The organism is Catenovulum sediminis (assembly GCF_007289895.1).
Lineage (GTDB): Bacteria > Pseudomonadota > Gammaproteobacteria > Enterobacterales > Alteromonadaceae > Catenovulum > Catenovulum sediminis.
In genome coordinates this window covers 634,384-692,054 of record NZ_CP041661.1, presented here as the reverse complement: position 1 = coordinate 692,054, position 57,671 = coordinate 634,384, and the positions used below count along the sequence as shown (strand labels likewise).

Genomic DNA, 57,671 nt, shown 5'->3' with positions numbered 1-57,671 from the left:
CCTAATTTTTCAAAATTGAACCCTGCTAAAGGTTTTAAGAAGATTTTCTCAAAACGCTCTTTAGTTGAATTAGTTAAATTAATCGTAAAGCTAACTGTTTTTTCAACAGTTGTTTATCTCGTACTCAAGCCTTCTTATTTGACACTTCTATCCAATACACAAGCATCATTAAATCACGTGTTAGCGAGCTGGAATGACATCCTAGTTAAGTTAGTGGTTAGTTTATTGGTTGTGTTCGCAATTTTTGCGTTATTTGACCTTTGGTATAGTAAGTTTGAATTCGCCAAACAAATGCGAATGAGCAAAAGAGATGTTAAAGATGAGCATAAAAAACGTGAAGGTAATCCAGAAGTAAAAGCAAAAATTAAGAAAAACCAAAATGAGTTATTGGCGAAATTATCCAACATTCAAAATATCGGTGATGCAGATGTGATTATAACGAACCCAACGCATATCGCGGTTGCATTGAAATTTCGTCCTCAATCTATGGCTGTGCCAATTGTTTTAACAAAAGGGAGCGGCATGATTGCAAAAATAATATGTCGGCAAGCCAGAAAACATCAGGTTCCTATTTTAAGGAAGAAAATGCTAGCCCGAAAATTAAATAAATTGGTTAAGGTTGGTATGCCAATTAAAGATGATCAACAGCTCGAAGTCGCTAAAGTGTATAGCTGGGTTGTAACTATGTCCAATCACAAGGTATATAGCTAATGAATTCGTCTTTTAAATCTTTGTTTTCAGGCATAAACGACTTTTTATTAGTTGCAGGGATGATTGGCATCTTAATGGTACTGTTTACGCCCATCTCTTCAGCAACATTGGATTTTTTGTTGGTAATCAATTTTTCATTTGCTTTGTTGATATTACTGATTACTTTCTACACGGAAAAACCGCTTGAGTTTTCGACTTTTCCATCCTTGCTTCTGATGACTACGTTATTTCGACTCGCTCTAAATATAGCGGCCACACGTCTAATATTGAATGATGCGGATGCAGGAAAGGTTATCGGCTCAGTTGGAGAGCATGTTGTTGGCGGTAATTACGTTATTGGTTTGGTCGTATTTTTAATATTGATCGTTGTGCAATATGTTGTTATCACAAATGGTGCGCAGCGTGTAGCCGAAGTCGCAGCCCGATTTATATTAGATTCTATGCCGGGTAAACAGATGAGTATCGATGCTGATCTAAATATGGGACTTATCGATCAAGATGAAGCTAAAATGCGCAGAGCCCAGCTAGAAAAAGAAGCTAACTTTTATGGTGCCATGGATGGCGCTTCTAAATTTGTTAAAGGCGATGCAATTGCAGGTATCATTATTATACTGATTGATATCATCGGCGGTTTATCAATTGGTATAGTGCAAAATGGTATGCCTTGGGGGCAGGCGTTACACCAATATACGCTGTTAACGGTTGGGGATGGCATTGTTACACAAATACCGTCCCTTATAATAGCCGTTGCAACTGGTATTATAATTACACGTGCTGCAACAGACACTCGTCTGGCACAGGAAATAACTAGTCAGTTTTCAGCACATCCGAAAACATTAATAATAGTTGCATGTACTTTAGGCATCTTTATGTTATTGCCTGGCATTCCCGTTTTCCCTGTAGCGATAGTGGCTTGCGCTCTGCTTGGCATGTCATGGTTGATATTTAGAAACAATAAAGCTGAGGCGTTAACAAATAAGAAAACCAATGATAGCTTAGATTCAGATCCTTTGGATGTAGAGTTTAAATCCTTGATGCAAATAGCACCTTACGAACTGGTTGTATCGAAAAATATAGCAAAAGAGTACTTTACCGTAACCCAAGATATGGAAAATCGAATCGGTTTATTAAGGAAGCAAATTGCAAGTAAATTTGGCGTAATTGTACCTGCTCTAACCATCAATACCGACAATAAACTGAAAGATGGCCAATATCGTATTTGTATCCATGGTATTGATATGGGAAAAGGCGTTATTCGACCGGATAAATTATTGGCCATTAACGGTGGCGCCGCAAAAATTAAAATAGACGGTGAAGAAACCGTTGAGCCAACCTATGGTTTAGCGGCCCAATGGATTATGCGAGAGCAAAAGACTATTGCTCATTCAGCAGGGTATACTCTAGTAGAGCCCGAGATTGTGTTATCCACGCATATTCAAGAAATCACCAAAGCTAACTTAGATAAATTTTTGTCACGTAACGATGTAGAAAATTTGGTTGAAAGTAAGCGAGAGGATATTGGCTCGACTATCGATGAGCTTATTCCAGCAATATTATCTTATTCTGATATCCAAAATGTGTTAAAGGCGTTAGTCGTAGAGCGCGTTCCGGTTAAAAACCTAGGCCTCATATTAGAGATACTGGTCGATCATGGCCGCCATAACAAAGACATACAAATTCTGACTGAAAAAGTAAGGACAGGTCTGAGTACTCACATTTGCAACATGCTCGCAGACTCAAATGGTAAGTTGAACATGATTACTCTGGCACCTAGACTGGAACGGAAGTTTTTATCTGGACAAGCAAATAGCTCTACAGGTGATCTTTTACCGCAAGAGCTAGAACAATTTATCGCAAAAGTGGCAAAAGAATACGAAAAGCTATTGTCGCAAAATATCCAACCCGTTTTATTGTGCGCAGCACCTATTCGTAAATCAGTTAGAGACTTACTGGCTAGAGCTGTTCCGCAAATTAGCGTGATGTCCATCAACGAAGTGAGTCAGCAAATCGAGGTGCAAGCCGCATCCGTAATTGACTTGGATTTACAGTTACAAGGTAAACCAGCGTGAGTCAATTAATTAATGAGTTATCAAGTGTGATGCAGACTGAAATCAAAGCTATTGAGGTCACAGCACAGAACACTGCGAATGTGAATTCGATTGGCTATAAGACTCAGTTAGCTGATCTTCAGGTTACATCCGGTACCAATTTTTCTGATTTAATTTCAGGCGTTGAGCTCACCAAATCCACAGACCTAAAACAAGGAGGTGCAAAAGTTACCAGCAACTTGACTGATTTGGCATTGTTAACCCAAGGTTGGTTTGCGGTTAATAAAGACGGTGTTATCCATTTGACACGTAATGGCCAGTTTTCAATCAACGAGAGGGGAGTGCTGGTAACACAGGCTGGCGACCCTGTAATAACGTCTAGTGGTTATGCAACAGGATTAGATGCAAATTCGCTCGAAATATCGGTCAAGGGGCAAATCTTCTCTCAGGGGAAAATGGTCGATCAGTTCATTATTTACCAAACCAACACGAAAAAATTGTTCTCGGCTGGCGACGGTTTGTATACAAGCCAAGGTCAATTAAAGGAAGTAGAAAATTTCAAAATTTTACAAGGGGCGTTGGAAACCTCAAACGTGGATGTATCCGCTGAAATGCTCAGAGTGATAGAAAAAACAAGACACATAGAAACATTGCAAAGAGCGATGTCTACATACGACGAAATGCTCAAGACTGGAATAAATCAAATAGGAAAATAGTTGTGATTGAAGCGCTGCAAATTGCCCAAACAGGGTTAAAAGCCACACAAGAATGGCTAGATGTTATTTCAAATAATATCTCAAATATGCAAACTGCTGGTTTTAAAAAATCAGGTGTGACTTTTACTGACTTAGTTAAGGGCGGCCAAGAAATTAACCAAAAAGCATCTGTAACAGACAGTGAATCTACCGGACTGGGTACACAGTTAGATGCGACTTATACAAATTTCTCAGCAGGCTCTATTCAAGCAACGGGTCAGGCGTTAGATTTTGCAATTAGTGGTAACGGATTTTTAGAAGTGCAATTAGCAGATGGGCAATTTGCGTACACCCGCCTTGGCAAGTTGGCGTTTAATCAGGATGGTCGGCTAGTTACCGCATCTGGGTATCCGTTGAGTGATTCAATATATATACCACCGGATGTACAAAGTATCACTATTCTACCAAATGGCTCTGTCGAAATTAGAGTGCCAGGCAACCAAGATTCAATTGAGGTTGGACAATTAAACCTTGCTACTTTTAATGATCCACAAGCACTGACGTCGATGGGCCAAGGATTATATACCCTGGCAGAAGGATCGGAACTTCCAACTATCAAAAAGCCAGGTGAAGAAGGTGCCGGGAGTATTTTGCAGGGATTTGTTGAAGGTTCAAATGTCGATTTAGTTGAAGAAATGACGAGCCTAGTTTTAGCCCAACGTGCTTACCAACTAAATGCCAGATTAGTACAAGTAATGGATAGCATAATGGAAACAACCAACAATATTCGACGTTAAAAATGTTGTTATCAAGCTTATTAAGTCTTGCGTTAGGCACTGAATTTAATTGTGGACCCACTAACAGCGAACCACTTACTGGTTCAACCAAAATAGAGTGGCAAGCAAAGGTATGCAAACATTTTGCGTATCTCGGTGAAGAAGTGTCTATCGCAGTGATTAGCCAGCCTATCACTGTAAACAAACCTAATTCATCAAATCACTCAAAATTTGAGTTGGGTGCATTAATTTCGGGTCGAAGCAAGTTTAGTTGGCAAGACCAAGAAGGAAAATTAACACAAGCATGGCTGAAAATTAAGGTGCTAAAAGAAGTTTGGGTATTTGAGCAAGATCTGCCTCAACTGAGTATGCTGACTGAAGAAGTTGTTAAATTAAAGAAGTTAGACGTGGCTGCTTTGCTTCCAGAACCTCTCATTTTAACGAACACACTAAGTGAGCTTGTAACACGCAAAAATGTAAGAAAAGGACAAATTTTGACACAGGCGACAGTTGCTGTTAGCCCGAAGATATTTCCGCGGCAACAAATAACGATAGTACTTAAAAATAGGGGCTTAACGTTAGAAACACTAGGAACTTCTATTGATGCTGGGTGGGAAATTGGTGACAGCGTCAGAGCTTTAATTACAGATAGCAACAAGTCGATAAGTGGTTTGGTTGCTGCAGAAGGAATTATATATGTGCACTAGGTTAATTCAATCACTGTTGGTGATGGCATTATTTCAATCGGCGTCAGCAATGGCTATAGATGTCAACAATTATCGCGCACTGACCAGTGATGATAGAGCTTACAGAGTAGGTGAATCGCTGGTTATTTTGGTTGTTGAGTCTACTCGTGCTGAATCTTCAGCAGGCACGGGGGTGAGTAAGGGAGTTGGTATTTCTGCCGATGCTTCAGATAGTCACAATAACATAGGCTTAGCGCTTGGCTTATCTGGCTCAGGAGATGGCAATGGGCAGACTGTTCGCAAAGGAATGGCAACCACCCAAGTGAGTGCCGTTATTCAGAAGGTGTTACCCAACAAAATGGTTGAGATTGAAGCAAACCACAACCTAATTGTGAATGGTGAATCTCAAACAATTAAATTAACAGGTTTAGTTAGAGTTAGAGATATTGGCGAAAACAATACGCTAATGTCCAACCGAATTGCTAACGCTAAGATAGAAATCCAGGGTGTTGGTGACGTCAGTGATGCGCAAGAACAAAGTATTTTTTACAAGGTGTTTTCATGGTTAGGTATATTGTGATGTTTTTGCTGCTTGTTAGCAGCTTTTACTCACTTGCTATCGAAGGATATGGAGTCCGATTAAAGGATTTAGCGCGAGTTGAAGGCGAAAGGTCATTTGCACTTGTTGGTTATGGCATCGTGGTTGGTCTTGAAGGCAGTGGTGACAGTCCACGCAATCAAGCAACTTTACAATCATTATCCAATACGCTCAGAAGTTTTGGCCTAACAGTTGATAAAAGCCAAATTAGCAGCCGCAACGCGGCCGCTGTTATGGTGACAGCAGAAGTTCCTGCATTTACTGAAGAAGGTGATCGCGTTGATATTTTAGTCTCGTCATTGGGTGACGCGAGAAGTTTAAGTGGTGGTACTTTATTGCTGACACCTCTATATGGACCAGATGAAAAACTATATGCATTAGGTCAAGGTACCGTTATTGTTGGTGGTTATAAAGTCGAGGCTTTTGACGATTTGTCGCAAAAAAACCACACCACGGCGGGAACTGTTTCTCAAGGCGCAATTATCGAGCGCGCATCGCCTATCAACTCCGAATTATCTGATGAAATAAAGATCATATTACACGAGCGAGATTACACCACGGCCGAACGTGTAGTTCAAAGCATAAAAGCGCAATTAGGCGTGGAATGGGTGGACGCCGTCCATCCTGGAAAAATCCGTATCATCGTGCCATCCAATATTTCAGCAATGAAATTCATGGCGCAATTGGAACATGTCCGTGTAAACCCTGATGTAGATGCAAGAGTTGTGGTTAATGAACGAACGGGCACCATAGTTGCCGGTGGAAACGTATTAATTGGCGAAGTCAGTATATCCCATGGCAATTTACGCATTGAAATTGATACGAGTTATCAAGTTTCGCAGCCTCAGTTATTGTCACGACCGAGCAGTAGCATTCAGTCTGTGGTTGTAGCAGAGCCAGATATCAAAATTAAAGAAGATTACAATCGTTCGGTCCGTGTATCTGCTGGTACAAGTGTTGCGGACTTGGTTCAGTCGCTACAAAAAATAAATTTATCGACGCGTGACATCATTACCATTCTCCAATCAATTAAAGCAGCGGGTGCACTTCATGCACAGTTGGTAATTCAGTAAGGAAAAAAATATGGCTGATTATTCAATAGAGCAAGCGCAAGCGGCACTTGCTGTAAGGCAGATACAAGCCAAAATCGCAGCAGAAAATATTGCTACGATAAACAAGCCAGGTGCGATTGTACAAAACTTAAAATTTGAACAATTGATGCAAACCGTTTCGCAACACATAACATCAGGGAATGTCGATGAAGCTAAACATTTGCTAAAAAACTCGACTGAGTTAAAGGCATTCATTGGTCAGTCTATACAGACGTCAACAAATTTGGATTCTGAAGTGCTTGCACTGTCGGAAGCTCAAGGGCGGTACAAAGCTATTGCTAAAGTGCTAAACAGTAAACTCGGTCTAATGTCATTGGCCGTTTCAGGAGGGAATAAATAATGGAAATAGAAACGATTGGCTCTGTTGCTAAATCCGGTATGGCGTATGAAAGAGCAAGCATGGAACTCGCATCAAGGAAATTGGCATTGGCAAATGTTGCGTTTTCGAGTATTGCTGATGCACAAGCTGCCTTTACTCAACTACAAGCAAGTTCAAACACCTCGAATAGAGAAGTGGCTAATGCGGATATTAGAGTGAAACATGATCCATCACACCCAGCCGCCAACTCTGACGGTTATGTGTACTTTCTAAGCGTAGATCATGTTTCTGAAATGGCGAGATTAACCACAGCATTACGTGCGTATGAAGCAAATGTTAGGGCCTATAACACGTCAAGCGAAATGAACGCTGCTGCTTTGCAAATTGGTGGAGGTAACTAATGAACGAAATTCATGCAATTGAGCGCATTGGAGCAATGGACAAGTTAGAAACTATCGATATCACTCCTAGCTCGCAAGCCAACAGTGGTGTATTTACCAATTACATCAGCGTAGTTGATTCGGATATAAAAGCCGCTACAGATTTAATGACCGAATACTCACAAGGCAGCAATATTGCTGTTCACGATGTCATGCTAGCAATGGAAAAAGCTAAATTGTCGCTACAAACTACAATAGAAATTAGAAACAAGTTAGTGGAATCGTACAAAGAAATTACCAGCATGCAAATTTAGCAAGCGTTTAGTAAGAGAAGTAAACCGTGGAAAATTTAGTATCAGATTTACGTAAAAAGCCAATGCTGACAGCTTTAATAATTGGCTTAGCTGTCATGACTTGTGTTGCTATTTGGTGGCTATTGGTGCCTACATACCAATCGTTATTGCCAAGTGGACTGTCTGAAGCCAATAAGAATAAAGCACATGCTTTATTGATGGAGTGGAAAGTTGATTACCAAGTTGACCCAGAAACAGGAGAGATTTTAGTTCAGCAACAAAATTTAGCTGAATTGCGCCATAAGTTAGAAAGTGTTGGTGTAACTGAAAAACACAATGTTGGATGGGAATTATTTACCGACAGCGACTATGGACAATCCGAATTTTCTCAACAGATAAACTATCAAAGAGGTTTAGAAGGTGAAATTTCTAATACTTTACGTTCAATACATGGGATTAAAAGTGCAAGAGTGCATCTCACCTTAGCGAAAAAAACTTTATTTCAAAAAGTGACTCATCCATCCAAAGCATCGGTCGTTTTATCTCTCGAACAAGGCGTTGAGGTGACATCTAGTTGGGTGGCGAGCATTCAGGAGTTTGTAGCGGCTTCAGTATCTGAATTGTTTGCTGAACAGGTAATTGTATTAGATAGTTTAGGTAACAAATTAATTAAAACTGGCAAACTAAAGCAAGTTGAAAATATTTCTGAGCACAATCAGCAATTAGAGCGAAAGGTCAGCAAACTCGTATCTGGAATGATTGGCCACCATAATATTTCTGTTGTGGTGAGCACAGTCATTAACCTAGACAAACGCATTGCAAAACAAGAGCAATTTATTCCAAACAGCGCAACAGGAACAGTTGGATATATCAGTAAACGAAAAACAGAAGCAAAACAAGATGCATCAGCTACAACTGAAAATAACACGCCGCCAAAGATTGTCCGTTCAGATGAAGAATTCCTCTTCTCAAAAGAAATATCAGAGGTGGAGTATGCTGTTGGGCAAATTGAAAAAATCAATGTCGGAATTGTTATTGCTTCACCAATCGCAGCTGATGTTAAAGATAAAATTGTTGCCGTCGTTTCAAGTGGTTTGGGTTTATCGGTTGAAAGAGGTGACTCGATTGAAGTTGTCACTGGAATGAGTGCCGTCAACACAATAAATGAAAATAGTGCGGTATCTTTACCTGTACCAGACAACAAAAATATCAACAAAATTTCCGCTCCAGCACAAACGACGAACCAAGAATTTAACCTAGTTAAATGGTTGCCTTATGGAATTATTGCAGCGGTGCTCTTTATATTTTTCATTGTAGTGTTTAATAAACGGTCTCGTAAGAATCCGCAAGTGGGAACATCACTAAACGAAGATGAAAAACAACAGTTGTTGCTACAAGTACAAGAATGGTTAGCAGAAGAGGCCAAAACCATTGAAGCAAGTGGTCAAAAAGTATGATACGAACACTTGCATTGAAAATAGCCTGTTTAAATGAGCAGGATACAAATTGGTTAATGTCTCACTTAACGAGTGAGCAACAGCAAAAGCTCATGCCTTTGATTGGCGAAGCCAAAGAAATGGGGGTTGCACAAGATGCGAGTTTACGTCAACGATTGTTCGCCCTGTCTGATAGCAGCGTTAACCAAACATTGGGTAAGAAAATAAATTCGCTTGCACATATAAACAAGCTAGATGCTGTTTGGCAGTCATGCATGAGTGTAACTCCGCCACCAGAGCTTACTAGTCGGGCTTTATCTGAAATCCGCAAACAAGCGGAACAACATTTAGCAAAAATTACTTATCAGGAGCAAAAATGACAGTGTTAAAGCAGTCAAATCCTGCAACTGATACGGTGCTTTTACCCAGAGGCATGGCGATTGCAACAGCAAAACCAAGTGTTGCCTCATCTCCTTCAACGCCCGACTTAGAGGAGCTTAAGGTATTATTTAAACAAGAATTAGCAGAATTGCATGAACACGCAAGAGCAGAGGGGTTTAAGCAAGGGATAAAAGATGCTGAGAAATTAATTGCTGAGGAAACAGCTACAGTAACCGCCGAGCTTGAAAAAACGTATGAAGATAAGCACAACACACTTGTAAGTAACTTGGAGCGATCACTACAGGCGTTTGAGCTATCGACAGCCTCTTTGCAAAAAGCACAAGATTTATTCAAACAGAAGGTCGAGTCCTTTGAACTCGATCTTGAAGCTAATGTTGTAGAGTTAACCATTGGCATTATCGCCAAAATTATAGGTGATAGAGAGTTATCTCACACGCTTATTCAACAAACCATTCTTGAAAATATAGACACAGAAGGTGATAAGCCACTCGGTCGACTGCTGGTTTCTGCAAACCTTTACCAGCAGTTGTTGCAAATTGATAAGCAAAAATTAGCACAATTTGACGTTCAAATAAGTGATTCATTACATGACATGCAGTTTGAAGTTGTCAGTGGTAAATCCATTAAATCCGTCGATTTACTCAAGCGCTACGAGCAATGTGCATTGGCGTTAATAGAGCAATTTCAGCACAGGAATGAAGCTCGATGATTGCAGCATATAAACAAGCGGTTCGCAAAATTACATTTAATGAAGATTACGGCATGTTAACGGCTGTTTCTAGCTCATTACTTGAAGCAACTGGTTGCGAAGTCCGTTTGGGAGATATTGTTGAAATTGAACATGCGTTAAACAAACAAAAAAGCACAGCGGAAGTGATTGGATTAAAAGACGGGAAAATTCAACTCATTGCGGAAGGTCGATCTACTGGACTATGCCTTAACAGCAGAGTGAAGCCGTTAAATCGTGCGAGCGCTGTACGAGTTGGTTATGAAATGTTGGGGCGGGTGTTTGACGCAAATGCTAGACCGCTGGATGAATTGCCACCTCCAAGTAATACCGAATTCTGTGCTTTAGACAATACGGAAATCAATCCTTTGTCTAGAACACAAATTGACAGCGCTATGCAAACAAAAATAAAAGCAATTGATACTCTGCTGCCTTTAGGTAAAGGTCAAAAAATCGGTATATTTGCTGGTAGTGGTGTGGGTAAAACAACTTTGCTCAATATGCTAGTTAGCAATGCTGAAGCTGACATTGTTATTGTGGCTTTGGTCGGAGAGCGTGGCCGCGAAGTGGTCGAGTTTGTTGATCAAACCTTACATGGAAAAGCTCAAGCTAAAACAATAGTTTTTGCTGCTACGTCAGACCAACCTGCCACTATGCGTAAAAAAGTTGCGATAACTGCTACTACAACCGCTGAATGGTTTAGTAAACAAGGCAAAGATGTACTTTTGATTATGGACTCAGTTTCTCGTTTTGCTTACGCGCAGCGGGAGATAGGTGTAGCCGCAGGCGAACATATAGGCGCTCGTGGTTACCCTGCGTCGGTATTTAATGAGTTACCGGCTTTAATTGAGCGAGCGGGGGCTTTCAAAAAACGAGGATGTATAACTGCTATCTACACCATTTTGGTTGAAGGTGATGATATGAACGAGCCTGTGGCCGATCACATGCGCTCAATTCTCGATGGTCATATCGTACTTTCTCGTGAATTAGCTGCAGCAGGTCACTTTCCTTCTATTGATGTACTAAAAAGCGTCAGTCGATTAACAACTAAGTTGTTAGATGACAGGCAAGTTAAATTAACTCAATCGTTTCGAAAGACCTTGTCTGTGTATGAAAACGCCAAAGACCTAGTCGAAATGGGTGCTTATCAAAAAGGTAACGATAAATCGATAGATTTGGCATTGCAGTTGAAAGACGAGATGTTGCAATTTTTGCAACAAAACACCTCTGAAAAAATTGACACCCAACAAGCTTGGTCTGTGCTAACTAACATTTTGGATACAGCTAAATGAACGGTGCATTAGTACGGAAAAAGCAAAAACTGCAAACTCTACAGCGTATCCGAGGGGTAGAGTTGTTTGAATTGAAAAAAGCGCTAAATAAGCAAAATCAAGCTATGGCAGAGGCTCAGCGACACTACATAGAACAAAGCGAATTAATGTTGCAGTTAGAGCAAACTGATAGTTCGTATATTTATAAGTCTCCTCAGCTCCATAGTTCTTTTTCTCGCGAGCTTGATAAGCAGTATAAAGCTGTTGAATCAGCGAAACAAAAGCTCAATGCTAATCAAACTCAAGTAGATACGACTACCAAAAAGCTAGTATTAGCTTATGGAAAATCTGAGTTAGCTGAACAAAAGGCGAGTGAAGTAACCGCTGAACTGCATGATATTTATACACAACAGGAGATTAATTAATGGACTTAATTAATCAACTATTAAATCAGTCAAATAATTTCAAGCTGCTGGCTAAACAGAGTTCATCGAATATGGGAGACAGTTTAGCGTTTTTGCAACTTGTCAAAAATGGCGAAATTGAAGACAAGATAACTGAATTAAATAATAGACAAACAGAATCAGAAACAGCTCAAGAAAAATCTGACGTTGCTCGCTTAACCTTGTCTGCTGAGCATGCTTTGAAATCCAGCGCTGAAAATATAGAAATTAATCAATTCATAAATTCAGATGTTTTAGCTCCGGAAACTCAGCAACTAAGAGCGCGCTACGCCGTTTCAGTTTATGAGCAGCCGCAACTTGATTTTGTCCACGTGCATTCCAGTGAATCACAAACGCTTAAAGATAATTTCACGCCGTTATTAACGACAGCCACATATGAAGAGAGCGAAGGGCGTTATTTCCAGCGTGTTCTGCCGTTTGAAGTATATGAGTTTAGTAGCCTTATTGTTGAAAATGAATTACCCAATCGAGTTGAAAAAGTTACCGTTGAGCCTTCTAAGGTAGAAGATTTGTGGAGATCACTTACTTCTATCAATGAATCAATCTTGTTGTTGCCTGCAAATACACTAGTAAATGCAAATCAAAGCAATTTGCACGCGGCTCTTGAACATATCACCACACATCCTTCACAAACAACGCACCAGGATTTAGAGGTCGAATTTGAGCCGTTAATTACACAGGTAGATCAAGTAGATTTGCTACTTGCGGAAACAGTTTTTTTAAATCCACAGGTTACATTTTCTGATGTTATGAAGCCCATCTCTTTGCAAGCTAGCTCCACGCAGTCTAGTGAGAGTGTTTTGTTTAAATTTACTTCTTTCGCGCTTGGTAAGCTCTCTTATTTGTCGGCAAATAGTTTGGATAAAGTTCAGTTCAATATTGGGCAAATGATATCTACCCAACCCAATTTACCTCAAAAATTAACCACTGAGTCTGTAGCCTTGTATTTAAATCACCGCCAGGCCTTGGTAGGTGGAGAAACTGAATCGAATCCAATACTCAGTCAAATTGTTAAAACAAACAAAACGATTCAGGTCGCTCAGTTGGATTCTGTAACTTTAGCTAATTTTGATGCCAAAACAGCTTACAGTTATGAAATCTTGCAGAGAAACCTATCTTTTTACAATACATCGGAATCCGAAGTAGCCATTGTATTAAGAGACTATAAGTTGTCTGAAAAAGATCTCGTAAAACTACAACAAGAAATAATTCAAATGTTCGAATTTCTCGGTAAACAAGTCGTGTCTTTCACCATAAATGGTCAGGCAAAACCTGTTTATTCAGCACTATCAAGAGGTAATCAAAATGCAGGTTGATGCAATAGGTAGTACGGTTGGTTCAACGTCCAGTGAGTCGGTCAACTCTATTGATTTGGAAGGGTTCTTAAAACTATTTATTACCCAGTTGACTTACCAAGACCCGTTAGAGCCAACAAAAAATGAAGACTTTTTAGCACAAATGGCTCAATTTGCCGCACTCGATCAGCAGCGACAAGTTAACGAAGGTGTATCTGGTTTAGCGACTATCAGTTCAAGCCAGCAATCATTGAGTTTATTGGGTAAGAGCATTGCTGTTAACACTAGTGTTGGCAATGTTTCCGGGGAAGTTACTGCTATTCGCTATACCACAGATGGTGCAGAGCTAACCATCAGGCAAGCTGACGGAAACTTTATTCCAAGTATAAAAATGTCACAAATTACATTAATCCAAGAACAATCAGATAATTAAGGAAAATCAACATGCAGTCATTTTTTAATGGTTTAAGTGGAATGCTCAGTTTCTCAAAAGGAATTGACGTTCTTAGCCAAAACATAGCAAACATGAATACACCTGGCTATAAAGGCAACAACGCTATTTTTCGCGACTTTAGTGGTGGTGAAGGCGGCATTGGTTCGTCAGTTGTAGGTACCGAGTTGCAACGCCAAGCCGGTGATTACCAAGATACTGGCAATGCAACAACCTTAGCAATTGATGGTGAGGGTTATTTTGTATTGCAAGATTCGGATGGCAAAAATTTCTACACTCGCGCAGGACAGTTTACCTTTAATGACAACTTGGAGTTAGTTGACAGTACCGGCAACTACAATGTGATGGCGTTGGACGATGCCGGAAATTTAGCAAAGGTCAGCTTTAGCGATTTGAAAATAATGGCACCAGAAGCGACTACACAGGTGCAACTTTCTGGTCAATTAGCCAGCTCGGATACAAATCACACGGTTTCTGATATCAAAATATTTGATGAGTCTGGCAAGAGTCATACTATCTCCATAGAGTTCACCAATCAGAATAACAACACTTGGCAAGCAGAGATATTTTTGAGCGACTCGACATCTGCAGGTACTCATCAGGTGCAATTTAACCTGGATGGATCACCGTTAGATGGCGCTAATGTAATTAATCAAGACTTCACCTTTAATGGCTCAACTCAAACAATTGAATTTTCCTTGGGTGAAGGCAGTAGCTTTGCGAACGCAATTCAAGTGGCATCAGGTACAAGTAATTTAGGCGCAACAGTTGAAGATGGCAGCGCAACCAGTGGTTACACCAGTATTGAGTTTGATGAACTAGGTCAGATTAAGGTTACATATAGCAATGGTGAAGAGCAATCTGGTCAACGCATTGCGATAGCTAGTTTTAACGATATCTCTAAGTTAACTCATGCGGGTAACGGTTTATATCAAGCGACATCAAGTCAGATGGAAATGGGTGTGGCTGGAGAAGGCGTAAATGGAAAAATCTTAGCGGGTAAGTTGGAGTTATCTAACGTTGAGCTCACAGAGCAATTTGCCCAGCTATTGATTGCGCAACAAGGTTATTCAGCAAGCTCTCGTGTTATGAACGTGGCTAATCAGTTGTTAGACACGTTATACAACAATACGGGTGGAAGATAATTTATATGCAACCTATTGTGTTTCTGACAAATGCTGAAAATAACGCCATTTGCCAAAGACTAACGGATGCCATTTCAAAATGGGTAACAGCATGGTCTGCGCAGAAACTTTTGTTTCGTGTTAAGCGTAAACCAGACACAGTATTACCCAATCATTTTACGTTTTTGAGCGATGATTTGATAGAAAATGGTTTAGGTCACGCTGGGCTGAGTGACATGCAATTTATCGAAAGGATTGTATTTGGAAATTTGCTAGAAGACGTGCCACGGGATGATATAAAACAAAATGTCATTTTTGCTGCTCGTTTAGAGCTTTTACAGCAGCTCGATCACATTTGTCATCACTTAACGCAAGTGCGTGAATTTCACGATGAACCAAAGCTTGCGAGTAAATACTTTTTATTTGAAATTCAAGAATCAAACCAAGGTATTAAATTCGAATTAGTTATCTCTCAAACGCTCGCTTTGCATCTTTGTGGGCGAAGGTACGCAAGCGGTATGGGGGAGTTAACTAAACGAGCATCGTGTATCGGAAAAGAAGTGGTTGACTTATCGGTTGATATTTCCCTTGGGAAAATTTCCCTGAAAAGCATAGCGGATATGGCTGTGGGGGATATTTTAATTACAAATAAACCATTGAGCTCACAAACTGTCGTTAAGTCAAATAACAAAACATTATTCAAAGCTCACCTTGGTAAGCAAAACGAAAAACGAGCTGTAATAGTAGAATAAGTAGGAGAATAAAAAATGAGTGAAAAACCACAAAGTGTTGAGTTAGCAGAATTGAACGATGAATCTGATGCACAAGCAAAAACACTGTTAAAAGGTGTTGATCTAATTAGTCATGTTGAAGTTGATATCGCCGTTCACGCAGGCTCAATTAAAACCACAGTTGATGAGTTGTTTGCATTAAAAAAAGGCAAAGTACTGAGTATGGAGCAAACCGTTGATGAGCCTTTTACTTTAGTGGTTAATGGCAAAGCGGTAGCTAAAGCTTCTCTTGTAGCTGTAGGTGACAACTTTGGTGTGCAAATTGTTGAAATTATTGAGCAAGCTTAATGAAGCTGGTTGTTTGTGAGTAATCGTACAGTGCCCGACTATATCAATAAAGCAAATAATTCAGCCATGTTATCAGATGAATTTATATTGAATCTGTTAGTGGCGACCACTGTTGTATCAATTATCTTGATTGGTATTTATTTGCTGGTTAAAAACAATGAAAAGTTTAAAAGGTGGTGCTCAAAATTCGAATCGACTGACAATAAGCTAATACAGGTTATAGGTTCTAAACAGGTATCAGCCAACACATCACTATACCTTGTAGAGATTGCCAATAAACAATACTTGTTAACGGAAAGTAAAGGCGCTACGTCCAGTAAACTGCAGCCAGTTAACCATCAATTAGAAGAACAATAATGAATTTTGATATCGCTCGATACAGTAATGAAATAGAGCTATTTGTTTTTATTAGTGCACTTTCATTTATACCTTTTTTTTTGATAGCGGCAACAACCTTTACGCGTAATATAGTCGTACTGTCGTTTTTAAGGCATGCACTGGGCCTGCAACAAAGCCCGCCCAATGCAATATTAATCACGCTAGCGCTGTTTTTAACCGTATTCACTATGAAACCCGTGCTTAACCAAAGTTATCAGCAAGGTATTCAACCTTATTTAGCTGAACAGTTATCCCCAGAAATTGCTTTAGACAAAGCGTGGCAGCCTTTTAAGCAATTTATGCTAAAGGAAGTGCATGAAGAAGAGCTCTCGTTAGTTTATCGAATATCGGACGCCAAAATACCAGAGACGGCAGAAGAGGTTGAAGCGACAGAGTTGATACCTGCATTTTTACTGAGCGAACTGAAAACAGCATTTAAAATTGGCTTTGTTATTTTCTTACCATTTTTACTTATAGACCTACTTGTATCTGCGATATTAATGTCGTTAGGTATGATTATGGTGCCACCCATAACTATTTCGTTACCAATCAAGATAATGCTATTTGTGGTCATTGATGGGTGGACACTTATTGCGGAAACCCTGGTTAGGAGCGCGTTGTAACGCCATGTCAGCGCTGCACAAGGAATCATACAAGCATCTCGGTGATGCGGTAGAACTGTGGTTGAATTATGAATGTGACAAAGGAAGTGCGCAAAGAAACTTATTGTTTGATTTTTATGAACCTTGGGTTCGTAAAGTGACCAATAGTTTATTTAAGCGTTATTATTGCCCTAATTTGGAATGGGCTGACTATTATAACTTGGCTTCATTAGCATCTATTCAAGCTATCGAAATATATAATGTAGGCTTGACTGTTCCTTTTGAAGGTTTTGCCTATAAGTACCTGAAAGGAAAGATTTTAGATGAGATAAAATCAACGAGTGTACCTAAAAACTATACAGATTTAAGTATTCGAGAGCGTTATGATTCACTAATTGAGCATGATGATGAAGATATTTTCGGTTCAGTTATTGATGCCATAGTTGGGATGGCCTTTGGGCAACTAATTGAATTAGGGATCACCGGTGTCGTTCAAGCACAAAATGACTTTGTGTATAACCCAGAACACTGCGCAAATTCGAGTTTTTCAGGTGACATCGTTGACTTGATTGCACAGCTGCCGAAAGAACAGAAGCGAGTGATCGAATACCATTATTATCAACAGTGTAAATTTGTAGAAATAGCCGATATCCTGCACATAACCAAAGCTAGAGTTAGTCAGTTACATAAGCAAGCGATAAGCGCAATTAGAGCGTTGTATGAAAAAAATTGTGCTTAGCGAGAATTTGTTGTGTTTCTCGCCACATAACTAGAGGAAAAGATGAAAGAAGAATTATTAAACCAGCTCGAGCAATTTAAACGGTATGTTGATCTAGACCCTAGCAACGAGAACCTTTTGGTCGATACAATTGGATTGGCATTTCAAACAGAATCTTGGAATGACCTGCGTAAACTAGTTGATTTAGCGATAGAGCAAGACATCATCAATGGGCTTATATCCGGGCAAAAAGGTTACTTGTTGTTAATTGATGGTGAATATCAGCAGGCTAGTTATTGGTTAGAAAAAGCTTTGGAGTTTGATCAAAACAATGCCAACGTTAAATATAATTTGGCGTATTCAAAGCTATTTTTGATGCAGCCGAAAGAGTCAATTGAGATACTTAAACCACTTAATCCAGATTCTTATCCTTTAGCATATACATTGAAAGCTCGCGCAAATTATCTTTTAGGTGACCTACAATTAGCAAAGGAATTATTGATAAAGGGTCTCGACGTTTTAGATGGGCAGGCACGATTAGAAGCCCTCGCACTTCTATCACTAGTTGAATACGATAACGATAATCTAGAATATGCCTATAAACTAGCTAGTGATGTACTAACAGAAGATGAAATTTTTGAAGCGAGTTTAGCTAAAGCGAGCGTTGCAATGGAGTGGCATGAAAATGACGAAGCAAAAAGAATATTTCATTTACTCAGTGAAAAGTATTCGGGTGTTGGTAGAGTGTGGGCTGGTTTGGCCACCGTATTATTTAACGAATTTGATTTGGATAATGCACATAAATCAGCTACCAAAGCAACTGAATTAATACCGGAACACATTGGAAGTTGGCATCTTTTAGGGTGGATATTGATGATACAAGGACTGCCGAGCGAAGCTTTAAAAATGTTTGAAGCCGCGTATCAGTTAGATCGAGGATTTGCTGATACACATGGCGGAATTGCGTCAGCCTATGCAATGTTAGGGAACAACGAAATGTCAGAACGCCACCTCAAGCTGGCAAAACGTCTAAACCCTGATTCAAAAGCGTATTTATTTGCACAATTTGCACAGCTTCAGCAAAAAGGTAAATTGAATGAAGCCAAAAATTTACTCAACACTACAACAAAAATTAATGTACCTAGCATAAATGTAACACTAGGTAGTTTAGTTGAAAATAAAATTAAAACGTTACAGAAAAAGAAATAGAAAGGTTAATTTTAATATGTTAGATGCAAAAGAATATTTGGCATTAGCAGTAGATGCGGTGCAGAAGCAAGAGCATCATGTTGCACTTGAATGCTTAGACAAAGTATTGTCATTGGAACCTGAAAATGCGTTAGCAATCTACCTTCGAGCCGCAGAGCATGTGGAACTAGGCTTATTCGAAAAAGGTATTGTGGGTTTGAATAAAGCGCTGGAATTAGATTCGGAGATCGTTTTGGCAAGAATGCAATTAGCGATGTTGTATATGCAACTCGACCTTAAAGATAGAGCCCTAGAACAATTTTTGAACATAAGTAGCGGAGAGGATTATCCCGCAGAACTAAAAAAATATGCTTGTGGTTTTGTGTCCATACTAGAAGATAATTTTCCTGAAGGCATCGAACAACTAAAAGCAGGTGTAGCAATGGAGCAGGTTTATACCGCTTTGCAAACTGTCATAATAGCGTTTATCGAATCTCAGCAAAAAACAGACGGAATAGCCACTGTATCGCAAGCAGAGAATCAAGCTAATTTGGATGATAATTCCGTTTATTTAGGCGCTTATCGAAATACAGACGATGACTAAGATATCTCGTAACCACTTGTCTCAAGTTTTTCAGACTTTACGTACTGTAAATAAAAATTATAGCAATGTTGGCTCAAAAGGGCAGGCGGTAGGGAGAACAACTAACAAGTTTAAATGCGATCCACAAATCTTGCAGCAAAACATCAAATCTAGGATAAATCAGTTAGATGAAAGTTCAGAGTCTTACTTATTAAATGCTACCACAGTCACCATTGAAGAGGTTTTGCTTTGGGAGTTTGGCGAGGATATCTTAAACTTACCTGACTATCTAACGCTTAAAAACACCTTGATTAAAAGTGCTTTGGACAGTGACATATTGCTTAAACGCTTAGATTTGCTGTTTAAAGAGCTGAATCAATGAAACCTAAATTGTATTTAGCAATAAAGGGGTTTAGGTCTCAAAAAATAACTTCTAAACATATTCAAGTTATGTTGCGACAAGTGCCTCTCACTCATTTGGAAGGGTTACAGAGCATAGTGTATAGCCCTCGCATGGACTTTATTAAACTTGGTGTCCAAGTGCCCTTAAATTGTAAAGGCGCTTATTACCCGGAATATCGTGCTGTGGTTTTGCATCAACTAGAGAGCTACGACGAAGTGCAGCATGTTCTACTACATGAAATCGGGCACTATGTGTTTTATAGCCGAATTAGCTCATTTATCAGAAAAGAATGGGTGCAAAATTTTAGTTCTTATGACGCACATGTAAGTGAATATGCTAGGGAAAACGCAAGCGAAGATTTTGCGGAAAGTTATGCATTTTATGCCGCGAACAATCTGACTAAGTTTAACTCTGTGAGTAAGAAGCTGAGTTTTTTACGATACAAAGTCTTTGTAGTGAATTAGTAACGAGAGATTTTTGAAGACTTAATTCAACTTATATGTATAGAGCCAAAAGTAGTTTTTATTTGAATTAATTAACGCGAGTAGTGATGGATACTTATTCAGTTGTACTTATAATTCGTAATGACAGTTCATTATTGGAATGTGCCCTTCGGTCATTCAATTTTGTCGAGTATCCACGACATAAATTTGAGGTGATTGTCGTAGATGATGGTAGCGACACGCCTGTTGCTTCTCAGTTTACTTGCGACTTCAATTTCGATTTTAAATTGCATTACTTACCACGAACACCGTTTTCTAGCCGTTCGAAAGCAAGAAACTTCGGAGCCTGCTTAGCTAAACATGAGATGTTACTATTCATTGATGGGGACCATATTGTTGAGCCTGACATACTGCAAACATATTCTAGCTATTTCCAACGAAATGAAGATTTGAGTGTTGTTTTGGGAACTAGGAGGATGACTAAAGTTGCCCGTAGAATTGAAATTGTTGACGCAATTAAAAAAAACGGGAAATTATGTAAGCGCTATCAACGGTTGTATCAACGAGATGTTCGGTTGAGTTTATTAGAGCAGATAAATACTAAATTTTTCAATTTGCATGGGCGATGGCACTTATTCTGGAGTTGCAATTTTTGCATTAAGAAAATTGCCTACTTTAAAGTTGGAGGTTTTGATGAGTCGTTTTTGGGGTGGGGCCTAGAAGACGTCGAATTGGGTTATAAATTGTATATCAACGGATATAGATATGAATTGATCGACAACTACGTTTGGCATTTATTCCCGAAGGATCTACCCAACGGGGCGGAAAAATACGCAAGCTGGTTGAAAAACATGACAATCTTTCATCAAAAGTATCAGGATATTCGCATACTTGCCCAGATGGAGTTTGAAAATATCTTTTTTTTTCAAGCTGGAACTGAAAAAGTTAGGCATGCAATGGACGTGAATTGGATACACAAATACATCAATTTTGAGAAAAAATTAGCATTTATTGAGAGCAATCCGAATTATTTTGTAGAACGATTGCAAAACATTAGTGATGTAAATTGATTTGGTACCGCTGATTTGAACCATTGAAGTCTAATGGTAAGTGTTGAGATAAAGTGTAGTTTAGAGCTGTTTCTTGTAAGCGATTACTTGTGCTTTTGATATCTTTGTCTCGCGTTTACACAAGACTCACAACAACATTTAAATAGATCAAATATAGAAGGAAGAGGAAATTGGAATTTTTAAGTACTTTCGACACTGATGAATTATTGGCATTGGCTGATATTGATTTTCAAAAAGAAAGAAATGCTGAAGCACTTTTTAAATTAAAAGCGCTTATCGCTCGTAATAATACCCCAATACAGGCATACGCTTTGTTAGGGAGGATATATGCGACTATTGGGTTATTTCCGCGAGCCCAAAGTGCATTGAGATTTTTTATCGACAATAACGAGGGGATGCCTTCCGTAAATGAACGGTTTCAGTTAGGGCTAGTTGAAAGTGATTTAGGGAACACCGAGGAAGCGATTAACATTTGGAGCGAATTGTTAACTCAATTCCCTGACTATCCTCCTGCCCTGTACCATAAAGCAAAAATATTTGTTGCATCAGGGAAAGAGCAAGAAGCGATAGTTTTATTAAACCATATTTTAGAGACAGCTCAAGACGGCGATGCTCATATTTCATTAGCCGATAAACTACTCAGTAAAATATCGGTACATTAATTCATCTAGGCACAATTGAACCTTTTAGTTTCATTGTGCCTGGTTCAGTTGGGTAAGGAGGCTATGAGAATATCTAATTTACAAAGCAATGCCGCAGTAGTCACGACAGTTGCAGATGCAAAGAGTCATATCGAATTCTTTATCAATTATCATTTAAGTGTCGGTTTTAATCACATATATATTTTTATAGACGATGATTGCGCCGAAACTTTTTTAACCGTGTCCAAATTCACCAACGCGACAGCAATTCTTGCCAATGAATTACTGCGTGAAGCATGGAAACATACGCCTATTTACAGGAAAAACAAAAAACGTGCGTTAATAGAAAAAGAGGTAATGGTACGTCAAGAGCTAAATATTCACATTGCCCACTCGTTAGCCAAAGAACAGGGCATCGACTGGTTAGTGCATTTAGATATTGATGAACTATTTTATCCTAACGGAAATTTATTAAATGAGCATTTTTCTTCTTTAAATCAAAATAATATCGGGAGTTGCGTGTATCTAAATTATGAAGCAATTCCTACTGGCATAGAGAATAGTGATATTTATTTGTCGACCGTTTTCTTTAAGAAAAACTTTTTTAGAAGAAGCCGATGGTTTTATTCGGACGAACAAAAGAGCTTTATTGAAAATACATCTTGGATTCGTAAACACTTTTTCAATTATTATCAAAACGGAAAACCAGCAGTTTCATTGCACAATGACATTATCGTAAATAATGTTCATTTTATACATCATCCAAATAGAGGTTCAAAAATGTTGGGGCATGATGACCCGATTATTTTGCACTTCCCGTGTACATCATATAAAGAGTTTCAACAAAAGTACTCGCGTTTAGGAAATTTCGATAGCCTTTGGAATAATTTACCAAGAACGGGCAAGTATATTGATACTTTGCACATAGAAGCTCGCGATTTGTTTCTTGATGGAGATTTAGCTGGCGCTCTTGCTCTTTATAGAGAAAGAGTGGTTAGGGATCACGCACAAATCGAGCTGCTTATCAGATATGGGTTAGCGGTAAAAATTGAAGCGATATCAGCAGACAGTCCAAATATATCTACTTATCCGGGCAAAAGTACGAGTAGTGATCGTGCTACCTATGAATTAAAATCGACTCAGAAAAGTGTATTTCCCAATTCTGCTCAATGTATCGGTGTAAGTGAGATCTTTTTTCAGATACAAAAACAAAACAATAAAAAGCATTGTATATTCTTCGACAACATTGGAGACGCTAGAAAATGGGTGCGTCGTCACCCGATATTGAAAGAACAAAATGATGTTGGAAATATTCAGTTGGACGGAAAGTTTTATCCCTGTTGGTCTGGTAAATTGTTATATGATTTTGATCGTGAAGAATTATATAACGAGCTATTGGTCGCTTTGAAGCAGTACTTGTCGAATGAACAAATACTATATTTTGACATTGCTGAAGAGCTATTGTTTAAAGATTGCAGTATGCAAACGCCCTTTGATTTCAGTGTTAAGCAAGTACAGTTTGTCATGGAGATAGTGAGCGCTCTATGTGAAAAAAACAAAGGGCAACTTTTTATTGGTGTACAAAATGGTATTGAAAATTTTTACTATCCTATATTGCCTGCGTCTTTTGTAGACAAAAAAATGACGGAACACATATACAGTTACGTCCAGTCTAGAGAAACTAAAAAGTTAGTTGAGTTTCTACAAATCCACTACCCACGAAATAAATACTCAAATTGGGGGATTGGCCTTAACGATAGTCACTCTAGATATGAAATCGTCTATAAATCAATATTGTTTTCTCTCGGTGGAACGGTGTTGTTTCCTAAAAATTATCAACGGACATCAATGGATAAATTTTTTGTTGAACTAAGGAAACAACACGATTTCATCGTCCAAAATTATGCTGAGGTAATACCTATTGAAGGCGCAGAGCTAGTTGTCATTAATAACTTATCTTGTGGTAAAGGATTGCTAACGATTGTTAATATTTCGATGAAACAAGTTGTAGTTGAGATTGAACCGTTGCTTACTGTAATTGATATTAAAGGGAAGGCGGTATCGATATTTGATAACACTGAGCTAGAGTTACGTTTGTTGAATACGCTCGCTCTTGAAGCTAATACAGCTGTTTGTCTGTTATATTAAGTTAATTTTTTATTTCTTAAATTTTTTCCAAAAAACGCTTAACTTTAATTGCTGTTTTTCTATTTATAGATAAAGAGCGTGTTTTTCTATTTAATAGAATTATTGAGAATTAGGGTTAGGAAAATTCATGGTTGCAATAGTATCAGGTGAAGGCTTAGGTTTATTAGATACCTCATTAATCAATGTCGGTGCATCGGGAATCGTTGGTAATGCATTTACAGGGGGGCAAGCCCATGGCCTTGGTTATGTTAATATAGCCACTGGTAACCTCATACTACAACAAACAGATGAAAGTTTATCTGGCAGCGCAGAAAACTTATTTGCCAATCGTACATATAATTCATTAGATAGTCGTTCAGATGGAGACTCCGATCAATGGTATTGGAATGGGGAAAGGAGGATTTACCAAAGTGGTGACAACCTCTATCGTATTACTGGAGATGGGCACATTGCTCAATATGGTAATAAAATAACGGGAATCGACAGTGGGGGGGAGTATACACTCTATACATCAAGCGATGGCTCAGGGGCTCATGACACAATTAAAAAATATGACAATAGTGGCGAATGGATTTGGACGGAAGGCAGCACCCAAGTAGAAGAGCGCTATGATATCAATAGTCAATGGATCAAAACTAAGCGTGACAAGAATGGACAGGGGTTTGACTACACTTTTAATGGCAACAAATTAACAAAAATTGTTGATGTAGGTTCAGGGCAGACCATTGAATTTAAGTATGTTAATGACAAATTAACGAATGTATCAACTCGAGAAACGAGCTCTGGAACGCTCACCAAACAAGTTCACTACACATATGATAGTGCGAATCGACTCGAGAGCGTAACAACGGATCTCACTCCAGCAGACAATGCCATCAACGACGGCAACGTGTATGTTACTACCTACGACTACGAAACAACAAACAACTTTAGAATTTCTAAAATAACCCAATCAGATGGCACGGTAGCTGAATTTAATTACCATTCAGATGGTCGCATACATCAAGTAATCGACTCGAGTGGCACCAGTACTTTTACCTACAACAGCGATCATACCTTGGTTGTTTTGGGTGACAATAAAACTTGGCGTTTTGATTATTACACTACCGATAGTACAAATGAAGAGTACCGACAGCTTAAAAAAATCACTTCTCCAAGTGCCAGTGGTGGTGTGCAAACAACCAGTTATACATACAAAAATGGTGAAGTTCGCACAATTACTAACACTTCTTCTGGTGATGTGACTACTTACGATTACGATGACAATGGTAATCGTACGTTAGAAGAAGATGCTAATGGCCGCAGAATTAGCCGAAGCTATGCTGGTAACCTATTAATGAGAGAAACTCGTTTTGATGCTGGAACAACATCTGGTCCAGAAACCACCCACTATATATATGACTCAAATCGAAATTTGTCCTACACAATTTCTGCAGAAGGACGCGTGTCGCAGTTCAAATACAATGCAAGTGGAAACGTTACGCATGCCATTGCTTACTCAGATGTTAAATATAACATGTCGGGGATGTCCGCATCTAATAGCCCATCTGAATCTGATGTGGACACTTGGGTGAGTGGAAGAGATAAAACTCGAACGCAATTGGTCGTGAATACCTATGACTATCGTGGAAACTTGGATAAGACAACTGTATACGGCAGTGTAGATGCTAATGGTAATGGAATTCCTGACGATCAGAGTCAAATTACTGATTATACTTACGACGCATACGGGCGGCTGACCAACTCACATGTGAAATCTGGTACAGCTCATAATGTGGAAACACAGCAAACGAGTTTTATATATGATGGTATGGGACGATTAACCTCATCTACGCAGGCAAATGTCACTACAATAACAGCATATGATTTAGATGAGATCACAGTTACCAACCAGGCTACAGGTTTGGTGACTATCAGCAGTTACGATACTCGTGGGCATATACAAAGTATAGAAACTACTGGTGCGGTAAACGAAATTGGTAGCATGAATAAGCGCACCGTAACATACAGTTATGATGGTGCAGGTCGTTTAAAAACAACTTCAGTCTCTGATGGCAGTCAGAGTTCAGACGATAGTATTAGTAGAACATACTACGATGCGGCGGGAAGAGTCGAGTATAAAATAGATCCTGAAAATAGAGGTGTTAGATATTTTTATGATAATAAAGGCCGCCTTGAAAAAGAAATAGCGTATTCCAATGCCTTTAATAGCACGTCTACCACAGTTTCAGCCGATAGCGCCAAAGATATAGAAACTCGCTATAGCTATGATAATTCAGGAAAATTACTAACAACTACAGTTGAAAATGGAACAGAAGACGTTATAACCACAAATGAATACGATTATGCGGGGCGGCTAGTTAAAGTCATTGTGGGAGGCGACAGATTCACACGATTCTTTTATGACAATGATGGTCTTCAAATTGCGACACTAAATGCAGAAGGATATCTTACAGAAAATATTTATGACGCCGCAGGGAGAGTTACCCAAACTATTCGATATGGAACAGAGGTAACGGGTGACACATTTACCAGTGGTAACTTCGACGCTGTTAGCACGGTGGCATCGTCTGGTGATAGACTCAATAGTTACAATTTTTATGATGCTCAAGGCCGGTTAATCGGTCATGTAAATGAGCAAGGGTATTTAACTGAGACAATATATGAACCTGCTCTACAGCAAACCCGTTCTATTCAATATAAAACAGCCGTTAACGCAAGTGCTACTTCTAGCTTAACAAGTTTACGTAATAGCGCAGGCGCATCACAAACAAGCACTATTAAATATGATGATTACGGCCGCGTGTTTCAAATAACAGGAGTGGATGGTGCAACTACGACGAGTTACTATGACAATGCGGGCAGATTAGTACGTACCTCTGAACAGATTGCTACGGGTGTAACCGCTTCCACGGTTTTTGACTTGAATTTTGAATCTGGCTGGGCAGGTTGGACGAATACATCATCACATGATTGGCGCTCTGATACGGGAGGGACACCGTCAGGCAATACAGGGCCTAATAAAGGTGCAAAAGGAAGCAGTACTTACCTTTATATGGAAACTTCTAACGGAGATGCTTTTGGTTCGGGCGATACGGCTACATTTGAAAGCCCTTATTTCACGGCCGATAACGCAGAAATTACGTTTGATTTCCATATGTATGGCGCAGATATGGGAACCCTATCTGTCGAGGTATATCATAATGGAAGTTGGCAAACGGTTTGGAGTTTATCAGGGCAGCAACATACCTCTAGTTCAGCTGATTGGACTTCAGCAACGGTCGGATTAAGCGATTATGATGGGAACATTAAACTCAGGTTTAAAGGAGTCGCTGCTGGAGATTACCGTGGTGATATGGCAATTGATCAAATTGAGATTGTTAATCATCCAGATAGCTTTAGTTTAAGTCTAGAAAATCGCGACACCTATACTCGTTATAACACATTTGGTGAAATTATAGGTGTTGTGTCTGGTGAGCAAGCATTAGGGGTAAGTTTATCTAATGATCTACCTGTTTTCAGCAGCTTAAACTCTGCGATCAATGCCAAAGGTAGCATATACAAATTTGACGGATTGGGTCGCAAAATTGCTGAATTGGGTGCAAACGGTCAAGCAACCTATTTTTTTTATGACAAATCGAACAAATTAACAGGTACGGTAAATGCGTTAGGTGAAATAACACAGACCCTATATAACGAACACGGCAGAGTTGCCAGCACCCGAGTATACACAAACCGTTTATCGCAAGCTCACATCGACAATTTGCCAAGTTTAACTTCTGCATCAGATAGTTGGCTGGAAGGTAAACTAAACACGAGTTCTGAAGATAATTTCATTCAATTAGATTACAACAAGCTTGGCATGTTAGAAAAAAGGACAGATGCCCAAGGCAACTTTACCGAGTATTCATACAACAAGTATGCCGAGGTATGGCGTAATCAGAGCAGTATTGCTAGTGGTAACAAAACGGATACTCGATTTTATCAAGATGATTTAGGACGTACTTACCAAACTGATAGCTTAATCAGTGGTTCAAGTTGGCAATCTGTAAGTTCTACTTTTGATGCGTTTGGCAGAGTGGAAGTTATTAACGATGCTAATGGCAACAACACCACGACCCAATATTTAGATAACGGTCGCACCATCAAAATCACAGATGCAACTAACCGCACTCAAGAAACAACTTATGACTTCATGGGGCGCAAATTAACCGTTAAAGATGGCAATAGTCACTTAACTAGTTACGTGTATGACGACGTTAACAACAAATTCACAGTTGAATCGCCTGAGGGAAACACGGTCACTACTTGGACAAATCAGGATGGTGATATAGTTGCTATTAAAGATGCAAAAGGAAATTACACACGTTACCAATATAATCAAAGTGGACAGTTAGAAAAAGTAATTGATGCTAAAGGATATACTACAAATACCAATATATACGATGCTAGCGGACGCTTATTTCATAGCATTGATTCAAATGGGGTTGTAACCGAGTACCTTTATGATGCCGCTAATAGAGTAATGCAAACAACCCATGATACTGGTGGCACAAATGAAAGTTCAACTCGGTACACGTTTGATGGACAAGGAAGGCAATTAACCGTTACCAAAGGTTACGGCAGTGCAGAGGCAAGCACAACTGAATATAAATATTACGCGAATGGACAGATAGAGCAGATATTGCAAGAAGTTGGGAATGGTCAATCTCGTTTAAGTACTAAATTCTCCTATAATGGGTTAGGCAACACAGTAACAATAGATAAAGGTGATGAAGCCAACCCGTTACAACAAAAAACTTCATATACCTACGATAAGTTGGGACGAAAAGAGAAAGAGACAGTTGACCCAACCGGTTTAAACATTCAAACACAATACAAATACGATCAAAATGGCAATTTAACACGAATCATTGATGCTGAAGGGAATAGCCAATGGTTTATTTATGACGCCACTGGACGAAAAATCTATGATGTTGACGGTGAAGGAGCGGTAACTCAATATGTATATGATAAGAATGGCCGACTTTACTTTACTCGTGAATATGCCAACAAAACAACATCAACGTTAGGCGATTCACCCACCTCAGTATCGGTGACAACTCATGCAGAAGATCGCCGCCGTTTTAACGTATACGATAACGACGGAAATGTACGTTTTATAATATCAGAGCAAGACACCAATAAATGGATGATTACAGACAACCGTTACGATGCCAATGGTAATGTAACCGCCATTTATCAATACGATAAATTGTTTAGCGACAATGATATCAATTTACTCGATCTCAACTTTACTGATAGTAACAGTATGACAGAATCGGTCGTTGCAGCTCGCCTTTATTTCTCATTGGGGCGAAGTGATTCAAGTTTAGGGGATACTCGTATTACTCGATTTGAGTATGATCAGTATAACCGCCAAATTAAGGTGATTTTACCTGGCTACTACGACTCTGGCGACGGTAGAGTATATAACACAGATGCTAGCGATCGATTTCAGCGAACCATTGAAACTATTTTTGATGCACGCGGCAATGCGGTTAAACAAATTAAACAAATTGGATTAAATGAATACCTGTATTCATATAAAACCTATGACGCACTTGGGCGGGTTGTACATGAAATTGATGAAACAAATAGCGTCACTCAGTATGGGTATGACGCGTTAGGGCAGGTCACTTCTGTGAAACGCTATATCAACGGTGCAAAGTCATTACCACAGTTAGGGTATTGGTTGGCCAGCGACGATATCGTTTCGTCAAGCAGCCTTGACAGAGTAATCATAAACATTTTCGATAAAGCCGGCAGAAAAACTAGAGTTATCCAACCGTCTTCAGCAGATGTGTACTATCAAAACCGCGAAACAGCAGTTACAAATAGTCAAGATATATCTACCTACTATGGTTCTGGTGAAACATTATATTTTTATGACGACTTTGGTAATGTTACTAACCAAAGAGAAAAAATTGATTTAAACACTTGGGCAAATATCTATTACTATTATGACAATGCAAATCGCCTGGTATATCAAGTGGATAGCGAACGCTATGCCTCAAAATACGATTACAAAAATACAGGCGCAGTTGAAACTGTAGCGGAATACAGTAATGAAGTTTATGGCGCAATAAATTTAGCTACCGCGACCATAGATATTTTATCTAGTTCAATTGCTCTATCCGAAAGTGACCGAATTACTCACAACAGTTACTACAAAAATGGATTGTTGCAAACAGTCACTCGCGACAACATGCTAGCTATCTTTGGTGACACTACGGTCGCAACTCGTAATACCCAAATTACCGATACATACACTTACAACGCTTTTGGGGAACTCGCTTCATATACCAATGCAAATAGTAATACCACTCAATACCAGTATAACAAACAAGGCCAACAAAGTTATATTAAGGAATACGAGCGAGAGATTGGTGTTGGCAATCAATATTACCTACATAGGAAAGTTGAAACAGAATATGGTGACTATAACCCATTTGATCATGACGAATCTGTTCACTTGGTTACAGCTATTAATTTTAATGTTTTTGGCGAAATAGCTCAGCAAACTATATTTGGATTAGAAGGTAATTTTGGACAATATAGTAGAGTTACTAATTACTATTATGACAATGCAGGCAATCAAGTTAGTCAACAAGATGCTAATTTAAACTGGCATTATTACGAGTACAACGCATTAAACCAAATAACGGCCGAAGAAACGCCGATTGCTTATGGAGATGCGGTCAGAACTGAATATGTATACGATAATGTTGGGCGCCAAACGGCCACTTTATCTGTTTATGACGGTTCATATAAAATGGGAGAACAGGTTTCATACAACCGTTTTGGCGAGATAACGTCTAAAGAGCGGGTTTATGGCTACAATGGCAATCAATCTCAACAAGAGTCAAGATACACATACGACAAAACTGGATTGTTGCAGTATCAAATTGACTCCCGAGGTACTACTTATTTTTATTATAATCTTAAGGGCGAATTACTTCGCCAAGAGCAACGAGGAAACAACACCACTGTATCTGACCGACGCGTAACTGAATGGGTGCGTGACAGTAAAGGCAATATTGTAAGGGAGCGAGGCGTATATTCAAATGCAGGTACCCCGCTAGTCGACCGACAATTTGACCGTTGGGGAAATGTCACCCGTGTAGATGATAATGGCCGTGTCAGCGAATATCAATACGACCATGCTAACCGAGTTGTACAGGAAAAAATGCATGATATTAGTGTGGTGGACATCTCTGATGTCAGCGGTAACAGTTTTAATGCGCAAGATTTAGTAAAAAAATATCATTTTGATAGTTTAGGCAACTTAATGCGAAGTTCCGAGGGTAAGGATGGTGCAGAAACTATTGTTCGAAATTTTGAATACAATGATGCCGGTTGGTTAACCAAACAAACTGATGCGACAGGTATTAGCACAGAATACAGGTATACCTTATTTGGTGATAAACACGCTGAGCGAGATGGCGTTGGCAATGTGCGTGTAATGAGCTACGACAGGCTCGGTCACCTAGCGGAAACTTTTATTTATAGAAGAGGTTTGGTGTTTAATAGCTCCGGTGGAACATATAGCTCACCTGAAGACACAGTTCAGAAATTAAATACTAAAACGTATGACAGTGCAGGACGTTTAACCTCTGATACGAACTATGTGCACTATGAATTTAATCGAAACGACTTCGGTTATACGACCTCTTATGAGTATGATGCTCGTGGGCTAAAAACCAAAGTAAGCGATGTCATGGGGCGAGAAACCATTTATGCTTACGATGGTCAAGGTCATAAAATTCGTCAAACTAACGAGTTAGATGAAGTTGAAGCATGGACGTATGATTTAGTAACTGACTATGGAGTAGGGCAGCTAGCGAGCCATACCGCAGCGAAAGTCGGCAGTATAAGCAACACCTATCAAACAACATACAGCTATAACGGATTTGGCGAACTTTCCCTTTCCGTTAAGAATGGTAAAAATGGAGCTTTCACTTATGATAAGACAGAATATGCTTATTATCATGATGGAAAAATATCTTCCGTAGCAGAGCGTTTGTCTACCGCTACCGACCAATATGACACCGATTATAGTTTATATAATCGCACAGAAAACTTTTCTTACGATATTTTTGGTAATAAAACACAAGAAACATTAAATGAAAGTTCAAGTGGCCAAGAAACACGACAAGTATATGGTGCAAATGGGGTGCACACTGTTACTGACAGCTACTATAGCAGTTTTAACCAAGTAACCAATGCAACGTATGATATATATAGTCGACTGATCGAGGTCAGTTCAAGTAAACCTTCGGGGGCTAATACGTGGAATAACTTAGGTGAGTTAAATTACGTAAAATATGGATATGATTTATTCGGCAATAAAGTTAATGTGAAAACTTCTTATAAGCTGGCAAGTTCATCGTCAACAAGCAGTCAAAATGTATGGTATCATTTTGACAACGAAGGCCGTGTTGAAGTTTACAAAGGTCAATATAACAGTAGTACTCAAAAGATTGATTATGTTGATTCAGACAATAAATCTAAGTTGTTCGCCTACGATGCAGCAGGTCGCCTATTTACCGAATTTTCTACTTGGAATTCGACTGCTTACCATGGACAGTCATATGGTGGGAGTATCGAATATACGACTGTGTCTGGGGAGACAAATAGATATCTATACAATGATTTAGGCTATCGAAAACAAGTCACATATTCAGCCAATGCAAAATATTATGTTAATGGTGTACTGAGTAGTAATACAACTAATACTTATATAAAAGAAACAACTTCCTACAACGATTTAGGGCGAATGTTTTTACATACAACATATTCGGCTAGTGGAAGTGAACGAACACGAACTCAGTACGTTTATTATCGCGATGGTCAATTGAATTGGCAATACCTATATACTGATGGTGATCTAACAAGTAGTGTCGATTACTCTGATGGATATGATGCCGCAGGAAAGCTTGTAAAACGTAAAGTTCATTACTACAACAAGGATGATAACGGAGCCCAAGTTTATTACACGATTGATAAAACACTAACCTATGACACAGACTATATTTATACAGCTAAAGGCGCTCAACAATATACGACGAATGTCACTAGCTCTAAAACAGGTTCAACCCCCGGAAACTCTGGATATATTTATGATATACGTGGCAATTTAAGTCAAATTTCTATTACAGGAGGTGAATCTGCAACGCTGTACTTTATGGCTGATTCACAGGGTAAAATTTTACATAAAAAAGAAACTAGGGGTGGAAGTTCAACTTATACTAGCCAGTTCTTTTTTAATGGTAATTACATAGGTGCAATTGACAAAAATCGGGCTAATTTGTTGCCTGATATACAAAAAGATGGTAGCAATAGTCCTGGTGGCTATACAGTGCTTGGGGGAGAGAGCTTAGAATCCATTGCCCAAAGTGTATTTGGCGACAGCTCATTATGGTACCTAATCGCGCAGAAAAATAGTCTTGCGATGGGGCCGTCGGACAAGTTTGCTGCAAGTGATGCAGGCGTGCAGCTGAGTATTCCAAATCAAGACGTAACCTTAAAAAGCAATGTTAATACTGTTAAAGTATATAACCCCGCAGAAGCTATAGGCGATACCACGCCTAGTCCAATACCACCACCTCCGCCTTCTCCTAAGTGTAATGCAATTGCAGCGATTGTTATGGTGGTCGTTGCCGTTGTGGTTACCATATTTACTGCAGGCGGTGGGTTGGCGTTGCTAGCTTCAGGAGGCTCTTTGACCGGAGTGATGGCCGCTGGTGTAACAACATTGTCTGCTGGATTCAGTACAGCCGCATTTGCAGCAGGTGTTGTAGGCAGCTTGGCTTCACAGGCGGTTGGAAAAATGATGGGTGTAGTTGATGATATTAGCTTAAAAGATGCGTTTGTGAATGGTGCAACAACTTGGGCTACCGCTGGTTTAGCAAAAGGTCTAGGAGTTGGCAAACAAGCAGTTAGCAGCAGCGACTTGTTTGTGAAAGCTGGTGCAAACGGTGGTCGAGCTGTGCTAAATGGTTATGGTGTTGCAGCCCAAGCCGTCGGTAGTTACGGCGCCAGCTACGCAGCCAATAAACTAGTGGGCAACAATAATGTGAGCTTTAGTTGGAAAGGCATGGCTGCACAAGTTGCTGGTTCAGTGGCTGGTCACGGAATGACAGAGGGAATGAATAGTGTATTTGGAGATGCCGGGAATGACTTTAGCAGAATAACAAGAGCTACAGTTTCGGGATTTGCTGCAGGTGGCACAACAGCTAAACTTGACCACCAATGGAATGGCGGGCAAAATGCAGATTATGGGCAAGTAGCTCTAAACGCGTTTGGCAATGCGTTGGGCAATAGCATTGTTGAGGGGATGAAAGGGGATGGCAGTAGCAAGGCTGCAGCAAAAATCCAAGAAATCCAAAATAGTGACGCAGACGACACGACTAAGAAATTAGCCATTCAAAAAGTGTACGAAGATGAGGGGGTGTCGTTTGAGGATATCTCAGATGACATTGGCTCATCAGGCGGAAGCGATAAGCGTGGATTTAGTGGTATTCACGGTGCTTACGACAAAGACGGAAACGTTCATTTTACCCGATACAAAGATGGTAATGCTATGAGTGATATATTCCGAGGTCGAATTGACGGCACGTTTGATACTGCGAAGCAGATCCATAGTTCCTTCTTAAATTGGGCTGGTAACGACTTATCGACAAGTGGTTCGGCATTGGGGATTAGCTCAATGATGTACCACCACAGAATCGACACACAACAAAATGCCTTAGCAATTAGTTCCGCAGAGCGCCAAGCTATTTATGAAAGTAGAATGCGTAGAGTTGATCTTGGTAGGCCGACCGGTGGAATTATTGATATGAATGATTCAGCTACACGAATGGCTTTTGCGCGTAATGAAGGTTTTAAAACCACTCAACAACTTCAATCAACAGCTATTAATATCATGACTGCTGTTGCGACAGTTCCGTTACTTGGCGGCGTTAGCGTATTAGCAGGACGAGGGCTAGTTTCTTTAGGCCGAGCTTCAATGAACCTGGTTGATGATGTTGGTCGTCATGCGTACTCTCAATTTCAAGCCTACGGCTGGCGTGGTGCGGGCGGAACTCAGTTGAATGGTTTGGCTCTTAATGGCACTAGAGGTTTAAACGCAGTTAGGCTTGGCCAAGTTAATTACACAGGATTTGCTGCGACATTAAATAATGGGCTCGGAGCTCTTGCTCGAAATCCGTATATTAAACCTGTTGATTTTGGCGCAGGTATACTTTCGGGCAGTTTAAACGCAGGCTTGGAACGCATGTATAATCCCAATGCAGGTATAGATGATTTGGCTATTTCGTTTGGCTCTGGTTTTGTTGGTGGTTTTGGAGCAAATTCTACTACGCGATTATTAAATTCGAAGGGAGTTGTTGGCTCTGCATTTATAGGTGGTTTTGGTGGCGGGGCTTTAAGTAAATTTTCAGAGCAGTTAATGACAGGAGAGGGATTTAACGCAAACGATATTCTTTATTCTGGTGTTATAAGCTCACTGACCGCCGGTGTATGGGCGCCTAAATACCAATTTACTTTGCAAAATGACAAATTCAATCGTTTTTTCCCGCAGCAAGAGCTACAGCGTGTGTTGGATAATGGCTCAAGTTGGTTTCTGGGTAAAGCTTATAATAATGGTGTTTCTCAATAATGAAGCATCGACCCACCAAGCAATTGCTCGAGAAAACCTACAGGTGCCAGCCTAAGTCGTTCTGGCATTTTGTGAATCGTAATTTGATTGCAATAGCCTCAACCACAGGATTGATGATTTACTCGCTTAGTATTGAAAATGAATGGGAATTTGATGCTTTAAGTGCTTTTTTTGCACTTTTAATGTGGTGGACCGCGTGGAGTAGTTATCGACACGTAAAAAAACAAAAAATTACGCTATCAAAATCGGGTATAGATGTGCTCAAAAATGGGGAGCACTCTTGGGAAGAAGTGAAAATGGTTAAGCAGGAACCATATCAAGAATCTCGAGCCTATCATTCATTTTTCCCTGGTTACATTATTCATTTTACAGATGGAAAAACATATAAGGTTCAACAGACAATAGAAGGTTACACCGAGTTATATAGACAACTTTATTTGCGTAAAATACCGGGGACGGAAAAAGCACTTTATTTGTATGACACAACAGTGGAAGGGGAAAATGGTGCGTGGGATTTTTTATGTGACTCTGTTTACTACCCAGAAAAAGACATAATCAAAAAAGAAAAACTAAAGCCGGTTTGATGTCAATTAAATGCCTTTGGCAATGCGTTGGGGAATAGCATTGTTGAGGGGATGAAAGGGCTATCCAAGGCTGAATTGTTAGCTCAACAAGAAAAATTAAGTAAAGGGTTCTCGCCTGATTTATCAGCAATCGAAGATAATCTGTCGAAGTTGCCTGAAGAAATGTGGGAAAAGCAGATTGCTGGCTTTGAAAAAGATAATAGTCAAAAGACGACTGAAAAATCTCAACAGCGAACTGATGAATTCAATGCAAAAGAAGAAGCTAAGCAGGTCGCGAGACAAGAGAAAGCCGCGATCCAACGAGAAAAAACTGTAGCTGAAAGGCAGCGTATTGATGCTGATTTCAAAGCGTATGATAAACAATACGCTCAATACCGCACTGAAATGGAAAACCAACTAGAGCAGTCTTATCAAAATGGTATAAATCGTGGTGGCTCAGCTTATATGAAAGGTCGTCAAACCTCCGCTATCGGTGGTGATTTTGCGACTGAATATGATTGGAAAACCTTGCAAGCAGATGCGGCGACAGCCAAATGGAACTCAAATCGGTTTATGAGGTACGCGTTAGATTATGGACAAACAAATGCGATTGAGCTTGAAACAAGTATTGATATAAACGGCGCTTTCATGACTGGGTCAATAGGATTGTCTGTAACTTTTGATAATCAAGGTGGTCTAACATTTGCTTGGGGCTATGAAGGAGGTGTTACAACTGAGTTAGGTCCTTACTTATCTCATTCCGTGGGTATTGTAAAAGGTTATGGGGCAAATTCTGCTCAACTAGGGTCGGGTGAGTCAGTGTCTACGATTTATTCGGCAAATATAAGTGATTTTACAAATTCAAAATTTAAAGGGCGCGATTTTGGTGCTTTTGTTGAAGATGGCTGGACTTTAGACAATGGCGGAAAACCAGAGTTTAGGATTGAGGGGTATGGTGTAAGTCAAGATTTCAATATTTTTGATAAAGCCCTTGAGCGATTTAGCCCAACACCAAGTGAATACAAAGGGTTACCAGTAGAAGCTATTAAATCATCAGAGACAGCCAAAGCTATTGGGCAGCAACGATATACAAACTATCCTGAATTTTCTCGCGCAGCTTATGGGATGCTAAATGTATTCTTTTTTAAGTGAGATGAAGGGCAATGAATTTAGTTGAAGAAATATCATTATTCGCTTTTTGGGGGCAGCCGACACTTGTAGTTGGCTTCTCAATATTCCTGTGGATCCGTTTCTATAAGAAACTGTCAGTCTTAGTTGATTCTATTAGTGTATGGCAAGTAATCGGTGTTGGTTTGCTCATTTTTATCTACGCAATTATTCCCAATATTTCTAGGTTTAGGTTTTATTTCGCTTATCACCTTCAGGATATAAATTCAGGTGTAGTTGAAGGAAAAATTGATCGGTTGGAACACGTGGAGCGGTCGACGTTATATTATTTTCAAACAGGTGAGATATTAAAACACCAGCCTTATAGTACATCCTGCATTGATGGTGCATTGCAATTAGAACAAGATGTTTTTTATAAGATTGTTATGATAAGAGAGTCCGGTTCCGATTGTATTTTAGCAATATATAAATGATGCGAATTGTTGATGGTTGGCTAGGAACAGTATCTCAAAATGCTTTTGGCAATGCGTTGGGTAATAGCATTGTTGAGGGGATGAAAGGGGATGGCAGTAGTAAAGCTGCAGCAAAAATTGAACAAATCCAAAATAGTGACGCAGACGACACGACTAAGAAATTAGCCATTCAAAAAGTTTATGAAAACGAAGGTGTATCATTTGAGGATATATCAAATGATACTGGCTCATCAGGCGGAAGCGGTAAGCGTGGATTTAGTGGTATTCACGGTGCTTACGACAAAGACGGAAACGTTCATTTTACCCGATACAAAGATGGTAATGCTATGAGCGATATATTCCGAGGTCGAATTGACGGCACGTTTGATACTGCGAAGCAGATCCATAGTTCCTTCTTAAATTGGGCTGGTAACGACTTATCGACAAGTGGTTCGGCATTGGGGATTAGCTCAATGATGTACCACCACAGAATTGACACTCAGCAGAATGCCTTAGCAATTAGTTCCGCAGAGCGCCAAGCTATTTATGAAAGTAGAATGCGTAGAGTTGATCTTGGTAGGCCTACAAATAGCTGGGATGTCGGTGATACATCCACGTGGACAGACTCAATGAAATACTCTATGACTGGCGCAAATGGTGTGCTGTCAGATGATTTTGTGACGACTGTTCATACTGGTCTAGGCTACGCAAATAAAGCTGCAATGGTAATTGGTGGGTTAGGTCTTGGTGTGGGTTTAGGTATTGGACTGGCATCGTTAACGAGAGCAGCGTTACCAACAATTGGGCGTGGTTTTGTCTCAATGGGGCGTGCGAGCATGCAAATTGCTGATGACGTAGCTTTACGTGCCTCTGCTTATGGGCAAAGCGCTTTACGACAAGTTCGCCCTGTAACTAACTTAGGGTTTGAAATGGGCGCTCGCTCGGCTGTTCATTTAGGGCGAGTTGAATATACAGGCTTTGCTGGAACTTTAAATTCTACTTTAGGCAGGATCGCGGGTTCTACAGGATTCCAGGGGGCAATGCAATCTGGTGCGATAAATGGGTTTACAAACGGTATTGCAGAATATGCTTTTAAAGGCTCTGAAGCTAATGTTTTAGGAGCATTTGCTAACGGGTTTATTGGTGGCGTTGCTGGCTATGGAGCTGCACAAAAAGTGGTTTCTGGCGCTAGAGGATTTGTTGGTGGTGCTGTTGGAAGTGGAGTAACAGAAGTTTTAAGTCAAGAAAGCTTCTCAACTCATGATATTTTAGTTTCTTCTGTTGTTGGCGGTGTTGCAGGTTTAGGGTTTTCTAAGGTGTTTAGAAATATGCCTGTGGTGTTACCTACTTCAACTCGGTCTTTATACGACAGCTCGATTGACTCATTCTTGGGAAATTATAGCGGTAACCACTTTAAAGATTGGTTTAACAAATAATGCACAATAATCGTTTAATCAATAAGGTTGAATTTAAATTGGCGCGGATGCCGTTGTTAAATGCAATGCTTGATGGTTGCTGGTATATAGCGTTTTTACTTGGCCTAACTGTTTATCTGTTATTTAGAGATGGTTTATCTGAGTCAGTGTTAGTTCCGATTGGTATTTTAGTATTTTATCTTGCCTTATCATTTAAGCGTTACCTCGAAGGAGGGGCAGTTTGGATAACACTGAGTGAAGATGGGATTACTTTACCAACTGGTTACCAGTATCAATGGGAAGAGGTGCAAAGTGTTCAATTATTGGAATTGAATCCTAGCGTATATGGAGCAGCCACACCAGGTTTTCAAATTAATTTTACAGATGGTAAAGAATATAAGATTACTCAGCGAGTTGATGATTATACAGGGTTGTATAAACGGTTATTTGATCGAAATATAGACGGTACTGATGCCCCGCTACCTGTTTATGAAGTTGATAAACTAGCTGGAGGAGCTGCTGAATTGCTGCCAAAACCAAAGTTTATTTTTTATCCTAAAGAAAATAAAAATGTCGCAGTGAAAATTAAGTAATCTTTAAATATACTTTTTATTCAAAGCCGTTGCTTGCAGCGGCTTTCCTATTTTATTCCCCCTAAAAATCTTCGATTTTAGAACTGAATAATTATCATACCCTATGCAGCTTCTGCATTTAATACTAACTTATTGAAATTAAATACAATAAATGGGTGCAACTAACGGTAAAACAAGCGTTCTTACTGCTTCTTAAAATCACTAAACCTGTTGAATTAATTTATTAAAACTGGGGGCATGCCAGTTTTAAATGATTGACCACTCAAACTTCCTCTCTTAGCGGCTATCACTTAGCCGCTAAATTGCGCAATACGCTTAGCCTCATGTTTTAAAATCATGCCTTCGAGCAAAGCTTTAATCACCTTTTTCTCGTCAGCGTCAAAACGGCTGATGGCCTCAAACTGTAATTTTAATTCATCATCAGGCCCACGCTCGGTTTGCTCAAACACCAAAGAATCAATACTCACACAGAAATTTATACACAAGTGAGTATCAAAAAACTCAAAGAATTCCACCAACAAACCCACCCCGCAAAAGCCAAGGCGCAGCAACAAAGGGTACTGGCGGATTTATGGGAAATATTAGAGAATGAAGAAGATGAAATTAACGATGAATAACAAGTTGAATAAATACGCCATTGGCGTATTATGAAGGCAATACGATTATAATAGAAACAGTCGTATTCACCAAAATCATAAAAACCTTAATGACAGGTGGTGAATACAAAGACTTACAAGAAGCCCTAATCACTAGGCCAGATAAAGGGGCGATAATAAAAAACAGCAACGGGATCAGAAAAATCCGCTGGACACTCGAAGGTCGAGGAAAAAGTGGAGGAGTGCGTGTTATCTATTACTGGATGACAGAAGATGAGCAGATATACATGCTGTACGCGTACCCAAAAAGTACACAAGAAAATTTAACCGATGCCCAATTAAAAGTTATGAAACAGATAGTAGAGGGGTGGACACATGAATGATGAAATGTTTAAAGAACTCGTGCAGAGCATGGAGCAAGCTGGCGATATAATGAAAGGTAAAGCTAAACCATCACGTGTAACCGTGTTTGCAGAGCCTGAAGTTAAAGCCATTAGAGCGAAAACAGGTTTAAGCCAAAGCCGCTTTGCAGACATAGTAGGCGTTAGCAAACGAACACTAGAAAACTGGGAACAAGGTCGCAGGCACCCAACAGGGCCAGCAAGAGCCTTACTGAAAATACTGGATGCTGATCCACAATATGCACTAAAAGCATTGCATGGATAATTGAAACACCAACATTGTCGGCAAGCACAGAGAAACAAAAAGGCAGCTTGCTCACCTTAAAGTGATTTATTTACCAAACCCTGCACCTCCAGTCGCAAGTTCCTGCAATTTATAACCCCCAACCCCAAGGGGCAATAGACGGCTAAATGGCTATGTTGGCCTAGCGGCCAACCCAGCCATTTACCCGCCACTAAGAAAAAAAGTGCATCTAGGGCAAAAAAGTAAGATACTGCACGAATGAACCAGATATCCGCTCACAACAACCTGAAAATAAAAGGGAAAATGCCTCTATGCGTAGGACTGCATGGCGGGGTGATTACTTTTGTCAATGCGTTGGGGAATAGTGTTGTTGAGGGGATGAAGTCAGCACCAAAAACACCAGATCCAAAAATTGATTTATCGAAACTTGAGAAATCCGTGAACGATAAATTGAATAAAACTGTTAATGAAATAGCGGCTAAAACTTCAGCTGAGCTTGACGAAAAAGCCACACAAAAGCTAGCAGAAAAAACGCAGCAGCAAACTGACGAATTCAATGCAAAAGAAGAAGCTAAACAAGTAGCTAGAGAACAGAAAGCAGCGACTTATCGAGAGAATGCAGTAACCAGAAATACAGCTTTAGCCGATGATTTGTATAGTATGCAAGCTTCAACCTATGGACATCAAAAAAATGTCGTGTATGAAGAAACTCAGCGTAAATTCCGTGAATTGGGTGGAGCTGGCGGTTCAACAGAAGTGATTATTTCTAGTGGCAATAAGGTTTTACGTCCAGTAACAAATTACGGCGGCACTCCTGGACCATGGTCTTTGGATTATTTGGCGAGTGAAAAGGCAGCAATAGAACATATTAATGGCTTTAAAACGAATACAATTGATCCAGCCAATAAAATAACAAGTATTCTCAACAATATAGCTTCGGGTACGCAGATTTGGGCGGGCGAAAATTTTTCAAAAATTGACTTTGGTCGCTTAAATATTACTTTAACAAAACCTGCAAATGTGACTCGACTCCCTGGGATACCTATGTATGAATCAATCGATGTAGAGTTTGGCCGCAATTTGAAATTTGGCTCTGATACATTTGGTGTTGCACATGCTAGACCACAAGCCGTAATCGATATTGGTGGAGTTGCTACTGATTTGACTAGAAAAGCTTTATCAAAAACTCCTGGGCTTGGAGCTGTGGTTACTACAGCAGGCGTTTTAACTGATGTTGCGTCTGGGGTTTCTGGAGATCCCAAAGGTTTTGTGAGGGCTGCAAACACTACAGGCTGGGCGGTAACTGATACCGTAGCCACTTTTGGCTTGGTGGCATTGGCTCCTGCAGCTCCATTAGCGGCACTAGGTGTCGGTGCTGCGTATCTAACTGTCCGAACTCTTGACGCATTTAATGTTCCATATACAAACCTTGAAGAATTTGCTGAGAGGATGATCGATTGGACAAATTAAAATCGTTTTTTGAATCTTTCATGGCATATTATTGTATGAGTGTATACCTAATGGTTTGGTACGTTCACGAAACAAGTAAAGACTGGAGATTGGCTCTAGATCATTACTGGTTTTATCAGCCGATGCAGTTAAATATTTCTGGAATTGCCAAAGGTGCACCTTTAATTGTATTTATACCTTTCATAGAGAACGAACATTGGATTTTATATGTTTTTGGGGCAATATTGTTCTGGGACTCTATTTTCAGAATTTTTTGTTCTTTAGGCTTTACGGAGCAGTCTATTGTTAATAAATGTTCATACTATTACGACAAAGGATATCGTTTGCCAAGTTTGATCATGAAGTTATCAGTGCTAAAATCACCGCAAGACAAAGCTTTGTTATCATTTTTATGGGTACTTACATATGCTATATCTACTGCAATTATAGTTTTTTCTGGAATAATAGCATTGCAGTCGAAGAATTAACGGGGTCACGTCTTTAGTTCTGCTGAGCGCCAAGCTATTTATTAAAGTAGAATGCGTAGAGTTGATCTTGATAGGCCTACAAATAGTTGGGATGTCGGTGATAAATCCACGTGGACAGACTCAATGAAATACTCAATGACTGGCGCAAATGGTGTGCTGCCATACAGTTTCGTAAATGCCACTCACTCTGTTTTAAAATATTCTGGTTATGTTGTGGGTGGTTTTGCATATGGTGCTGCATACAGACTTACGTCTCTTGTTTTTAACAAGTTACCCTAAAACTAGTAGTCGATTATTACCACGAAACCCTCAAACAATCGCCCGAAGCATTAGAGTACTTACAACAGCGCGGGCTAGACCACCCAGAGCTTATCGACACCTTTAAACTCGGCTTAGCCAATCGCACGCTCGGTTATCGCCTTCCACAAAAAAATCGCCAAGCAGGGGCAGACATTCGCGGCAAACTGCAACAGCTGGGTATTGTAGCAGCGCGGTGCTATGTGAATTATCAATGTACTTGATAGCTCGTTGTTTACTAATCAAGTTTCTACCTTAGCGGCTCCTCTTAGCCGCTAAAATGCGCAATGCGCTTAGCCTCATGCTTTAAAATCATGCCTTCGAGCAAGGCTTTAATCACCTTTTTCTCGTCAGCATCAAAACGGCTGATGGCCTCAAACTGTAATTTTAATTCATCATCTGGCCCACGCTCGGTTTGCTCAAACACCAAAGAATCAATACTCACACAGAAATTTATACACAAGTGAGTATTAAACAGACATTGATCAGATCCTCAGGCAACTTTTTTGATTTTATACAAATCTATCGATTTTCCGCCTATTAGCCGGATGATCTTCTCCCTCAATTCGCTCAAGCCTTCGATGAGTATTACGTTTGTTGTTTCATATTCAATTAAATTGATCCCTTCGAAACATTGGAACACCCACCTCAATGTGGGTGTGGCGATTTCTTTCTTAATTTGATTTGGGATAGTGATGCTCGACTTTACCATCCTTGTTCGCAGCCTTCTTTGAGCAATTGAATACACGAGTAATGATAATGTCATTATCATTAGCAGTGAATCAATCCGACTTGGTTTTTTAATAAACAGTGAAGAGACAAAAAATAACGGGTCCTTTAAAAACCTAAACCCTTGCTCAACAACGGATTGTTTTTTGTAACGTCTTAAAATAGACTCTGCCGGTAATTCATTTTCTTCAATATTAGTCGTGAGCACAAAGCAAGATTTTTGCTCTATCGCAGACAATATTACGTCTGGCTTTTCTTCAAAATGAGCGCTAATTTGCCAATCTATCTGTTTGATTATGGCATTTTTGAGTGGACGACCTTTGCCTTCGTAAACCGTATACGCTTTTAATTCGGGGGTTTTTATTTGATGATATTTGGCTTTTTTAGCGATTTTATTCAGGCTACGCTTTGCATCTTCTTCACAAGCAAACCGTTGAGCTTGTAAATGAAATAGGGCTTTTTCTAATTCAATCTTTGCGCGTTGAACCTGTTTCGAAATTGTTTTTTCAGCGCGTGACTGCGCCGCTTGTGAATAGATAACCATCCAACGCTGTTGAATATCAAGATGCTTGACGTTATTCACAACATAGCGGTAATTATCATCGATAACTTGCCAGTTATTACTTTGAAGTGCCTCGCTAATGCTTTGTTTTTCTAATTTAATAGTGGACGGAACTCGGGTTATAAATTTTAGCTGGCTTAAAAATTCGGCGTTATCTGAATGGTATAATTTGCTGTCGGCAACCAAGTAGCCCGGCATTTCACTACTTTTTAAACTTTCTACGATAGCCTTTGACCTTGCTTTAAACACGGCAGTATCGGCTTTATTACCATCCCAATTTTTACATGCTAAAGGTACACCGCCATCCTGAGTGACTATCATTTCTTGAATAACTTGTTTTAAATCAGGTCGATGCGCTTTACTGTAGCCGTGTGTGATGGTAATCATATTATCAGCCTCATCACTTTCTTCATCGACTTCATCAAAAGCATATTCTCCGGAAAGGGAGTGGCTTGTTGTGTCGAGTGACTTCCATTGTGTGTCGATATTTTCAAGCGTACAAGCTTGGTGGGATACTAATGAGAATAAAGTTTCACAACCAAAATCAAAACATTGGTCTAATGTTCGTCCCAGCTTATGGCGATTAAAATGTTCAGCGGTGACACCGGCACGAAATAGATGCTCGAGAGGTAAATTTGCAAAGAATTGCGGGGTTAACGACAAAGGACGGTTAGCAAAACCTAATCCATTCATAATCATGCCCTTGATAGCTTCACCAGGGGATATTTCATGCTTTTCATTTTGAGGCAGATATTTATCGATAAGCTCAACTATATTTAAATCGTCAATAACACCAGCAACAATGCCATGATGGTCTAAGCGTTTGATTTTTAAATTCATATTCACCTCAAAAGTTGAAGTGATATTTTAAACTAATCCACTAAATTGTCGAAAATTAATAAATGAAAATTTTTTAATTTTGTCTGATCAATGTCTGATTAAATATGGCCAGTAAAGGATTTACCGTAACTGCCTTCAATCGCAGTTATGACAAAGTGGAACGGTTTTTAGAAGGGCGAGCGAAAGGCTTAACAATACGTGGCGCTGATTCAATTCAAGCACTCGTAGAGTCTTTAGAAAAACCCAGAAAAATTATGTTAATGGTCAAATCAGGCCAGCCTGTTGATGACTTTATATCTCGCTTAGTTCCGTATTTGGATAAAGGCGATATCATTATTGACGGTGGTAATAGCCAGTTTGAAGATTCGAACCGCCGAACAGCTGCACTCTCAAAACAAGGCTTATTGTATATTGGAACCGGCGTATCGGGTGGCGAAGAAGGCGCATTGTTGGGGCCGTCAATTATGCCCGGTGGTGATGAAAAAGCTTGGCCTGCTGTTAAACCGATATTCCAAGCAGTTTCTGCAAAAGTTGAAGATGAACAGGGCGAACTCAATGAGCCTTGTTGTGATTGGGTTGGTGACGGTGGCTCGGGTCATTTTGTTAAAATGGTTCACAACGGTATCGAATACGGTGATATGCAGCTTATTTGCGAAGCCTACTTATTGATGCGCGACTTGCTAGGGATGCATGCTGATGAAATTAAAGCCGTGTTTGATGATTGGAATACAACCGAGCTCAGTAGCTATTTAACCGAGATCACCGCCGATATTTTTGCTTACAAAGAAAATGGTGAAGCACTGGTTGAAAAAATACTGGATACGGCTGGGCAAAAAGGCACTGGTAAGTGGACGGGTGTAACAGCACTGCATTTAGGCGTGCCATTAACACTAATTGGTGAGGCGGTGTTCGCACGTTGTTTATCTGCCATAAAAGAAGAGCGTGTTGACGCGGCAAAAATACTAACCGGCCCTAAAGCTAAATTTAACGGTGACAAACAGGCCTTTTTAAATAGTTTAAAAGACGCTTTGTTGGCATCAAAAATTGTTTCCTACGCACAAGGTTTTGCGTTAATGCGAGAAGCCGCATCTGAATACAACTGGCAATTGAATTACGGTGCAATCGCCTTAATGTGGCGCGGTGGTTGTATTATTCGCTCAGTCTTTTTAGACAATATTAAAGCGGCTTTTGATAAAGACAGTGATTTGCGCAATCTATTGTTAGACGACTATTTTTCAGATGTTGTTATGTCTGCTCAAAACGGTTGGCGTGAAGTCAACGCTGCTGCCATTGTGAATGGTATTTCAGTTCCATGCTTGTCGTCAGCGTTAACTTATTTTGACGGCTACCGCACAGCCAACTTACCGGCAAACCTGTTGCAAGCGCAGCGAGATTATTTTGGCGCACATACATACGAGCGTAAAGATAAAGCGCGAGGCGAGTTTTTTAATACCAATTGGACAGGGCGCGGAGGAGACACAGCCTCTACCACCTACGATGTTTAGTATTACCCGTTTTTGTTTGTAGTCGTGCTCGAGCAACGAGCCTTGAGAGCAAGGAAGCTTTTTTTAGCGGCTACTTTACTATTCCCAACGAAATAACCTTCCTCAAAAATATCGTCTTCATACCTCCTTACTCAATTTTTGATATGTTAAGTATGTTTTACATTTAATTGCATCTTTGTCATTCATTTTGGTTAAATTTATATTACATCTAAAGTGGGGTTGGTTAAATTTTCATTCATTATAATACTTTTAAAACAATATGTTAGGATGATTCTTAAGCTGTTTTAAAATTCTATTCCCTTTTTTAAACTAACTGCTTTATATAAATTTATAAAAAAAGCTGTTGAAACATTGTAATTATGTTGTAGGATTTGATCTTGATGTATTACCAATATTGCTTAATTTAATTGCTATGTGTAAGTCCTATGTTGGGGTTTTTACATGTAATTTGTCTGGCGATTTTGGTGGCTAATCACACTACACACACAACTGAAAAGGAAATGAAGAATGAAAATAGCAAAATTGTTGGGTGCATCTGCGCTTCTTGCTGCTACATCTACAGCATTTGCAGGCACACTTAATGTTTCAAGTGCAGAAGATTGGGGAAGCGGTCACTCAAGTTACCCTGCTTCAAATACAATAGACGGAAGTACCGATTGGTCTTCTCGCTGGGCAGCGTCTGGCTCACCTGTTCATTTACAGTTAAACCTAAATTCAATACAGCGTGTTACTCAGGTCGGTGTTGCTTGGGGACGAGGTGACGAGCGCAGTTACGAATTTGAAATTTGGGCTCGCGCTGCAACGAGTGGCAGTTGGACGAAAGTTTATGACGATGTAAGTTCAGGGTCAACAGAAGGCATTGAAGTATATGACATTACCGATATCGATGCGCAGCAAGTAAGGGTTAAAACTTTTTCAAATACGGCGGGAACGTCGTGGACGGATATCTTAGAAGTCGAATTATATGATGAAAATGGGACCGGCGAATTGGCCATCAACACGGCATTTGATGATGGCAGCGGTCATGGAAGTTATCCTGCAACTAATGTTATTGACGATAACACAGCATGGGCATCACGCTGGGCAGGCAATGGCTCGCCGGTAAACCTGACAGTTGAATTAAATGAAACCAGTCCGGTATCTCAAGTTGGTGTTGCTTGGGGCCAAGGTGATTCACGTTCACATACTTTTGAAATTTACGCTCGTCCGGGAACAAGTGGAAGCTGGACTAAAGTTTTTGATGATGTGAGCAGTGGCACCACAAACGACATCGAAGTATACGATGTGACTGATATCGAAGCTCAACAAATCCGTATTAAAACCTTTGACAATACAGCAGGGTCAAGCTGGACAAATATTACGGAGGTTAAAGTATATGGCGATGGAACGACCCCAATTCCAAAGGATCCTGATTTAGACCCAAACAAAGCGCCTTCAGAAAATTTTGACTTATCTCGCTGGTATTTAAGTGTACCAACCGATGAAGATAACAGTGGTACAGCAGATAGCATCAAAGAAGATGAGTTAAATGCAGGCTATGAAAGCAGTGAATATTTTTATACCGCAACTGATGGTGGAATGGTATTTAAATGTCCGGTAGATGGATATAAAACTTCAACCAATACCAGCTATACCCGCACTGAATTGAGAGAAATGTTGCGTGCCGGTGATACCTCAATTGATACTAAAGGGGTTAATGGTAACAACTGGGTGTTTAGCTCTGCTCCGAGTTCAGCTCAAAATTCTGCTGGTGGGGTGGATGGCAAATTAAAAGCAACGTTAGCGGTAAATTATGTCACGACAACAGGTAACAGTAGCCAAGTAGGTCGGGTAATTGTTGGTCAAATCCATGCTGCAAATGATGAGCCGATTCGTTTGTACTATCGCAAACTGCCGAACAATAGCAAAGGTTCAATTTATTTTGCGCACGAACCAGGTAATGGTAATAGCGAACAATGGTATGAAATGATTGGCTCTCGCAGTGATAGCGCATCAAACCCTTCAGATGGTATCTCGTTAAACGAAAAATTCAGTTACGAAATCGACGTGACGGGTAACACGTTAACCGTCAAAATAATGCGCGACGGAAAACCAACGGTGACAGAAACTGTAGACATGAGCAACAGTGGTTACGACGATTCTGATGACTGGATGTATTTTAAAGCGGGTGTATATAATCAAAACAACAGCGGAAACAGCAATGATTATGTACAGGCAACTTTCTATGCTTTAGAAAATACACATAATTAAAATACACATAACTAGTAACTAGCAAACGCGTAAGCCCCGACAAGTTAAATTGTCGGGGCTTTTTTCATATCGTACAACTCGCTGCAAAATCACACAGCAAATATCAACACGGCCTTAAACTATTTAAACATCCAGTTATCAGAATAAGTCAAGTCGCAACTTCGATAGCCGTTGCACTTTTTTGCAAGACAACCGCAATTGATTTTGACGCGGGCGTAAATGATTGTTCGCCGTAACTGTCTATCGCCACTAATGGGTTGGTTTCTGGGTAGTAAGCGGCTAAATTACCACGCGGTATCTCGTAAAATACCACTTTAAAACCTTTGACAACCCGCTTCACACCATCGTTACAAATTGATTGAATATCTACTGTGTCGGCATCGGATAAATTAAGTTGTTTCGCATCATCTGGATTAATAAACACTACTTTTCGTTCGCCTTTTATTCCTCGATATCTGTCATCCATGCCATAAATGGTGGTGTTGTATTGATCGTGAGAGCGCAAACTTTGTAGCGTGAAAACCGTATTATCTGTATAAGTTAATGCATCCGATAAGTTATCAGACAGTATTGACTTGGGTAAATCACTGCAATTAAATTCTGCTTTTTGGCTGTTTGTATTCCAGGTTAATAGCGCTGCTGAGTTGGTTAAATGAAAGCCGCATGGCGTTTCTATTTTTTTATTAAAATCTGTAAAACCAACAACGGTCTGGCTAATAAGCGTTCTTATTTTGGCATAATCATCTCGCAACTCAGTCCATGTATATGGGCTCGTTCCAATGGCTTTGTTGCCCAGTGTGTAACTGGCGATTTGCGCCACTATATCTACTTCTGATAAACACTGCTCAGAAACCGGTGTTGTTTTGCCAGTTGATGCATGCACCATGCTAAAGGTATCTTCAACTGTAATTTTTTGTATCCCCGATTTTTGTTTATCCAGTTCAGTGCGGCCAAGGCAAGGCAGGATCAACGCATCTTCGCTCACCAACAAATGGCTGCGGTTAAGTTTAGTGCTAATTTGCACATTGAGCTCTGCATTTTTAATTGCCTTAAATGTAAAGTTAGAATCTGGCGCGGCTGCTGCTAAATTACCACCCAAACAAATAAGTACTTTACTGTGTTTTTGATATAGTGCTTTTAGTGCTGCATGCACGTTATGGCCCGATTGTTTGGGTAACTCAATGGTAAAATATTGCTCTAAACGCTCGATAAAGGCTGCTGTGGGTTTTTCATTAATTCCCATAGTTCGGTTGCCTTGCACATTACTGTGCCCTCGGACCGGACATAATCCTGCGCCTTTGCGCCCTAAATTTCCTGTTAACAAGTGTAGGTTTACGATTTCGCGGATGGTATCAACAGAATGCTTGTGTTGGGTCAGACCCATCGCCCAGCAAGATATAACGTTTTTACTTTGTATAAAAACGTCTGACGCCTGTTGTATTTGTTGCTGAGAAAGGCCAGATTGATCTTCTATTTGTCGCCAAGTCGTATTTTCAACTGACAATATGTAAGCATTAAATCCAATTGTCTGTTGTTGAATAAAAGCATGATCAAGTGCGTCTATATTGCGCTCGATTATGCTTTTTACCATGCCTCTAATCGCTGCCATATCACCGCCTAGTTTAGGCGTAAAGTAACAATGACTGATGGTTGTCGCTGAGCCGATAATTAGCTCTTTTGGATCTTGCGGGCTGGCAAATTTTTCCAATGCAACTTCTTTTAAATTGTTAAAGGTGACAATTTTACAACCTTGTCTTGCCGCTTTGCGCAGTGCATTCATCATTCTAGGGTGATTAGTTCCCGGGTTCTGGCCAAAAACAAAAATGCTGTCAGCATGGTAAAAATCATCCAACACAACCGTGCCTTTGCCGATACCAATTGCTTGAGTGAGTGCAATCCCACTGGCTTCATGGCACATATTAGAACAATCTGGAAAATTATTAGTGCCAAACATTCGGCCAAATAGTTGATATAAATACGACGCTTCGTTACTGGCACGGCCCGAAGTATAAAATTCAACCTGATTGGCATCTTGCAGTACATTTAGTTTATTACCAATAATGCTAAATGCTTGCTGCCAACTCAGCGCTTCGTAGTGATCCGTTTTTTTGTTGTAGCGCATTGGCTGCGCTAAACGGCCCTGATACTCAAGCCAATAATCACTTTGTTTCATTAACTGGCTGACACTGTATTGCGCAAAAAAGTCAGCGTCCACTCGTTTATCAGTCGACTCCCAAGCAACCGCTTTAGCGCCGTTTTCACAAAATTGAAAGGTACCATTTTTATTATCCCCCAAGCGCATCCAGGACAGTCAAAGCCATCAGATTGATTCACCCGCAACAAATTTTTTATGTTTTCTTTGGTTCGATTGCTTCTTAACAAGTGTTTAATCGTAGACTGGACAGAAGGTAAGCCACCTGCTTTGTTGGGTTTGTTTGTGTTATTTTCCATACTGATTATGTACCTGAATGCGTTTTTAAATACGGGGTTGATTTTGCGTGTAATAAATTGCTTGATCGTATTTTGGTAGATGAATTAAATTTAAATTATGGCGCTGTGCTAATTTAACCGCTAACTGGCTGGGCGAGGCCAAACTGATTAAATTATTTGCACCAAAAACAATTGCTTTTTGTATTAATTCAGCGCTGCATCGACTGCTCACCAACAAAGCGCCAGCCTGTTTATCTTTCGCGTTTAAGTGATAGTTTTTTAATAATGCACCAATGGTTTTATCAAGTGCATTATGGCGGCCAATATCTTCTTTGCAGACAAGTACATCTAACATGCTGTCTATCCATACAGCACAATGAATAGCACCTGAGTTTTTACGCTTAAATTGGTATTGGACTATTTTGTTTCTAAGAGATTGCGCGTTTTTAACAACAAAAGGCTCGGATTTAAGCAGTACTGGTAATTTGGGCATCGCCTGTTCAAGCGCCTGTTTGCCACATAAACCGCAACCTGACGTGCCTTTTAATCGATGCATGTGTTGCTTTAGTTTATGCATGCATCTATTGGCAATTTGCACATTGATATTGACAGCATCTTCCAAATATTCCAGTTCAATTTCATGGACGTCGTAAACTTGGGTGATAACACCTTCTGAAAACAAAAAGCCGTATACAAAAACCTCTAAGTCATCAGGTGTGGCCATCATGACTGCATAATTAATCTCATTTACATTAATCGCGATTGCACTTTCTTCAATAAGCGGATTAAGAGGTTGGTTTAGTTCGATAATGTGTTTTGCCTGCATTAAGCACGTCGTATTCAAATACTATGTCTTAAGCTTAAGCAATAAAAGTAATGAAAACCAATTATTCAATTTTATCTGATGATAGAATGAATTTATCAGATACCACTAACTTGATTGGTTAATTTAATTGAATCTTAGGCAGCTTAAATATTTTTACACCTTGGCTAAAGAGCAGCATTTCGCGCGTGCTGCGCAATTGTGTCATGTAACCCAACCTACTTTATCAGCCAGTATTGCAAGCTTAGAAAAAGAGTTAGGTAATCAATTGGTGATTCGTGACTCTCACTTTATCGCATTAACCGAGCAGGGCGCTTTGGTATTAAAGCATGCCGAAAATATTTTATTTGAACAGCAAGCTTTAAAAGAAGGCATTAGTAAATTAAATCATGGCATGTCAGGTGTGTTACGTTTAGGCATTGTGCCTCAATCGAATGCCGATATTATGCCGCATATCGCGCAGTTCAGAGCTAAATATCCTGATGTCAGCTTTGCAATAAATGTGCTGACAAATCCAGAGATCTTGAACGCTTTACATACACACCAGATAGATCTGGGATTAGGTTTTGCTGAGAATTTATCACAAGCCGATAAACAACAGTTGCAGGTTACACCTTTGGCATCTTTGCGGTTTGCGATTATATATTCTGAAACATTCAAGGACGAATTTAATTTTCCGGATGCATTTTGTAGTTTGCAATATTTGGTCGATAAGCCTCTTTGCTTGTTTAGTAAAAACATGCAATTTAGGCAGTATATTATCAATGCCGCGATAGAAGAGGGAGTTGAACTGGATATTGCACTAGAAACAGACTCACTGTTTCATCTAATCAGTGCTGTAAATCATGGTATTGGATGTGCGATTGTCAGCTCGACGACAGCAAAGTCGGTAGCACACTCAGAAAGCTTGTACTATAAGGACATAAGAAAGCAGTTACCGGGCAAAACTGCTTTCTTAAATAGGGCATTTAGTTTGTCTCCAATTGCCCAAATGTTTATACAAACCTTTGAAGCAAATATTACTTGATGTTTTTTCTAAGCGCAGCTGTGGCCGCTTTAACATCTTTACTGCGTATGCCGTCTAAAATATGACGGTGTTCATCAACTAACGCCTGTGAGGTTTTGATGCGCTGATAATTCATACGCATGCGAATTACAATTGGATACCAAATATTCACTAAGTCTTCGCCGCCGGCCAGATTAACTAGGTATTGGTGGAACTCGATATCAGACTTAGTCAGTTCGGTAAATTCTTCACGGTCAAAATGCTCTTGCATCCGACTAATGATGGATTCTAACTCTTCTAGATTTCGGTCTGTTGTTTTACCAACTAGATTCTTGATTGCAAATTCTTCAATTTTGCGACGAATTTCTATATTGAGCTTTTGCATCTCAGGTGTCAGCGGGCTACTTACTGAAGAGCCAACATTGTTTTTGCTAACCAATAAGCCTTCTTTAGTTAGTTTTAGCAAAACATCTCGAATAGGGCCGCGAGACACACCAAAACGCTCTGCTAACTGTTGCTCGTTTAGTTTAGTATTGGCTGCTAACTCACCTGAGATGATGTCTGATCTCAATGCATCCGCTATTTGCTCCCTAACAGGGATGATTTTATTGGTTCTTGTATTCATAATTTTCTGTATCCGTATTTGTGCCGGTAATAATAAATGCCCATAAAAAATTGACGGTGAATTGTAAACTAAAAATAATGTTAAACGAAATTTTTATTACATTTTGTCAATATAATCAATGAAAATGTATTAGAAGTTTGTCAAACAATCAATTTATTCGTCTTCCAGCAAAATTCTATAATTTAATTTTAAAGCCTCAAATACCAGCTAATCAATTGTTTTTTATATTATTTATGATGAAAATTACCTGTTTTAACGATTTTGCATATATAAAAATAGTAATTTTTTTGCGATAAAAGTTTGAATACTATTGTTAACAATGTACAATTGAATGTATGTCTAAAATAGTGTAGAGATTTCATTCGTGAGTATAGTGGCAAATAAAGAATCAAATTTATTAGATATCACGCCTTTGATGAGCAATATCAAATCCGTGAAAACAGAATATTATCAAATTCCTTTAGCGGAAGTATTAAGCGATGCCAAGCACGGTGATCACACACATTTTGAAATAGTTGTATGTCGAATTACCTGTAACGATGGCATCGAAGGTGTTGGTTATACTTACACAGGTGGTAAAGGCGGACGCGCTATATATTCATTAGTCGAAGATGAAATTAAACCCATCCTCATCGGTGCTGATTCTGCTCGTATTGCCAAGTTGTGGGAAGACATGACTTATCACTTACATTACGTTGGCCGAGGTGGTTTAGTGAGCTTTGCTATTTCAGCAGTTGATATCGCTTTGTGGGATATCAAATGTAAGCGTTTAAACCAACCATTATGGCAAGTCGCAGGTGGCGCAAATAACTCAACACGTTGTTATGCAGGTGGTATTGACCTTAACTTTTCAGAAGAGAAATTGCTCGCAAATATTCAGGGCTATTTAGATCGCGGTTTTAAAGGCGTTAAAATTAAAGTGGGCAAAGAAGATTATCGCGAAGACGTTGCTCGCGTTGCCGCAGTTAGAAAGTTAATCGGCAACGATACTATTTTTATGGTCGATGCAAATTATTCTTTAACCGTAGAAACGGCTATTCGTTTTGCCCGTGCCATTGAAAAATACGACATTACATGGTTTGAAGAGCCGACCATCCCGGACGATTATCAAGGATATGCTCGCATTGCACAAAGTACCTCAATTGCATTGGCAATGGGGGAAAATCTTCATACCGTTTACGAATTTAACTATGCAGTTCAACAAGCAAAATTAGGCTTTTTACAACCAGATGCATCAAACATTGGCGGGATAACCGGTTGGATGAAAGTGGCAGAACTGGCTTACATCAATAACTTACCAATTTGTACACACGGTATGCATGAATTGCATGTTTCATTGATGTCTTCTCAGCCACATGCTGGGTATATGGAAGTGCATTCTTTCCCAATTGATCAATATACAAAGCAACCGTTCGTAGTTGATGCTAATGGACGTGCAGTAGCACCCGACGTAGCAGGTACTGGCGTAGAGTTTGACCCTGCGCTTGTCGGTCCACATTTAATTAAACAATCTTAGAGGTGTCACAAAATGATTGCAGCACAATATATAGGTAACAAAAGTTTTGAAATCGTTGCAGCAAACGAACGTAGCCCAGAAGCAGACGAAGTAAAAATTGCCGTAGGTTATGTCGGTATCTGCGGCACCGACATGCATATTTATCATGGTGTTATGGACCAGCGTGTTGCACCGCCTAAAACAATTGGTCACGAAATGTCAGGGACTATTGTTGAAGTTGGTTCTGATGTTAAAAATCATAAAGTTGGTGAACGCGTTGTTGTTCGACCGCTTGACTGGTGTGGTGAATGTCCAACTTGTGAAGCGGGCTATACGCACATTTGTCAAAATTTGAAATTTATGGGCATTGACTCGCCAGGTGCATTCCAAAAACACTGGACAGTCAAAGAGCGTACTTTGCATAAGCTACCTGCAACTGTTGATTTGAAACAAGGTGCATTGATTGAACCTTTATCAGTTGCTTGTCATGATATTTCACGCTCTCGTCTAAAAGCCGGTGAAAAAGCGGTTGTTATTGGCGGTGGCCCAATTGGTCAGTTAGTTGCATTGGTCGCTAAATCAGTGGGTGCGGATGTACTTATCTCTGAAGTGAACGAAGCGCGTCGTGAATTTGCTAAAAATATTGGCATTGAATCTGTTAACCCATTAGAAACTGACCTTGAAGCTTATGTAAGTGAATGGACTGGCACTAAAGGTGCTGACGTTGTATTTGAAGTCTCTGGTGTGCAGCCAGCGATTGAAGCAATGACACAAATTGCTGGACGTCGTGGTCGGTTAGTTATGGTCGCAATTCACTCACAACAACCTAAAGTTGATATGTTCCAGTTTTTCTGGAAAGAATTAGAGCTATTAGGTGCGCGCGTATATGAAGCGGCCGATTTCGATATGGCAATTGATTTAATCGCATCTGGTAAAGTTGATATTAATCCATTCATTAGCTCAATCAATCAATTAGAAAATATTGGTCAAGCGTTTGCGAGTATGGATAACAACCCGCAGGGTATGAAAGCACTTGTCGCTTGTAACGAAGAATAATGGAGCAAAAAATGTTAGATAAATTTAGTTTAAAAGGCAAAGTTGCATTGGTTACAGGTTGTAGCCGTGGTATTGGTTTAGCGATGGCTGAGGCTTTAGCAGAAGCAGGCGCGGACGTAATTGGTGTGTCTGCAAGTTTAGCTAAATCTGGCTCTGCACCTGAAAAAGCAGTTACCGCGACAGGTCAGAAGTTTTACGCTTACCAGTGTGATTTTTCTAATCGTGATAGCTTGTATAGTTTTATCAATGCCGTAAAAGCAGACCACCCACAAATTGACATTTTGGTCAATAATGCAGGTTCTATTTTACGTGACCCAGCTGTTCAACACAGCGACGAATATTGGGATCAAATCATTGAAATTAACTTAAATTCACAATTTATTTTAAGCCGTGAATTAGGTAAAGAAATGGTTGAGCGTGGTCATGGTAAGGTTATATTCACTGCCTCATTATTAACTTTCCAAGGTGGTATCACTGTACCGGGTTATGCAGCGAGTAAAGGCGCAATCGGACAGTTAACTAAAGCACTGGCGAACGAGTGGGCAGGAAAAGGCGTTAATGTGAATGCTATCGCGCCGGGTTATATTGCGACAGACAATACCGAAGCTTTAAGAAACGACCCTGTGCGTTCTAAATCTATCTTAGATCGCATTCCGCAAGGTCGCTGGGGTGAGCCAGATGACTTTAAAGGACCGACAGTCTTTTTAGCTTCTGACGCAGCAAATTATATGAACGGCGCTGTCTTGTTAGTTGACGGCGGCTGGATGGGGAGATAATTCCATGCAAATCCATAACAAATTAAATTTTATCAACGGTCAATATGTTCCGTCTAAATCAGATGAGACAATCCAAGTATTGAGCCCTAGCACTGGTAAATTAGTGGGTGAAATCCCAGCAGGTTGTGCTGAAGATGCAAAAGAAGCATTAGAAATTGCAGATAAAGCGCAAAAAGGCTGGGCTAAGTTAACGGCTCGTGCACGTG

At 39.8% G+C, this 57,671-nt stretch carries 55 protein-coding genes (2 of these 55 only partly in view); 49 read left to right on the top strand and 6 right to left on the bottom strand.

All coding sequences use genetic code 11. From position 1 onward, the window contains the following. From FNT16_RS20040 to FNT16_RS19865, 36 genes are all read left to right on the top strand, one after another. On the top strand, nucleotides 1-711 hold the 3' portion of the coding sequence (locus FNT16_RS20040; protein WP_143873806.1) for an EscU/YscU/HrcU family type III secretion system export apparatus switch protein. Its footprint begins 360 nt before the window's first position; the window shows 711 of its 1,071 coding nt (coding positions 361-1,071); its start codon lies off the left edge, out of view; the stop codon is at nucleotides 709-711. Then, on the top strand, nucleotides 711-2,780 hold the full coding sequence (locus tag FNT16_RS20035) for a flagellar biosynthesis protein FlhA (protein WP_143873804.1): 2,070 nt from the start codon (nucleotides 711-713) through the stop codon (nucleotides 2,778-2,780). Before FNT16_RS20040 ends, FNT16_RS20035 begins: the two co-directional genes overlap by 1 nt. Beyond that, nucleotides 2,777-3,475, top strand: coding sequence for a flagellar hook-basal body complex protein (locus FNT16_RS20030; RefSeq protein WP_143873802.1), 699 nt, complete (start codon nucleotides 2,777-2,779; stop codon nucleotides 3,473-3,475). The genes FNT16_RS20035 and FNT16_RS20030 overlap by 4 nt, the downstream gene beginning before the upstream one ends. 2 nt (nucleotides 3,476-3,477) lie before the next feature. Continuing rightward, nucleotides 3,478-4,251 (top strand): flagellar hook-basal body protein, encoded by a 774-nt coding sequence (locus tag FNT16_RS20025; RefSeq protein ID WP_143873047.1) that lies wholly within the window; start codon nucleotides 3,478-3,480, stop codon nucleotides 4,249-4,251. 2 nt (nucleotides 4,252-4,253) lie between these two features. Beyond that, the gene (gene flgA / locus FNT16_RS20020) at nucleotides 4,254-4,937 is read left to right on the top strand and encodes a flagellar basal body P-ring formation chaperone FlgA (protein WP_143873046.1); all 684 of its coding nucleotides are present in this window, start codon (nucleotides 4,254-4,256) and stop codon (nucleotides 4,935-4,937) included. Then, nucleotides 4,927-5,496 (top strand): flagellar basal body L-ring protein FlgH, encoded by a 570-nt coding sequence (locus tag FNT16_RS20015; protein WP_143873044.1) that lies wholly within the window; start codon nucleotides 4,927-4,929, stop codon nucleotides 5,494-5,496. The genes flgA and FNT16_RS20015 overlap by 11 nt, the downstream gene beginning before the upstream one ends. Further along, nucleotides 5,478-6,587, top strand: coding sequence for a flagellar basal body P-ring protein FlgI (locus FNT16_RS20010; RefSeq protein ID WP_143873042.1), 1,110 nt, complete (start codon nucleotides 5,478-5,480; stop codon nucleotides 6,585-6,587). The genes FNT16_RS20015 and FNT16_RS20010 overlap by 19 nt, the downstream gene beginning before the upstream one ends. A 10-nt stretch (nucleotides 6,588-6,597) precedes the next feature. Continuing rightward, nucleotides 6,598-6,966: a hypothetical protein gene (locus tag FNT16_RS20005; protein ID WP_143873040.1), complete on the top strand. Its 369-nt coding sequence runs from the start codon at nucleotides 6,598-6,600 to the stop codon at nucleotides 6,964-6,966. Beyond that, nucleotides 6,966-7,346, top strand: coding sequence for a flagellar basal body rod protein FlgC (locus tag FNT16_RS20000; RefSeq protein WP_143873038.1), 381 nt, complete (start codon nucleotides 6,966-6,968; stop codon nucleotides 7,344-7,346). Before FNT16_RS20005 ends, FNT16_RS20000 begins: the two co-directional genes overlap by 1 nt. Beyond that, the gene (gene fliE, locus FNT16_RS19995; protein WP_185976782.1) at nucleotides 7,346-7,639 is read left to right on the top strand and encodes a flagellar hook-basal body complex protein FliE; all 294 of its coding nucleotides are present in this window, start codon (nucleotides 7,346-7,348) and stop codon (nucleotides 7,637-7,639) included. Before FNT16_RS20000 ends, fliE begins: the two co-directional genes overlap by 1 nt. 26 nt (nucleotides 7,640-7,665) lie before the next feature. Continuing rightward, nucleotides 7,666-9,075: a flagellar M-ring protein FliF C-terminal domain-containing protein gene (locus FNT16_RS19990; protein WP_143873036.1), complete on the top strand. Its 1,410-nt coding sequence runs from the start codon at nucleotides 7,666-7,668 to the stop codon at nucleotides 9,073-9,075. Next, nucleotides 9,072-9,434 carry a hypothetical protein gene (locus tag FNT16_RS19985; protein WP_143873034.1) on the top strand — a complete coding sequence of 121 codons (363 nt, stop codon included), beginning with the start codon at nucleotides 9,072-9,074 and terminating at the stop codon, nucleotides 9,432-9,434. The genes FNT16_RS19990 and FNT16_RS19985 overlap by 4 nt, the downstream gene beginning before the upstream one ends. Beyond that, entirely contained in the window at nucleotides 9,431-10,165 is a 735-nt protein-coding gene (locus tag FNT16_RS19980) for a FliH/SctL family protein (RefSeq protein ID WP_143873032.1), read from the top strand. The genes FNT16_RS19985 and FNT16_RS19980 overlap by 4 nt, the downstream gene beginning before the upstream one ends. Next, nucleotides 10,162-11,475, top strand: coding sequence for a FliI/YscN family ATPase (locus tag FNT16_RS19975; protein ID WP_143873030.1), 1,314 nt, complete (start codon nucleotides 10,162-10,164; stop codon nucleotides 11,473-11,475). Before FNT16_RS19980 ends, FNT16_RS19975 begins: the two co-directional genes overlap by 4 nt. After that, nucleotides 11,472-11,879, top strand: a complete 408-nt coding sequence (locus FNT16_RS19970) for a hypothetical protein (RefSeq protein ID WP_143873028.1) — start codon at nucleotides 11,472-11,474, stop codon at nucleotides 11,877-11,879. The genes FNT16_RS19975 and FNT16_RS19970 overlap by 4 nt, the downstream gene beginning before the upstream one ends. Then, entirely contained in the window at nucleotides 11,879-13,234 is a 1,356-nt protein-coding gene (locus FNT16_RS19965) for a hypothetical protein (protein ID WP_143873026.1), read from the top strand. The genes FNT16_RS19970 and FNT16_RS19965 overlap by 1 nt, the downstream gene beginning before the upstream one ends. Then, nucleotides 13,224-13,646, top strand: a complete 423-nt coding sequence (locus tag FNT16_RS19960; protein WP_185976781.1) for a flagellar hook assembly protein FlgD — start codon at nucleotides 13,224-13,226, stop codon at nucleotides 13,644-13,646. The genes FNT16_RS19965 and FNT16_RS19960 overlap by 11 nt, the downstream gene beginning before the upstream one ends. An 11-nt stretch (nucleotides 13,647-13,657) precedes the next feature. Further along, the gene (flgF, locus tag FNT16_RS19955) at nucleotides 13,658-14,809 is read left to right on the top strand and encodes a flagellar basal-body rod protein FlgF (RefSeq protein WP_143873801.1); all 1,152 of its coding nucleotides are present in this window, start codon (nucleotides 13,658-13,660) and stop codon (nucleotides 14,807-14,809) included. Nucleotides 14,810-14,985: 176 nt separating this feature from the next. Further along, nucleotides 14,986-15,540 carry a FliM/FliN family flagellar motor C-terminal domain-containing protein gene (locus FNT16_RS19950; protein WP_185976780.1) on the top strand — a complete coding sequence of 185 codons (555 nt, stop codon included), beginning with the start codon at nucleotides 14,986-14,988 and terminating at the stop codon, nucleotides 15,538-15,540. A 15-nt stretch (nucleotides 15,541-15,555) separates the two neighbouring features. Beyond that, nucleotides 15,556-15,867, top strand: a complete 312-nt coding sequence (locus FNT16_RS19945; RefSeq protein WP_143873797.1) for a FliM/FliN family flagellar motor switch protein — start codon at nucleotides 15,556-15,558, stop codon at nucleotides 15,865-15,867. A gap of 15 nt (nucleotides 15,868-15,882) precedes the next feature. After that, nucleotides 15,883-16,224 (top strand): flagellar biosynthetic protein FliO, encoded by a 342-nt coding sequence (locus FNT16_RS19940; RefSeq protein WP_143873796.1) that lies wholly within the window; start codon nucleotides 15,883-15,885, stop codon nucleotides 16,222-16,224. After that, nucleotides 16,224-16,868, top strand: coding sequence for a flagellar type III secretion system pore protein FliP (gene fliP, locus FNT16_RS19935; RefSeq protein WP_143873794.1), 645 nt, complete (start codon nucleotides 16,224-16,226; stop codon nucleotides 16,866-16,868). Before FNT16_RS19940 ends, fliP begins: the two co-directional genes overlap by 1 nt. A 4-nt stretch (nucleotides 16,869-16,872) precedes the next feature. Then, nucleotides 16,873-17,586, top strand: a complete 714-nt coding sequence (locus FNT16_RS19930) for a sigma-70 family RNA polymerase sigma factor (protein ID WP_185976779.1) — start codon at nucleotides 16,873-16,875, stop codon at nucleotides 17,584-17,586. A 42-nt stretch (nucleotides 17,587-17,628) separates the two neighbouring features. Beyond that, complete coding sequence (locus tag FNT16_RS19925) at nucleotides 17,629-18,774, top strand: tetratricopeptide repeat protein (RefSeq protein ID WP_143873791.1); 1,146 nt, start codon at nucleotides 17,629-17,631, stop codon at nucleotides 18,772-18,774. A 16-nt stretch (nucleotides 18,775-18,790) separates the two neighbouring features. Next, nucleotides 18,791-19,357, top strand: coding sequence for a tetratricopeptide repeat protein (locus tag FNT16_RS19920; RefSeq protein WP_143873789.1), 567 nt, complete (start codon nucleotides 18,791-18,793; stop codon nucleotides 19,355-19,357). Next, nucleotides 19,350-19,718 (top strand): hypothetical protein, encoded by a 369-nt coding sequence (locus FNT16_RS19915; protein WP_143873787.1) that lies wholly within the window; start codon nucleotides 19,350-19,352, stop codon nucleotides 19,716-19,718. Before FNT16_RS19920 ends, FNT16_RS19915 begins: the two co-directional genes overlap by 8 nt. After that, nucleotides 19,715-20,203 (top strand): hypothetical protein, encoded by a 489-nt coding sequence (locus tag FNT16_RS19910; RefSeq protein ID WP_143873785.1) that lies wholly within the window; start codon nucleotides 19,715-19,717, stop codon nucleotides 20,201-20,203. The genes FNT16_RS19915 and FNT16_RS19910 overlap by 4 nt, the downstream gene beginning before the upstream one ends. 86 nt (nucleotides 20,204-20,289) lie before the next feature. Continuing rightward, nucleotides 20,290-21,252, top strand: coding sequence for a glycosyltransferase family 2 protein (locus FNT16_RS19905; RefSeq protein WP_143873784.1), 963 nt, complete (start codon nucleotides 20,290-20,292; stop codon nucleotides 21,250-21,252). Nucleotides 21,253-21,422: 170 nt separating this feature from the next. Continuing rightward, on the top strand, nucleotides 21,423-21,914 hold the full coding sequence (locus FNT16_RS19900; protein ID WP_143873782.1) for a tetratricopeptide repeat protein: 492 nt from the start codon (nucleotides 21,423-21,425) through the stop codon (nucleotides 21,912-21,914). A gap of 63 nt (nucleotides 21,915-21,977) precedes the next feature. Continuing rightward, nucleotides 21,978-24,041, top strand: a complete 2,064-nt coding sequence (locus FNT16_RS19895; protein WP_143873780.1) for a glycosyltransferase family 2 protein — start codon at nucleotides 21,978-21,980, stop codon at nucleotides 24,039-24,041. 127 nt (nucleotides 24,042-24,168) lie between these two features. Continuing rightward, on the top strand, nucleotides 24,169-35,742 hold the full coding sequence (locus tag FNT16_RS19890) for a DUF6531 domain-containing protein (protein ID WP_143873778.1): 11,574 nt from the start codon (nucleotides 24,169-24,171) through the stop codon (nucleotides 35,740-35,742). 71 nt (nucleotides 35,743-35,813) lie between these two features. Next, complete coding sequence (locus FNT16_RS19885) at nucleotides 35,814-36,326, top strand: hypothetical protein (protein ID WP_143872497.1); 513 nt, start codon at nucleotides 35,814-35,816, stop codon at nucleotides 36,324-36,326. A gap of 27 nt (nucleotides 36,327-36,353) precedes the next feature. Beyond that, the gene (locus tag FNT16_RS19880) at nucleotides 36,354-37,457 is read left to right on the top strand and encodes a hypothetical protein (RefSeq protein ID WP_185976778.1); all 1,104 of its coding nucleotides are present in this window, start codon (nucleotides 36,354-36,356) and stop codon (nucleotides 37,455-37,457) included. A gap of 11 nt (nucleotides 37,458-37,468) precedes the next feature. Further along, nucleotides 37,469-37,906, top strand: coding sequence for a hypothetical protein (locus FNT16_RS19875; protein ID WP_143873775.1), 438 nt, complete (start codon nucleotides 37,469-37,471; stop codon nucleotides 37,904-37,906). Next, complete coding sequence (locus FNT16_RS19870; RefSeq protein ID WP_143873773.1) at nucleotides 37,903-39,321, top strand: hypothetical protein; 1,419 nt, start codon at nucleotides 37,903-37,905, stop codon at nucleotides 39,319-39,321. The genes FNT16_RS19875 and FNT16_RS19870 overlap by 4 nt, the downstream gene beginning before the upstream one ends. After that, nucleotides 39,321-39,893 (top strand): hypothetical protein, encoded by a 573-nt coding sequence (locus FNT16_RS19865; protein WP_143873771.1) that lies wholly within the window; start codon nucleotides 39,321-39,323, stop codon nucleotides 39,891-39,893. Before FNT16_RS19870 ends, FNT16_RS19865 begins: the two co-directional genes overlap by 1 nt. 290 nt (nucleotides 39,894-40,183) lie before the next feature. Here FNT16_RS19865 and FNT16_RS20495 read toward each other — a convergent pair whose 3' ends face one another. Further along, entirely contained in the window at nucleotides 40,184-40,360 is a 177-nt protein-coding gene (locus tag FNT16_RS20495; RefSeq protein ID WP_185976777.1) for a hypothetical protein, read from the bottom strand. Between the two features lie 18 nt (nucleotides 40,361-40,378). Between FNT16_RS20495 and FNT16_RS21065 the strand changes: the two genes are divergently transcribed. The 6 genes from FNT16_RS21065 to FNT16_RS20490 all read left to right on the top strand — a co-directional run bounded on the left by FNT16_RS21065 (nucleotide 40,379) and on the right by FNT16_RS20490 (nucleotide 43,350). After that, a complete protein-coding gene (locus tag FNT16_RS21065) occupies nucleotides 40,379-40,510 on the top strand; it encodes a hypothetical protein (RefSeq protein ID WP_281281918.1) in 132 nt (43 codons plus the stop codon). A gap of 20 nt (nucleotides 40,511-40,530) precedes the next feature. Then, nucleotides 40,531-40,872, top strand: coding sequence for a type II toxin-antitoxin system RelE/ParE family toxin (locus FNT16_RS19860; RefSeq protein ID WP_246072559.1), 342 nt, complete (start codon nucleotides 40,531-40,533; stop codon nucleotides 40,870-40,872). Next, nucleotides 40,865-41,155: a NadS family protein gene (gene nadS / locus FNT16_RS19855; protein WP_143871992.1), complete on the top strand. Its 291-nt coding sequence runs from the start codon at nucleotides 40,865-40,867 to the stop codon at nucleotides 41,153-41,155. Before FNT16_RS19860 ends, nadS begins: the two co-directional genes overlap by 8 nt. Before the next feature lie 237 nt (nucleotides 41,156-41,392). Continuing rightward, nucleotides 41,393-42,604 (top strand): hypothetical protein, encoded by a 1,212-nt coding sequence (locus FNT16_RS19850; RefSeq protein ID WP_143873769.1) that lies wholly within the window; start codon nucleotides 41,393-41,395, stop codon nucleotides 42,602-42,604. Then, nucleotides 42,592-43,071, top strand: coding sequence for a hypothetical protein (locus tag FNT16_RS19845; RefSeq protein WP_143873768.1), 480 nt, complete (start codon nucleotides 42,592-42,594; stop codon nucleotides 43,069-43,071). Before FNT16_RS19850 ends, FNT16_RS19845 begins: the two co-directional genes overlap by 13 nt. Before the next feature lie 123 nt (nucleotides 43,072-43,194). Beyond that, the gene (locus FNT16_RS20490; RefSeq protein WP_185976776.1) at nucleotides 43,195-43,350 is read left to right on the top strand and encodes a hypothetical protein; all 156 of its coding nucleotides are present in this window, start codon (nucleotides 43,195-43,197) and stop codon (nucleotides 43,348-43,350) included. 286 nt (nucleotides 43,351-43,636) lie between these two features. On the opposite strand, the gene FNT16_RS20485 is transcribed toward FNT16_RS20490, so the two are convergent. Together FNT16_RS20485 and FNT16_RS19835 are read right to left on the bottom strand one after the other, a co-directional pair. Continuing rightward, complete coding sequence (locus tag FNT16_RS20485) at nucleotides 43,637-43,813, bottom strand: hypothetical protein (protein ID WP_185976775.1); 177 nt, start codon at nucleotides 43,811-43,813, stop codon at nucleotides 43,637-43,639. Between the two features lie 48 nt (nucleotides 43,814-43,861). Next, the gene (locus FNT16_RS19835) at nucleotides 43,862-45,499 is read right to left on the bottom strand and encodes an IS1634 family transposase (protein WP_143873767.1); all 1,638 of its coding nucleotides are present in this window, start codon (nucleotides 45,497-45,499) and stop codon (nucleotides 43,862-43,864) included. 104 nt (nucleotides 45,500-45,603) lie between these two features. Between FNT16_RS19835 and gnd the strand changes: the two genes are divergently transcribed. Beyond that, a complete protein-coding gene (gene gnd, locus FNT16_RS19830; protein ID WP_143873765.1) occupies nucleotides 45,604-47,004 on the top strand; it encodes a decarboxylating NADP(+)-dependent phosphogluconate dehydrogenase in 1,401 nt (466 codons plus the stop codon). A gap of 507 nt (nucleotides 47,005-47,511) precedes the next feature. Then, nucleotides 47,512-49,254, top strand: a complete 1,743-nt coding sequence (locus FNT16_RS19825; protein WP_143873763.1) for a polysaccharide lyase family 7 protein — start codon at nucleotides 47,512-47,514, stop codon at nucleotides 49,252-49,254. A 148-nt stretch (nucleotides 49,255-49,402) separates the two neighbouring features. On the opposite strand, the gene FNT16_RS19820 is transcribed toward FNT16_RS19825, so the two are convergent. Beyond that, a complete protein-coding gene (locus FNT16_RS19820) occupies nucleotides 49,403-51,550 on the bottom strand; it encodes an FdhF/YdeP family oxidoreductase (RefSeq protein WP_342779175.1) in 2,148 nt (715 codons plus the stop codon). A gap of 180 nt (nucleotides 51,551-51,730) precedes the next feature. Beyond that, nucleotides 51,731-52,510, bottom strand: a complete 780-nt coding sequence (fdhD, locus tag FNT16_RS19815; protein ID WP_143873761.1) for a formate dehydrogenase accessory sulfurtransferase FdhD — start codon at nucleotides 52,508-52,510, stop codon at nucleotides 51,731-51,733. A 127-nt stretch (nucleotides 52,511-52,637) separates the two neighbouring features. Here fdhD and FNT16_RS19810 point away from each other — a divergent pair, with 127 nt between their 5' ends. Then, on the top strand, nucleotides 52,638-53,534 hold the full coding sequence (locus FNT16_RS19810) for a LysR family transcriptional regulator (RefSeq protein WP_143873759.1): 897 nt from the start codon (nucleotides 52,638-52,640) through the stop codon (nucleotides 53,532-53,534). On the opposite strand, the gene FNT16_RS19805 is transcribed toward FNT16_RS19810, so the two are convergent. Next, the gene (locus tag FNT16_RS19805; RefSeq protein WP_143873758.1) at nucleotides 53,527-54,138 is read right to left on the bottom strand and encodes a GntR family transcriptional regulator; all 612 of its coding nucleotides are present in this window, start codon (nucleotides 54,136-54,138) and stop codon (nucleotides 53,527-53,529) included. The genes FNT16_RS19810 and FNT16_RS19805 overlap by 8 nt on opposite strands. Nucleotides 54,139-54,553: 415 nt before the next feature. Between FNT16_RS19805 and FNT16_RS19800 the strand changes: the two genes are divergently transcribed. The 4 genes in view from FNT16_RS19800 to aldA are tightly spaced (at most 12 nt apart) and all read left to right on the top strand, a layout consistent with a single transcriptional unit that may run on beyond the window. Then, entirely contained in the window at nucleotides 54,554-55,654 is a 1,101-nt protein-coding gene (locus FNT16_RS19800; RefSeq protein ID WP_143873925.1) for a mandelate racemase/muconate lactonizing enzyme family protein, read from the top strand. A gap of 12 nt (nucleotides 55,655-55,666) precedes the next feature. Further along, nucleotides 55,667-56,689 carry a zinc-dependent alcohol dehydrogenase gene (locus FNT16_RS19795; protein ID WP_143873757.1) on the top strand — a complete coding sequence of 341 codons (1,023 nt, stop codon included), beginning with the start codon at nucleotides 55,667-55,669 and terminating at the stop codon, nucleotides 56,687-56,689. 11 nt (nucleotides 56,690-56,700) lie between these two features. Then, a complete protein-coding gene (locus FNT16_RS19790) occupies nucleotides 56,701-57,465 on the top strand; it encodes an SDR family oxidoreductase (RefSeq protein ID WP_143873755.1) in 765 nt (254 codons plus the stop codon). Between the two features lie 4 nt (nucleotides 57,466-57,469). Next, on the top strand, nucleotides 57,470-57,671 hold the 5' portion of the coding sequence (gene aldA / locus FNT16_RS19785) for an aldehyde dehydrogenase (protein ID WP_143873754.1). The gene runs 1,250 nt beyond the window's last position; the window shows 202 of its 1,452 coding nt (coding positions 1-202); the start codon lies at nucleotides 57,470-57,472; the stop codon falls past the right edge of the window.

Coding starts and splice junctions, on each gene's coding strand:
- FNT16_RS20035 (WP_143873804.1), top strand. CDS start 711: ATGAATTCGTCTTTTAAATCTTTGTTTTCAGGCATAAACGACTTTTTA.
- flgA (WP_143873046.1), top strand. CDS start 4,254: ATGTTGTTATCAAGCTTATTAAGTCTTGCGTTAGGCACTGAATTTAAT.
- FNT16_RS20015 (WP_143873044.1), top strand. CDS start 4,927: ATGTGCACTAGGTTAATTCAATCACTGTTGGTGATGGCATTATTTCAA.
- FNT16_RS20010 (WP_143873042.1), top strand. CDS start 5,478: ATGGTTAGGTATATTGTGATGTTTTTGCTGCTTGTTAGCAGCTTTTAC.
- FNT16_RS20005 (WP_143873040.1), top strand. CDS start 6,598: ATGGCTGATTATTCAATAGAGCAAGCGCAAGCGGCACTTGCTGTAAGG.
- FNT16_RS20000 (WP_143873038.1), top strand. CDS start 6,966: ATGGAAATAGAAACGATTGGCTCTGTTGCTAAATCCGGTATGGCGTAT.
- fliE (WP_185976782.1), top strand. CDS start 7,346: ATGAACGAAATTCATGCAATTGAGCGCATTGGAGCAATGGACAAGTTA.
- FNT16_RS19985 (WP_143873034.1), top strand. CDS start 9,072: ATGATACGAACACTTGCATTGAAAATAGCCTGTTTAAATGAGCAGGAT.
- FNT16_RS19980 (WP_143873032.1), top strand. CDS start 9,431: ATGACAGTGTTAAAGCAGTCAAATCCTGCAACTGATACGGTGCTTTTA.
- FNT16_RS19975 (WP_143873030.1), top strand. CDS start 10,162: ATGATTGCAGCATATAAACAAGCGGTTCGCAAAATTACATTTAATGAA.
- FNT16_RS19970 (WP_143873028.1), top strand. CDS start 11,472: ATGAACGGTGCATTAGTACGGAAAAAGCAAAAACTGCAAACTCTACAG.
- FNT16_RS19965 (WP_143873026.1), top strand. CDS start 11,879: ATGGACTTAATTAATCAACTATTAAATCAGTCAAATAATTTCAAGCTG.
- FNT16_RS19960 (WP_185976781.1), top strand. CDS start 13,224: ATGCAGGTTGATGCAATAGGTAGTACGGTTGGTTCAACGTCCAGTGAG.
- flgF (WP_143873801.1), top strand. CDS start 13,658: ATGCAGTCATTTTTTAATGGTTTAAGTGGAATGCTCAGTTTCTCAAAA.
- FNT16_RS19945 (WP_143873797.1), top strand. CDS start 15,556: ATGAGTGAAAAACCACAAAGTGTTGAGTTAGCAGAATTGAACGATGAA.
- fliP (WP_143873794.1), top strand. CDS start 16,224: ATGAATTTTGATATCGCTCGATACAGTAATGAAATAGAGCTATTTGTT.
- FNT16_RS19930 (WP_185976779.1), top strand. CDS start 16,873: ATGTCAGCGCTGCACAAGGAATCATACAAGCATCTCGGTGATGCGGTA.
- FNT16_RS19925 (WP_143873791.1), top strand. CDS start 17,629: ATGAAAGAAGAATTATTAAACCAGCTCGAGCAATTTAAACGGTATGTT.
- FNT16_RS19920 (WP_143873789.1), top strand. CDS start 18,791: ATGTTAGATGCAAAAGAATATTTGGCATTAGCAGTAGATGCGGTGCAG.
- FNT16_RS19915 (WP_143873787.1), top strand. CDS start 19,350: ATGACTAAGATATCTCGTAACCACTTGTCTCAAGTTTTTCAGACTTTA.
- FNT16_RS19910 (WP_143873785.1), top strand. CDS start 19,715: ATGAAACCTAAATTGTATTTAGCAATAAAGGGGTTTAGGTCTCAAAAA.
- FNT16_RS19905 (WP_143873784.1), top strand. CDS start 20,290: ATGGATACTTATTCAGTTGTACTTATAATTCGTAATGACAGTTCATTA.
- FNT16_RS19895 (WP_143873780.1), top strand. CDS start 21,978: ATGAGAATATCTAATTTACAAAGCAATGCCGCAGTAGTCACGACAGTT.
- FNT16_RS19890 (WP_143873778.1), top strand. CDS start 24,169: ATGGTTGCAATAGTATCAGGTGAAGGCTTAGGTTTATTAGATACCTCA.
- FNT16_RS19875 (WP_143873775.1), top strand. CDS start 37,469: ATGAATTTAGTTGAAGAAATATCATTATTCGCTTTTTGGGGGCAGCCG.
- FNT16_RS19870 (WP_143873773.1), top strand. CDS start 37,903: ATGATGCGAATTGTTGATGGTTGGCTAGGAACAGTATCTCAAAATGCT.
- FNT16_RS19865 (WP_143873771.1), top strand. CDS start 39,321: ATGCACAATAATCGTTTAATCAATAAGGTTGAATTTAAATTGGCGCGG.
- nadS (WP_143871992.1), top strand. CDS start 40,865: ATGAATGATGAAATGTTTAAAGAACTCGTGCAGAGCATGGAGCAAGCT.
- FNT16_RS19850 (WP_143873769.1), top strand. CDS start 41,393: ATGAACCAGATATCCGCTCACAACAACCTGAAAATAAAAGGGAAAATG.
- FNT16_RS20490 (WP_185976776.1), top strand. CDS start 43,195: ATGAAATACTCAATGACTGGCGCAAATGGTGTGCTGCCATACAGTTTC.
- FNT16_RS19835 (WP_143873767.1), bottom strand. CDS start 45,499: ATGAATTTAAAAATCAAACGCTTAGACCATCATGGCATTGTTGCTGGT.
- gnd (WP_143873765.1), top strand. CDS start 45,604: ATGGCCAGTAAAGGATTTACCGTAACTGCCTTCAATCGCAGTTATGAC.
- FNT16_RS19825 (WP_143873763.1), top strand. CDS start 47,512: ATGAAAATAGCAAAATTGTTGGGTGCATCTGCGCTTCTTGCTGCTACA.
- fdhD (WP_143873761.1), bottom strand. CDS start 52,510: ATGCAGGCAAAACACATTATCGAACTAAACCAACCTCTTAATCCGCTT.
- FNT16_RS19805 (WP_143873758.1), bottom strand. CDS start 54,138: ATGAATACAAGAACCAATAAAATCATCCCTGTTAGGGAGCAAATAGCG.
- FNT16_RS19800 (WP_143873925.1), top strand. CDS start 54,554: ATGAGCAATATCAAATCCGTGAAAACAGAATATTATCAAATTCCTTTA.
- FNT16_RS19795 (WP_143873757.1), top strand. CDS start 55,667: ATGATTGCAGCACAATATATAGGTAACAAAAGTTTTGAAATCGTTGCA.
- FNT16_RS19790 (WP_143873755.1), top strand. CDS start 56,701: ATGTTAGATAAATTTAGTTTAAAAGGCAAAGTTGCATTGGTTACAGGT.